35 protein-coding genes (1 of these 35 running past the window's edge) are annotated in these 57671 nt (G+C 41.6%); 9 read left to right on the forward strand and 26 right to left on the reverse strand.

Annotated features, from left to right (window positions below):
- The 4 genes from H1A14_RS13545 to H1A14_RS13560 all read right to left on the reverse strand — a co-directional run.
- Positions 1–720, reverse strand: a 720-nt coding sequence (locus H1A14_RS13545) for a CPBP family intramembrane glutamic endopeptidase (protein WP_194776813.1), incomplete at its 3' end; no start/stop codon positions are given.
- 118 nt (positions 721–838) lie between these two features.
- Positions 839–2185, reverse strand: a complete 1347-nt coding sequence (locus H1A14_RS13550; RefSeq protein ID WP_194776814.1) for a TolC family protein — start codon at positions 2183–2185, stop codon at positions 839–841.
- Position 2186: 1 nt separating this feature from the next.
- A complete protein-coding gene (locus tag H1A14_RS13555) occupies positions 2187–2861 on the reverse strand; it encodes an ABC transporter ATP-binding protein (RefSeq protein ID WP_194776815.1) in 675 nt (224 codons plus the stop codon).
- Between the two features lie 187 nt (positions 2862–3048).
- On the reverse strand, positions 3049–3762 hold the full coding sequence (locus H1A14_RS13560) for an SDR family oxidoreductase (RefSeq protein WP_194776816.1): 714 nt from the start codon (positions 3760–3762) through the stop codon (positions 3049–3051).
- Positions 3763–4120: 358 nt separating this feature from the next.
- On the opposite strand from H1A14_RS13560, the gene H1A14_RS13565 reads away from it, so the two are divergent.
- Together H1A14_RS13565 and H1A14_RS13570 are read left to right on the forward strand one after the other, a co-directional pair.
- Positions 4121–4720, forward strand: a complete 600-nt coding sequence (locus H1A14_RS13565; RefSeq protein ID WP_194776817.1) for a collagen-like protein — start codon at positions 4121–4123, stop codon at positions 4718–4720.
- A 513-nt stretch (positions 4721–5233) separates the two neighbouring features.
- Positions 5234–6196, forward strand: coding sequence for a bestrophin family protein (locus H1A14_RS13570; protein WP_194776818.1), 963 nt, complete (start codon positions 5234–5236; stop codon positions 6194–6196).
- 214 nt (positions 6197–6410) lie between these two features.
- On the opposite strand, the gene H1A14_RS13575 is transcribed toward H1A14_RS13570, so the two are convergent.
- The gene (locus H1A14_RS13575) at positions 6411–8819 is read right to left on the reverse strand and encodes an ABC transporter permease (RefSeq protein ID WP_194776819.1); all 2409 of its coding nucleotides are present in this window, start codon (positions 8817–8819) and stop codon (positions 6411–6413) included.
- 400 nt (positions 8820–9219) lie between these two features.
- Here H1A14_RS13575 and H1A14_RS13580 point away from each other — a divergent pair, with 400 nt between their 5' ends.
- Positions 9220–11154, forward strand: coding sequence for an SMP-30/gluconolactonase/LRE family protein (locus tag H1A14_RS13580; protein WP_194776820.1), 1935 nt, complete (start codon positions 9220–9222; stop codon positions 11152–11154).
- Between the two features lie 337 nt (positions 11155–11491).
- Here the strand turns inward: H1A14_RS13580 and H1A14_RS13585 are convergent, their stop codons facing one another.
- The 8 genes from H1A14_RS13585 to H1A14_RS13620 form a co-directional block, all read right to left on the reverse strand.
- The gene (locus tag H1A14_RS13585) at positions 11492–13123 is read right to left on the reverse strand and encodes a hypothetical protein (protein WP_194776821.1); all 1632 of its coding nucleotides are present in this window, start codon (positions 13121–13123) and stop codon (positions 11492–11494) included.
- A gap of 359 nt (positions 13124–13482) precedes the next feature.
- Complete coding sequence (locus H1A14_RS13590) at positions 13483–14775, reverse strand: OmpA family protein (protein WP_194776822.1); 1293 nt, start codon at positions 14773–14775, stop codon at positions 13483–13485.
- A gap of 275 nt (positions 14776–15050) precedes the next feature.
- The gene (locus H1A14_RS13595; RefSeq protein WP_194776823.1) at positions 15051–15689 is read right to left on the reverse strand and encodes a hypothetical protein; all 639 of its coding nucleotides are present in this window, start codon (positions 15687–15689) and stop codon (positions 15051–15053) included.
- 274 nt (positions 15690–15963) lie between these two features.
- Positions 15964–18372, reverse strand: coding sequence for an ABC transporter permease (locus tag H1A14_RS13600; protein WP_194776824.1), 2409 nt, complete (start codon positions 18370–18372; stop codon positions 15964–15966).
- A gap of 225 nt (positions 18373–18597) precedes the next feature.
- Positions 18598–21024, reverse strand: coding sequence for an ABC transporter permease (locus H1A14_RS13605; RefSeq protein ID WP_194776825.1), 2427 nt, complete (start codon positions 21022–21024; stop codon positions 18598–18600).
- Positions 21025–21166: 142 nt separating this feature from the next.
- Positions 21167–23587, reverse strand: coding sequence for an ABC transporter permease (locus tag H1A14_RS13610; RefSeq protein ID WP_194776826.1), 2421 nt, complete (start codon positions 23585–23587; stop codon positions 21167–21169).
- Between the two features lie 309 nt (positions 23588–23896).
- Positions 23897–26299, reverse strand: a complete 2403-nt coding sequence (locus H1A14_RS13615; protein ID WP_194776827.1) for an ABC transporter permease — start codon at positions 26297–26299, stop codon at positions 23897–23899.
- Positions 26300–26649: 350 nt separating this feature from the next.
- Positions 26650–29871: a S41 family peptidase gene (locus H1A14_RS13620; protein WP_194776828.1), complete on the reverse strand. Its 3222-nt coding sequence runs from the start codon at positions 29869–29871 to the stop codon at positions 26650–26652.
- A gap of 146 nt (positions 29872–30017) precedes the next feature.
- Between H1A14_RS13620 and H1A14_RS13625 the strand changes: the two genes are divergently transcribed.
- A complete protein-coding gene (locus H1A14_RS13625) occupies positions 30018–30620 on the forward strand; it encodes a DJ-1/PfpI family protein (RefSeq protein ID WP_194776829.1) in 603 nt (200 codons plus the stop codon).
- Positions 30621–30754: 134 nt separating this feature from the next.
- On the opposite strand, the gene H1A14_RS13630 is transcribed toward H1A14_RS13625, so the two are convergent.
- Positions 30755–32272, reverse strand: coding sequence for a DUF4394 domain-containing protein (locus tag H1A14_RS13630; RefSeq protein ID WP_194776830.1), 1518 nt, complete (start codon positions 32270–32272; stop codon positions 30755–30757).
- Between the two features lie 220 nt (positions 32273–32492).
- Here H1A14_RS13630 and H1A14_RS13635 point away from each other — a divergent pair, with 220 nt between their 5' ends.
- Positions 32493–33236: a class I SAM-dependent methyltransferase gene (locus tag H1A14_RS13635; protein ID WP_194776831.1), complete on the forward strand. Its 744-nt coding sequence runs from the start codon at positions 32493–32495 to the stop codon at positions 33234–33236.
- A 34-nt stretch (positions 33237–33270) separates the two neighbouring features.
- Here H1A14_RS13635 and H1A14_RS13640 read toward each other — a convergent pair whose 3' ends face one another.
- The 6 genes from H1A14_RS13640 to H1A14_RS13665 all read right to left on the reverse strand — a co-directional run bounded on the left by H1A14_RS13640 (position 33271) and on the right by H1A14_RS13665 (position 39960).
- Positions 33271–33798, reverse strand: coding sequence for a hypothetical protein (locus tag H1A14_RS13640; protein ID WP_194776832.1), 528 nt, complete (start codon positions 33796–33798; stop codon positions 33271–33273).
- A gap of 162 nt (positions 33799–33960) precedes the next feature.
- Positions 33961–34785 (reverse strand): polysaccharide deacetylase family protein, encoded by an 825-nt coding sequence (locus H1A14_RS13645; RefSeq protein WP_194776833.1) that lies wholly within the window; start codon positions 34783–34785, stop codon positions 33961–33963.
- A 44-nt stretch (positions 34786–34829) separates the two neighbouring features.
- Positions 34830–35804 (reverse strand): NAD(P)-dependent alcohol dehydrogenase, encoded by a 975-nt coding sequence (locus H1A14_RS13650; protein ID WP_194776834.1) that lies wholly within the window; start codon positions 35802–35804, stop codon positions 34830–34832.
- Between the two features lie 37 nt (positions 35805–35841).
- A complete protein-coding gene (locus H1A14_RS13655; protein WP_194776835.1) occupies positions 35842–36843 on the reverse strand; it encodes an NAD(P)-dependent alcohol dehydrogenase in 1002 nt (333 codons plus the stop codon).
- 306 nt (positions 36844–37149) lie between these two features.
- The gene (locus H1A14_RS13660; protein ID WP_194776836.1) at positions 37150–37959 is read right to left on the reverse strand and encodes a DUF2306 domain-containing protein; all 810 of its coding nucleotides are present in this window, start codon (positions 37957–37959) and stop codon (positions 37150–37152) included.
- 285 nt (positions 37960–38244) lie between these two features.
- Positions 38245–39960: an FAD-dependent oxidoreductase gene (locus H1A14_RS13665; protein WP_194776837.1), complete on the reverse strand. Its 1716-nt coding sequence runs from the start codon at positions 39958–39960 to the stop codon at positions 38245–38247.
- Positions 39961–40166: 206 nt separating this feature from the next.
- On the opposite strand from H1A14_RS13665, the gene H1A14_RS13670 reads away from it, so the two are divergent.
- The 4 genes from H1A14_RS13670 to H1A14_RS13685 all read left to right on the forward strand — a co-directional run bounded on the left by H1A14_RS13670 (position 40167) and on the right by H1A14_RS13685 (position 44225).
- On the forward strand, positions 40167–41336 hold the full coding sequence (locus H1A14_RS13670; RefSeq protein WP_194776838.1) for an FG-GAP repeat domain-containing protein: 1170 nt from the start codon (positions 40167–40169) through the stop codon (positions 41334–41336).
- A gap of 45 nt (positions 41337–41381) precedes the next feature.
- Positions 41382–42173 carry a hypothetical protein gene (locus H1A14_RS13675; RefSeq protein ID WP_194776839.1) on the forward strand — a complete coding sequence of 264 codons (792 nt, stop codon included), beginning with the start codon at positions 41382–41384 and terminating at the stop codon, positions 42171–42173.
- Positions 42174–42371: 198 nt separating this feature from the next.
- Entirely contained in the window at positions 42372–43115 is a 744-nt protein-coding gene (locus H1A14_RS13680) for a WecB/TagA/CpsF family glycosyltransferase (protein ID WP_194776840.1), read from the forward strand.
- A 420-nt stretch (positions 43116–43535) separates the two neighbouring features.
- Entirely contained in the window at positions 43536–44225 is a 690-nt protein-coding gene (locus H1A14_RS13685; protein WP_194776841.1) for a sugar transferase, read from the forward strand.
- Between the two features lie 296 nt (positions 44226–44521).
- On the opposite strand, the gene H1A14_RS13690 is transcribed toward H1A14_RS13685, so the two are convergent.
- The 6 genes from H1A14_RS13690 to H1A14_RS13715 all read right to left on the reverse strand — a co-directional run.
- The gene (locus H1A14_RS13690) at positions 44522–46939 is read right to left on the reverse strand and encodes an ABC transporter permease (RefSeq protein WP_194776842.1); all 2418 of its coding nucleotides are present in this window, start codon (positions 46937–46939) and stop codon (positions 44522–44524) included.
- Positions 46940–47202: 263 nt separating this feature from the next.
- Entirely contained in the window at positions 47203–49560 is a 2358-nt protein-coding gene (locus H1A14_RS13695; protein WP_194776843.1) for an ABC transporter permease, read from the reverse strand.
- Between the two features lie 109 nt (positions 49561–49669).
- The gene (locus tag H1A14_RS13700) at positions 49670–52114 is read right to left on the reverse strand and encodes an ABC transporter permease (protein ID WP_194776844.1); all 2445 of its coding nucleotides are present in this window, start codon (positions 52112–52114) and stop codon (positions 49670–49672) included.
- Positions 52115–52264: 150 nt separating this feature from the next.
- Positions 52265–54682 (reverse strand): ABC transporter permease, encoded by a 2418-nt coding sequence (locus H1A14_RS13705; RefSeq protein WP_194776845.1) that lies wholly within the window; start codon positions 54680–54682, stop codon positions 52265–52267.
- Positions 54683–54820: 138 nt separating this feature from the next.
- On the reverse strand, positions 54821–57238 hold the full coding sequence (locus H1A14_RS13710) for an ABC transporter permease (protein ID WP_194776846.1): 2418 nt from the start codon (positions 57236–57238) through the stop codon (positions 54821–54823).
- Positions 57239–57596: 358 nt separating this feature from the next.
- Positions 57597–57671: the end of a head GIN domain-containing protein gene (locus tag H1A14_RS13715; protein WP_194776847.1), read on the reverse strand. 573 nt of this gene lie beyond the right edge of the window; 75 of the gene's 648 nt are visible here — the last part of the coding sequence; the start codon falls outside the window, past its right edge; its stop codon occupies positions 57597–57599.

Here is a 57671-nt window from a genome sequence, read left to right on the forward strand (position 1 = left end):
AATAAAACCATCAATGACCAAATGATTGATCAAAGCATCTTCTACCGCATGCAGCAACACCACTGACCAAACAGATCTGGTAATCAAGAATATTTCTACGAACATAACGGTCCATGCCAACATATTGAGGACTGCAATCCATGCAAAGGTCATCCGTCCAACAGGCAAAACAGATTGGATTGCTTCATCAGGAAGAAATGCCAAATAATATGGGAAATGCCAAAATCCCCAGACCAAACCCACTATCAAATAAAGCCAAAGATCTGATACATTAAGCCGAAACAATTTTGTAGTGAGATAACCTCTCCACACAGATTCTTCAAAGATATTTTTCAGAATATTTACCATAAGCAAGCAAAAAAAAGTCCTGAAATATGGTTGTGCATTGAAAGCTTCGAACCCTATCCATCCAACCAAAGCACCTAAAATTAGGGTAATACCCGTAACCATGGGGAAAATTAGGAAAGCAATAAAATACCATTGGATATTGCCCTTGAAATTTGGTTTCAATCCGGCATCTTTCCAGTCATCTCCAAAAAAGGACCTTAAAACTATTACCACAATGAGGGGTGTGATCAGCCAAATGGCCATACCCAAAGTTTCCTCTCCCACCTGCTCTGGAAGTATCCTATCTACCATTACCCCTATCCAACCTATTCCAAGGGCGATTACTGTAAATATCGAAAGATTCCTGATGGTTTTGCTTCTATTGAGTTGCATACGCAACCATTAAATTAAAAAAAAATCATTAACCTGTTTTAACCATAACCCATCAATTTGGCTTCTAGAAAATTCCTTCCTTATACATGGCTTTTACATATTCGGGTGTTTATCAATTTCAGTTTGTTGCCACCTCACCTACATCCAACACTCCCAAAGCAAACCTCAACAACACCTCTTGGAAATAGAGGGTGTATTGAGCCTGAGCTCTGTCAGCTTGAGCAGCTACTAATTGTTGGTTCACCTGGGCTAGGTCTACAAAATTGCTCACCCCAAGGCGAAACCGCTCACTGATGGCTTTTTGGGCTTCTTCAGCAGCTTCAAGTTGAACCTGGGTAGCAAGGTTCCTATTGATTGCCGCCTTGTAATTTTCAAATGCCAATTTGGTTTCCTGATTGATTCTTCTTTCCAAAGCCGCTTTTTCCAGCTGTTGGTTCTGGAGTTCCATGCGGCTACGGGTTACGGCAAGCTTATTTTCAAAGTTATTGAATATGGGTATGGTCAATTGAACCCCATATTGTCTTCTGGGATAAATCGTGAATAGCTGATCCCTTATCGTTCGGTCATCCAATGAAGTAAAGAAGGTATTGTAACTAAAGAATGCATTGAGCTGAGGTAAACGGGCAGCATTGGCCACAGAAACCATTTTCTCATTGCCAATTTCCAACAATTCCTGTTGTTTGAGATCCAATCGGTTATCAAAAGCCAATTGGTAAAGTTCATCCAGTGGCAATCCCATCAATCCACTTTCTGCATTTTCCAGTCCTACCGGTTCGGGATCTGGAAGCACATTGGGTTCTAGTTGAAGGGTTTCTGATAAAGTCCAAAGGTCTGTTTCCCACTGGATTTTGGCATCCAAGGCTACAGCTTCCAACCGGGCCACTTCTGATTTTTGGTTGTATTGATCAGCCAAAGTCCGCAATCCTGCCTGCACAAAGCCATCAATCTGTTCCAATTGTTTCTTTTGGTTTTCCAGATTTTCTATGGCAATCCTGTAAAGTTCCTGGTCTAACAAGACCTGAAGATACTGCTGAGCTATGTTGAACATCACCTCTTGTGAGGCCCTGGACAAGCCATATCGGCCCGCTTCTTCAAAATACCGGGTGGCTTGGGTCATTTTGATCCTCCTACCTCCATTGTAAACCGGCATACTGGCTTCCACATTGCTAAAAATACTGTTGTTGACTTCATTGACGACAATCAATTGCCCTTCAACTTGTTGAAATTGTTGACCTATAGTTTGAGATCCGGTGGTAAAAAGGTTGACCCTAGGCAAATGCCCCATTTGTGCTGCCTTTTTTTCCATAAGGAGCACTTCTTGTTGGTTGTTTAGGTTTTGATAGACCACATTATTTTCCAGGCCGATTTTCACCGCTTCCTGAAAAGTAAGCTTAAGGGTATCCTGGGACCTCAGTTCCCCCACCAAGGCACTCAAAATCATGACGGTAATTACTGTCCTTTTCATCTTAAATCTTCAAATCTTGATCAATTTTTCCATCCAGCATTTCGATAAGCCGGGTTCCGTAGTCAGCATTTTCTCTGGCATGGGTGGCTTGGATGATGGTGGTCCCTTCCTTGTTTAGTTCCTGAAATACCTCCATGATTTCCTTTGCTTGGGCAGAATGGAGATTTCCGGTGGGCTCGTCCGCCAATAGTACCCTAGGTTTCCCAGCAATGGCCCGGGCTATCCCAACCAGCTGCTGCTGACCACCGGAGAGTTGTTCCGGGAAAAGGTCTTTTTTGGCCACCATGTTAAACCGGTCCAACAATTCGGCGATGATGCTTTTCCGCTCGGAAGACGATACACTTCTATAGAGCAGAGGTGTCTCAATGTTTTCATACACCGTCAGTTCATCGATCAGGTGATAGGCCTGGAAAATGTATCCAAACTCGGATTTGTGAAGGGCAGACCTTTGCCTGTCCTTCATACCATTGATGGATTGACCGTCAAAGGCATACTGTCCTTCATACTCTTCATCCAATAGACCGATGATGTTGAGCAGGGTGGATTTGCCTACTCCTGAGGGGCCCATTAAGGTCAAAAATTCACCCTGCTGAATCTCAAGGTCTATCCCTTTCAAAATGAAAACCCGCTGAAAACGGGAGTCGATGAATTTGTCAATGTTATTGAGTTGTATCATGTTTTTTGGTTTGGTGATCGGGAACAGATGGTCAATAAAGTAAACTTAGGTCATTTGTTTCCTGCCATCCGACCTAATCCCAAAGCCATGCCATAAAAAAAAGCCTGAAATTGTCCGAAAAAGGGCAATTTCAAGCTTTGGCAGTCCATTTTATCCGAACACCTTTGTTCGCTGGCGGACAATAAACTTATCCGGGAATGCTTGGTCTTACTTCAATTTTGCTGGGTAAGGTCCTTGGGTGCATGTGCATCAGGTCCACGACCAGTTTTCCGATGTCTTCGATTTGGATTTTCCAGGCATCTTCATCACTGGGAACATGGTCGTTGAAATAGGTCGCCACCGATCCCGGCATGATGGTGGAGCATCGGATTCCTGATTTCCTCAAATCCAGCATTACCGCTTGGGTAAATCCGGTCAATCCGAATTTACTGGCATTGTAGGCAGAACCTCCTGCAAAGAAATTGGTGCCCGCTAGGCTGGAAATGGTGATAAAAAAGCCTTTTGAATCCTTAAGGGCCTTTAGTCCGGCCTTGATGCTATAAAATACGCCCGTAAGGTTGGTATCGATGGTTTCATTCCATTCCTCGACAGTCAACTCTTCAATTCCGGCAAAGTGACCAATACCCGCATTGGCTACCAAGAGATCCAGTTGCCCCCATTTTTCAAGTAGTTTCTCTACCGCCTTTTGTTGGGAATCAAAATCTCTGACGTCCGCCTGAATGCCGATGGCCTCCCCTTTCCCGGATTGGTTCAGTTTGGCAGCGGCCTCATCAGCAGCCTTCTGAGACCTGCTGGTGATGGCAACCCGCATCCCTTGTGCCATCAGTTCGGCGGCAATGCCGTATCCTATTCCTTTACTCCCCCCTGTGATCAGAGCGGTTTTGTTTGCTATTTTTTGCATGGTTCCTTTGGTTAAAAATTAGATGGTTCAGTGTATAGAACCTTTGGTTTTTGGAGGAGGTTCAAAGAATGTTGAAAAATGTGGGATGATTGGTCTTTTCATTTTCTATCGGTGGTCTGAAGTGTGTTTCCGATAGGAAAGGGGTCATATCGGTAGGAATTTAGAATGTTTAAAGGTTTTTAAGTATCTAGAAATTATCTTTTGGATTTGGAGTTCAGCCGAATACCGATGTACTGGAAAAATTTCAACTAAAAATATTTCATTTTTTAAAATTATATCACAAAGGTTTGTAATTTAGATAACGTGGAAAAAAATGGGTATTGACAGCCCTCTTAGCATTAAATTAAACCTATCCGTCATGAAAAACATGCTACAAAAAAGCACAGGACTTATGGTACTGTCCCTGATCATTTTATTTAGTATTTCCTGTGAAGGACCCGAAGGTCCTACAGGTCCCCAAGGAGAACGGGGAGAGGCTGGAGCGCAAGGCCCTCCGGGACCGGCAGCTGAAACGACATTTGCGATTTTCAATTTTCAAACCCAACAGGAGGGTTGGTTTTTAGACGGTGAGGAAGGAGAAGAAGGTTTTTCCGTTGTCTACCCAGCCTCTGTCCCACTGATCAATGCTGAAGTCACCGCCAATGGTGCGGTTTTGGCCTTTGCAGAACTGTTTAGCGGAAACGGGCTTGGCTTTTGGACGCCGTTGCCTTTCTCCCTTAACACAGGGGAGGATTTCAGCTCACATATCGGTTATTTTTACTCTCAACATTCAACTTCAAATTCCAACAATTTCCTTCTATTTACCTACGACACGGATAACTTATTACCCGTTTTTGCAGGAGCAGAGTTTAGGGTGCGGGTGGTGATTTTGTACGGTGAAGCGGGTTCAAGAATGAATTTCGACGAGTTGAAAGGTATTTCCTACGAGGAGCTTGAGAAGATTCTTGAAGCGTTATAGTGTCCCAAGGAAAATTTTGAATCATAAAGTTGTAAACTTCATTCCGTCAAGAGTTTTTCAAAATGTTATTGGGTGATACTAGGGTGGAATTGCAAATTCCACCCAGCTAGAGCTATTCCAATAACATTGACTGGATAGCTGAAAAGCGTTTTTCTCAAGATAGCCGATTACTTCTATTTAGTAAGTTCTGAACCGTGAAGTTGCAAACTTCACACAGTCCAGAATTTTCCAAAAAATTATGGAGTGATATTAGGGTGGAATTACAAATCCCACCCAGTAGGGGAATTTTTAAATGAAGTGCTTCATTATGCACTTTTAATTCATGGTGCGTGTTTTCCCCTTAATGCCATTTGCCTTCCATCTGGAAAGTTCCGAAAAGTGATTGGCTAACTTAATCAATCATTGTTTTCCCCAAAGATCATTGAAAAATAATGAGGTGGAAATCCTAAATTCCCTTCAACTGGCTTTGTAAAGAAATTTGTAATTTAATCTTTTTAAAAAAATCCTTAGACCATGATTGTAAGAAGAAACCTTCAACCCAGGATGATCCTCCACTATACTTGGAGGCAGCTGACCTATTACCTTGTTCTATCCACCTCAATAGTCATCTTACATGATATTTATGAAGTTGTTATTTTTAACATCCCCAGTTACACCATTGCTGCACTGGGAACGGCATTGGCGATTTTTCTTGGTTTCAAAAATGACCATGCCTATGACAGATGGTGGGAAGCCAGAAAAATATGGGGTTTGATGGTCAATTACAGCCGTGCCTGGGCCAGGCAAGCAACTACATTGGTGATGTCTGAGGATGGTGTAGAACACGAAGAAATCAAAGCTTTCCAAAAGACCTTGGTCTATAGACATATTGCGTTTGTGAATGCCTTACGGGTTTTTTTGAGGAAAAAGAACGCTTATAATAAGGACCAAAGCGAACTTTTCGAAGACGAAAATACCTATGCAGATACCAAATCATTTTTGAGTGAAGAAGAATATAATGATTTTTGTAACCAGGACAACCCTCCCAATTATTTACTGCAGCGTCAAGGAGAAGAATTAAAGCATGCCTTCCAGAGAGGCTGGATTAGTGATTACAGGTTTATAAAGATGGAAGAAACGTTGGTTGACTTCAATGATATACAGGGAATGAGTGAGCGGATTAAGAACACTCCCCTTCCAAGACAATACACATTTTTTTCACGGGTTTTTGTATTGATTCACTGTACCCTGTTGCCGATGGTTTTTGTAAGTGAGTTAGGTTGGAAAACCATTCCAATTGCCTTAGCAGTCTCCTTTGTATTTTTGGCATTGGACCTGATAGGCGAACGGACAGAAGACCCCTTCGAAAATAGACTTGAGGATACACCCATGACTTCACTGAGTTTAACCATCGAAACCAATCTCAAAGAACAGCTTAAAGAGAGCCATACTAATTTCCCACAGAAGTACCAACCTGAAGATGGGATTGTGTTTTGATTTACGATTTACGAGTTGGGATTTATGCAGCTTTCAGCATTGAGCTTCTAGCTTTTCATTCGTTATCCGACTCTCTGTTGCCCTGATGTCCTGTGATGATGTTCCCACCTTCTTCTCTTTACAATTTTAAAAGTTTACAACTCAACAACCTACCCCCTTTCACCTCTTACTACTTACAAATTTTTACCATTAACAAATATCCGAACCATTCACCTCACTCACTTTTTAAAATCTCGGCAGGATTTGTCTTTGCTACGCCAAGGGAATGGAATCCGACTACAAGTAAGGCCAATACGAGGACACCAAATCCTACCCCCCCGAACAGCAAATAGGGCATGTCAATTTTATAGGCAAATTCCTGCAGCCACATATTGCTCAGGTAATAAGCTGGATAAACAGCTAAGGCAAATGAAACCAACACCAACCAAATGTACTGAGTTGAAATTAAACCAATAAGCTGCAAAATTCCCGCGCCAAGTACTTTTCGGATACTGATTTCTTTGGTCCTTTGGGCTATGGTAAAGGATGAAAGTCCAAATAATCCCAAAACCGAAATTAAAATAGCCATGGATGAGGCAAATCCCAAGACTCCCCGGATTTTTCGATCCCCTTCATAAAACTGCTCCAATTGCTCATCCATAAACCCAAATTCGGCAGTTTCGAAAGGATAGGTTTCTTTCAGTAAAAAATCAAGTTTTTCCTTCGCATACGCAAGATTTTGATGGCTTGAAATCTTAGTGGTCAGTAGATGGTAATATTCTGGCTGGTATATTAAAATCATGGGCATAATTTCCTCTTTAAGACTTCGGGCATTGAAATTATCCATCACCCCAACGATAGTTTTTAGCTCTCCTCTTATACGAACGGATGACCCTAAAGCATCATTGGGTTCAATGTTCCCGATTTCTTTGAGAAAATTCCAATTCACTATAATCTCATCGTCTTGGTTTCTGGCATATCGTCCGGCCAAAAGCGGAATACCATTAACCGATACAAAAGCCGAATCCCCATTTATGACATGTACATCAAGCTTCTTTTCCATGGAATCAACCATAATATAAGCATCAGAAGTCCAAAGGCTGTTAGAGGAAACCAAGTTACTGCTCAAACTTACACCCCTTATATAGCTTTCCTGACCAACCCTTTCAGCCAATTGATTTCTTTTTGATTCTTCACCCATGAAGGGCAGGTAGGTATAGAGTACCGCCTCTTTTTCAAATCCGAGGGGCTGTGAGCTGATATATTTTAATTGGCTACTTACGACAGTAACCAAGATAATAAAAGCAATGGAAGCTGTAAACTGTAAGATCGTAAGGTTTTTCCGCAGGAATACCCCAATTGAAAAACCTTTTACCTGGTGTAACTCCCCTTTAAGTGCCCGCTGGGGTTGATAGTTGGCCAAAACAAAGGCAGGATATAGGCCCGAAATTAAGGTCAAAACGAAAGCATTGCCTCCTAAAAACACCAGACTCAACTGACTGTATGGAGTTGCGTTAAAGTTAGCCGGAAGGTAGTCGGAAAAATACGACTGGATGAAACTAGCTATGAAAACTGAAACTGTTGAAGCAAAGACTACCAGAATAAAAGTTTCGCTCAGAAATTGAAAAATCAATTGCCCCTTATCGGATCCCAAAGTTTTACGGATGCCTACCTCTTTGGACCTTTTGATAGCCAAAGCAGTTTCTAAATTAATAAAATTGAGACAGGCTAACAAAAGAATAATCAACCCGATGTAAGTAAGCCCATATAAAAGCGTCTTGGAAATGGCTGTTCCGTCATAGTTTTCACTAAAATGTACCTCCGAGAGTGGCTCTCCAATAAAATTTGTATGGTTGTCTACTTCGCTGAGGTATTTTTTGGTGATTAAAGCCAGGCCTTTTTCCAAGTCAGCTTTTTGAACATTTTTCCCGATTTTTACAAAAAGCTGGTTGCTGGTATTTAAATTGGTCCAGCTATGCAGCCCATACCATTCTTCCTTTTCATTTTTGGAGATGGTGTTGAAGGAAATAAAATCTGTAAATAATAAATCGGTATTTTCTGTAAAATCAGCGACCACTCCTTTAACTTGTGCATAAATAGAATCGGCATCAACATAAAGAATTTCTTTTCCCAAAACCTCTCCTGCCGATAAGCCTGGAAAGTATTTTTTTAGGCTGGATTCCGAAATTACCGCTCCGTAAGGTTCTTCCAATGCCGACCCTGGGCTACCCGCAAGCCAAGTTCTTGAAAATATGTCAAAGAATCCTGGGGTGGCAAAGGTTACTTTATTGCTTCTTCCAATAACCTTATTTTGCTCAGGTATGATCACCATGGTCTCAAAAAGTACATACAACCTCCCCTTTTCTTCAATAAAGGAAAGTTCCTCATCAATCACTTCTCCTAAAGGTCCATTGGTGGCGGGAGATTGAAAGGAATTTCCTGGTTCCCATTCTTCAACAGTATTTATCCTGAAAATTCTTTCTCTATCCGTATGAAACTTATCGAAACTATAGGCATGCATGACCACATTGAATATCACCAGACAAATGGCTATACCCAAAGATAGCCCCAACACATGTACCAAGGTACGGAGCTTGTTTCGCTTGATGTTTCTTAAGGCGACGATGAGGTAGTTTTTTATCATATCAGTATGTATTAAATCTGAAAGAGGTAATCCATGTAATTAATGCCAATAGCCATGCCAACGGAAAAGGCTTTATACAGCCAATTTAGCCTGATGGATTCTTTATTTTAGCTTTTGCGCGGACGAAACTGTGCGGATGCGAACAATCTTAACTCAGCATACAGACAGTGCATTAAATGATGAAATAACATTTCATCTATTTTTTAGCTGTTTAAAAGTTGATGCATTTCAACTCTACCTTTCATGTTTATGCTATTTATGATCCAATATGTATTGTTTATCGGATCATCCAAATATAAAATGTACCGTTTACACTTAATAGCAAACAAAACAATAAATGAACCTGCCAAAACGGAATAAATTATTTATTTTCAAATTCAAATCAAACCTGACACTTACCATGAATTGTAGAAAAGTTATTAACGGAATCGGCATTGCATTTTTAGCAATGGTTGCGATGGCCTTGACCCAGTGCTCTTCATCTACCCCAGAATGGCACAGCATAAACCAGGAACTCATAAAAAAACACAACCTGACGGAAAGAAAGATATCTGGTCTTCCTGAAACAAGCCCTGAATCAAACCTTAACCCCGCAGAGGTTAAAAGCCTTGATGACATGGATGACATAGCGCTCCATCCAGGAGTCAATGCACGTTTTTTTTGGGGTACAGGTGTGATGGTCGCCAGGCTTGATCTTGGACCCAATGCAAAAATTCCAATGGAAACCTTACCCAATGACAGGTTTCTGTTTGTACTCGAAGGTACTGTCGATCATCTAACCGACGGCGCATCTACTTCCCTGATCGGCAAGAAAAGAGAAGAACCTGATGGCATTACCAGCGGAACCCCGAGAACGGATTTTGTTTACTTGGAAAAAGGCAGCCAAAGTGAAGTGACCGCAGGTCCTTCAGGAGCCAAAGTGCTGGAGCTTTACAGTCCCGTAAGGCGTGATTACCTCGAAAAAGCAGGCATTGAAAACCTACCGGGTGAATTTGGGGATGTAAAGTCTACCCAAGTACCCAACGTCGAACCGAACACCGTTTACGATCTATATGACTTCCAGCTTGCAGAACTTGCCCCTGGTGCCCATTCCCGTCTGATTTCAGGAAAAAACATGCAGCTGAGTTTTATTTCCATGGATCCCAACTCGGTGTTTTCCCACCACATACATCCAGAGGAACAGATGATGTTTGTGCTCCGTGGAGAATGCGAAGAAATTCTCTTGGACGGAAAACAGACCATGAAAACAAATGATGTGGTCAGGATTCCTGGAAACTTGGTCCATGGTGCTGAAATAGGCGATTTAGGCTGTGATGCACTCGATATATTTTGGCCGGTACGTGAAGATTACATGGCCAAGGAAAATGCGCGCATGGAGGCTTATCATGCCATCATTCCATCCGATGCCGAACTTGAGCTGTTCATAGATGGAAAAGAAACTAAACCTGAATTATTTTTCACCGAAGGGCCGAAGTGGATGAATGGTAAAATCTACCTTTCCAATATGTATTTCGACCAAAATTGGAATGCGGATCCAAAGAAAAGTTCTACTGTAGAAGTCGATCCTGACGGCAGTTACAAAAACATAACAGAAGGCAAGATGCAGACCAACGGCCTATACCCCTACAAAAACGGAAACCTCATTGTTTGCGATATGATGGGGCACAGGGTAGTGGAAATGACTACGGATGGGAAGGTGGTAAGGGTTCTTGCTGATACGTATGACGGAAAGCCTATCGATGGGCCAAATGACATCATCACCGATTCCAAAGGCGGTTTTTATTTTACAGATCCCCAATTTACCATGGAGCCTGATAAGTTTCAGCCCGGAAGGGCCGTCTATTATGTTTCCTCACAAGGAGCAATTACACGAGTAACTGAACCCAACGAATTTGCCATGCCCAACGGTATTTTGCTTTCACCGGACGAAAAGACCCTCTACATCAACAATTGCTACGACAACGAATCTTGGTACCCAGTCCAAAGTGACAAAGACAACTTCATCTGGGCCTACGATGTCAATGAGGATGGAACGATCACCAACGGACGCCAATTTGCTAAACTGTTCCTGACTGAAAATGTGTTGGACAGAAAAGGAAAATCTTCAAGTGCTGACGGAATGGCTATAGACAAGCAGGGAAACATCTATGTAGCTACCTACTATGGGGTGCAGATTTTCAATGCTGAGGGAGAATTTTTGGGGATGATCAATATGCCTTCATTCCCGGTAAGCCTGGCTTTTGGTGATGATGACATGAAAACCTTGTATATCGTGAGTTACAGCAAAATATTTAAAATCCGAACCAATATGGAAGGTTATGTCAATTATCTGTAAGGATGTAAAATAAATCCAAGACTCCTTTACAGGAAGGAAGACCCCTGCCTATCAGGGTGCAGGAAAGTACCGGACATTTCAATCTCTTGACGAGGATTACATCGTTTTGTCATTTTACTGGTATCATTGCCCACTCACATTAAAAAAATTCCCAGGGAGACAACAATGCTCCCTGGGAATACTTCACTACTATCAATTTTAATCCCTTTTTTAAAGCAAACAGTCGGATTGCAGTCGTAAACCCCCATTATTTTTCTTCCTTACAAGAAAGGCACAGCTGTTATTTTAATACCATAAAGTTCAGACATACTAAAAAGTCCTACTACCAAGGTAGATCTTATTTGCCTGTCACATGTTCCACTGCCTCTGCACCCAGTCGCTCTTTAAGCTGGGTAAGGTACAAGCTTCCAGGGGTGACATGTCTGTCCATGGATTCCACATGGCCATTGGCTTGCGTGAGGTCTTGTAAAGCTGCGTTGAATACAACTGCGTTCACACCTATATGTCCAAAAGAATAATTTTGAGCGGTAGGTGGTCGCTGAATTAAGAAATCCCCCTCACAGTTCCAAAAAACGATGTTGGCACCAGCCCAGCCTATGGGATAGTCTTTCCAATATCTGGCAGTGAGCGGTGCTTTTACATTATCGTAAAGAGCACCATTTGACCATCGATTATGGGGTTCACTGGAAGAATAAGGATTTACAGCTGTACAGTTGAGGAAGACATTCCCACTTGACGCAGCGCCCTGTAAAACGAAGGAATGTCGCCCTTTTTGAGAAAAGCATCTTTGCACGAGCGCAAACTGCCCGTTCATCTGAAAGGTGAACCTTCTGCCTCCCCAACGCATCGCTACCGGCTCCCTTGATTCACAATCCTGTATGGTGATATACTTAGTGCCCGCATTGGCCAATACGACGCTGTTGCCAAAGTGAAGGGCAGACATATTCCTAACCCATACATTTTTTGCATTGCCGATGTTTATAAAATTTGAATAATGGTTCTCGTCTGAGAAATATTCTTCGCCTTGGTATTGAAACTCGGTACCCAATTGGTCCCTGTCCATATTGCCATAAGCCGTGGTGCGAACAGCGGGATCATATTCAGAAATACCTCGAAGATTTTCTATACCCACCTGTTCGATCCGATCATCTTCATATTTGAAAATCTCTCCTCCACCCCATAGTTCATCAATCGCGGTGAATATCGGTGCATCTATTGTGATTTCATTTCCGTTGATCTCGATGATGGTTCTGTCATAATCGATATGAAAAGGTTCCCATCGGCTCCTTCCTACCTTCGCGCTGTCCTGTCCTATCTCTTTGATCCAATCCGCATTTCCATGACGTCTCACAAGAATTTGGTCTCCTTCTTTGAATGCTTTTGGATTTCTCACCTCAAAGTTGACAGCACCTACGGCTACATATTTACTGGTAATGGGCTGTCCTGTACCTTCTTGTATTTTGATTCCAGAGTCCCCCACGATATTGATAAGCGCAGGTCTCCTTCCCCGAGATCCTTCCTCCTGCTCGGTTTTTTTACCGAATAAAATCGTCCCAACGTCACTCATTCCTTCTCCACGGAGGACCACACCGGAACTTCTGATGTAGATTGGTTTTTCGAGGGAATATGTCCCCATCTTCAGAAGGACCGCTCCCCTGAATCCGTACGCATCCTTAGGCAGCTTAGCCACCCGGTCAATGGCCGCTTGAATAAGGTCTGCATTGTCCCCCAATACCGGCCAAACAATTTCTTTTACGGCAACATAAGGAATGGGTACACCGCCCCCTTTGTATCCGGCATGGGAAAAATCAGGGATTCGATTGCCAAGGGAGTCTTCTTCATACATCAACTTGCCATCCACTCCGGGATAGACCAATGAAGTGGTAGGCATCAAATCCTGAGCTTGGGATAACTCGGCATTCAAAATAATCAGGGCTCCGACCATCAGTGCAGTCTTCAATCTAAGCATCTTCAATAGGTTAAGGGTTTATTTTAGGTTAACAACAAATCCCAAGAATATTGGGATATTCTTGAATATAGCCATTTTTTATGCTTGCATCTCTGATAAATTCAGGTTTGGTCAATTCCCTTTTTGAATGGGTAAAATGACACTTAAAAAGTATCATCCACTTCAAAGTAACAATATATGGATGAAACTATGATCCTCTGATCTTGTCCTTTCTTTGCTAGGAAGTACTTCTAAAAAAAGGGAGAATACCCTTCTCCCTTTTCTATTGCTTTGAAAGCATTTGTCACAACTTACTATTTCTGTCAAGTTAAATGCCCTGTAAATTAAACTGGTATAAAAATCACCTTGACTAAGCCCATTCATTTATCAGTTACCCTGATCGCTACCCTTCTGTTTTTCTGCCTATTTTCATCTGTGTCGTTGGATGCCACAGGATGTTGAGAACCATACCCCTCTGCAGAGATTCGCGATGCCCCTACTCCTTTTTTCCTTAACTCCATCATCACAGCATCTGCCCTTGCCTGAGACAAGGATACGTTTGCTGATTCATCCCCGGTATTATCTGTATATCCACCGATTTTGATTTTGACATTTGGGTAGGCCCGCATGATTTCAGATATGTTATTGATCTGATCCATAGATTCTGCCTTCAAATCTGTATTATTTGTTTCGAAGAGAATCCGGTCAAATTCAAACCAACGTTCGTTACTCACATCCTCAGAACTGGCAATATAATCCAACAATCTTCTCTCAACGCCATTTTCCGGCGCATTGATTTCAGTATTGTTGGGAAGTCTAAAGGTGTAAAGACTGCCTAAACGGTTCCAGTCTTCCACGGTGTATCGGTCGATGGAAGCATCTGCTTCCCGCATGTCTGCTGAAGCATTCTGCCTTACTCTTTGGGTAGTGTCCGACACAATAGATTGGGTATCTTCTTGCATCATATCGTCATCTTCCCGATTACAATTTCTGGTTAGCAAAAATAAAAGCAGAATGCCTACCAGTCCGAGTACCCAAGGCAGATAATTCTTGGTATTGGTACTCGCTGCAGGTTTGGGTGGAGTTACCGTTTCTTTTTCAGGTACATTCTTTTTGGGTTCTACTTCAGGTTGACTAAACCCAAACATATTGCCTAAATTGCCTGGCAAAAGTTTTTGAACAATGCCCTTATGACTATTTAGCAAGCCCAATAAACCGGCAGCTCCCAATCCCTTAGAAGAGACATTCTTTGCCAATCCGCTCATGACCATTGGCGCGGCAAATTTCATGAGGGTATTGATACTATCGGGTCCCAATCCAAAATGAGTAGATAAGGAATTTACGACTCCATCAGCTTTGCCTCCCATAATTGAAGAAACCAAATCTCCCCCCTTAGCTAGCATATTGTTGGTTCCTTCTGCACTTCCGAAGAGGTTTCCTATATTATCCAACATGGCTCCTCCGGAAAACTGGGTAGTCAACATGGTCAATAAACCGTTAGCATCATTCTCTGTATTGGTATTACTGATCAATCCTCCTAAAACTGCAGGAATTGCACCTTGAAACAAACCTTTTTTTGTTTCCGCTTGGGATTCTCCCAAAAAACCGGAGAGCTTTCCAATTACATTGTCATCAATGTTGGTTCTGAGCAAATCAATTAAATTGTCTGTCATGGTTAAAGGCGTTTGGTTTGGTTGTTGTTTAAGATAAATATCGAAATAAATTCTTGTAAAAGCCATTTTTATATCCACCAATAGCAAAATTCTACAATCCTTTCAAAGGATATTTTTAAATTGATGATTTTTATGGTTTTCCTATAAAAAAATGGAAATCCCAAAATCCGTTAAGGATTGAAAAAAAGTCCAATCAGAAATTTAGATTATTCCATACTGAATGAGTGGATAAAAATGAGGAAATGTATATTGCTTTTAGAGGCGTAGTTGAATATTTATAGCTTTTGCAACATATCCTGATAAAGGTCTTTAAGAAGCCGTTCCTGACCTAGTAATTCCATCATCAAAAACTGTAATCCCAGAAGATTGAGATCGATATTTTCCATGTTGTGGGTCTCTGTTGCCGTAAGTCTATCCGTGAGGTTGGCAATGGTTCTTCCCATGATCATTTCCTGTAAATTATAAACCTTGGTAAGCCTCTGCGTGATATCAAAATCAAATTCACTAATAATGCCAGTAGCTTTTGCGGTATCCCATGCATTTTGGACAATAATATCATGTAAAAAACTTTTTCCCCCTGCCAAAATATAAGTGTTCAGGAAATTGTATTCCAAGAGCTGGTTTTTGAGACTATCGTCTTTTCCTTCTGTGATTTTGGAAAGTCTTTCGAATGTTTCAGAATGTCTAACCATCCATTCTTCCAATACCTTCAAGTTTCCCTCGATTTCCATTCGAATTTCTTCTCTTGCTTCGTTTTTGTCCTGACGGGTTTTAATATTTTCGGCCGTTTTATTGATAAAAAGAGCAAAAAGTACACTGAAAACGATCAGTAACCCGTCTGCAAAATATTTTTTATTGAACTTGAAACTGAATTTTCTGCCCATACCCATAAAATCAGATAACTCAATTTCCAAATTCTCAACCAAATTACCAAATGACAACTGGGTAAGGAAGGTAGGTTTTCCGGTTGTCAGGGTACCACATGAGCAGTAAAGGCAAGTTTATTTTATTTCATGTTGTCTAGTTGTCGGGTTGTCGGATTATAAGTAGCATTATCGGTGTATCTGATGATCCGTTTATCTATTGAAAAGTTTATCAATTCCGAGGCCTACTTCTTGCTCAAATTGTCTATCCTTTCACCCAACCAAATAAGTACAGTAACCAACCGAATATAGGCCAAGTCTGATCCTACTCGCTCCTCAATCCACTGACAGTATTGCCATAAGCTGCCTTGAGCGCTTGAAAACCAACTACCATCAAAGTGATGGTAAGGGCTGCAAAGACCACCACCAAAATGGATACAAGAGTAATTTGAGATTGGTAGGCAAAATTCTGAAGCCAGTCCTTTCCGATATACCACACCGCAGGAATAGCCAATGCCGAAGCAATCAAAACCAAAGCTATAAACTCCCTAGAAAGCGAATAGACAATCTGATAAACCTCCGCACCTAGCACCTTTCTGATGCTCATTTCCTTGGCCCTGCTCTCAATCATAAAGGACACCAATCCAGTCAAGCCTATCAGTGATATCAACAGGGTCAAACCTGCAAACAACCTGAACATTTTAGCCATCCGCAGTTCGGCTTGGTATAGCCGTTCAAAATCTTCATTGAGGAAAAAGTACTTAAAGTCCATTCCGATAAAATCTTCCAACCATTTTTGGTTCAATGAGGCAAGGGTTTCACTGGTCTGACTTGGATCAAATCTCAGCGAAAGCCAAAAGGAATATTCTGGAGCCCAATCCATCGCAATTCCGTGAATGCTATGTTGCAAACCCCTTTGGTGAAAGTCTTTGACCACACCGATTACGGTACCCTCAGGTGCTGAGGAGGGAGATACGATTTTTTGACCTATTGCCTCCTCTGGACTTAACCAACCAAAAACCTGAACAGCCTTCTCATTTAAAACCAAGCCTTCGGTCTTATCGGTTTCTCTCTCTGGGTCAAAAAACCTGCCTGCCACCATTTCCAGATCATAAGTATGGAGGTAATCCTGATCCACTGCCAAAAACTCTACAGAAACAGGGTTTTCTGCTTCCCTACCTTCAGGATAGGCTATTTGCCCTATCCAACCCGGCCTTCCTGGAAAACCGTTGGAATAAGTCACCTGATTGACGCCTGACATTTGCTCCAATTCATGCTTTAAACTTTCAATTCTGTTTTTGGAAATCTTTGAAGCATTCAGTACCAAGATTTCGTCTTTGGCGAAACCCAGTTCTTTTTGCTGCATAAATTCAAGTTGTTGGAGAACCACTAAAGTGCCCAAGGCCAAGGAAAGGGAAATAAAAAACTGGAATACCACCAATAGCTTTCTTAAATTACTACTACCGCTTGTGGGGTTCGATTTGCCTTTAAGGATTTTCATGGGTTGTAAGGAAGAAAGATGCACAGCAGGATAGTATCCGGAAAGGAAAGTAATCAAAGCCACCATACCCAATGTACCGAGCAGCACGCTGGGTATGCTTAAGATTTCAAGTGTGTAGACCTTATCCAGCAATTCGTTGAATATGGGCATCATCATACTGGCTAATAAGACCGCTAGGCAAAGTCCAAGCATGGTCAAAACCAAGGACTCGGTCATAAATTGGGCGATCAAAGAACTTTTGGAAGACCCCACTACTTTTCTTAACCCCACCTCCTTGAATCTGTCCACTGCGCGTGCAGTAGAAAGGTTAATGAAATTGATACAAGCCAGCAGAATGGTAAAAATGCAGATGCCCATTACCAAGTTAACCCGATCAATGCTTCCTAAAGGACCTAGACTGTTACCTGGCTTCCCTTTGAGGTAAACATCATTCATGGGTTCAAAATACAGCTGCCCATCCACTCCCCAGGATTTCATCATATCTCCAACATGATCCATGTAGAGGGATTTTGCTTTTTCTTTGAAACTATCGTGATCTACCCCTTCTTTCAGCATGAGGTAATTTCCCATATTGATATTCGCCCACCCGTATTCGGTATAGTCATTGACTCCCACCAAGTCATCAAAAGTGGCCTGAGACAATAACAGATCGAATTGAATATGGGAATTTTGGGGTACGTTTTTTACAACAGCACCAACTGTGACCGGTATGGTGTCAGCTAAGTAAAATTCCTGATTTATCCCATCTCTGCCTTCAAATAGCCTACTTTCTGTATCCTCAGTAATGACAGCGAAATACGGCTTATCCAAGCTGGTAGACACGTCACCTTTGACTAAGTCAAAAGAAAAAACATCAAAAAAATCCTTATTTGTGTAGAACATTTTAGGAGAGAAACTTTCCTGTTCGGTGCGGACATCCAATCTCGGCCATGAAATGGTGTAAATTACTTTTTCGACTTCAGGATAAGACGCTTCCAAAAATTGTCCTACTGGCCAACCATTGTCATTCATCAGACTTTCGTTGCCTGATTTCAGGTCCACCAAAACTGTATTGACTCGGTATATGCAATCAGCTTTTGAATGAAAATTATCAAAAGAAAATTCATCCAAGGTATAAACCAACATAAAAATGCCACCCGTAATACCCAAAGCCAAACTAAAGATATTGATGGCCGTAAAACCTTTCCTTTTCTTTAGGTTTCGTAGGGCTATTTTGACGTAGTTTTTGAGCATGATGGGAAATTTATGGTTATCAGGTTGTCAGCGTTGTCGGGTTATCAATAAATCGGTTTATCGGTTTGTGAAAATTCAGGTCTGACTACCGAAAGTAGATTAAAAGGTTTTCAGGTTATCAGCTAATCGGTATATCAGATTTACAGATTAACTGTTTTCGGTTTCTCTGCATTTTCAATAAAATAAAGATCTTCGAGGTTTTGAAAACCTCAAAGGTCCTAACTTTTATTCCACCTTAAAGGCATCCACAGGATTAATCATGGCAGCACGGAGCGACTGGGAACTCACAGTCAGTGCGGCAATAATAGTGGCTGCCAATCCCGCAATCCCAAATACAATCCATGAGACAGAGACACTATAAGCAAAATTATCAAGCCAGCCGTTCATGCCATACCAGGCAATGGGAATGGCCAAGAGGAATCCAAAAAGCACCAATTTCAGAAAATCCAGTCCCAACAAGGAAACGATGCTCCAAATACTGGCACCCATCACTTTTCTGATGCCTATTTCTTTGGTGCGCTGCTCGGTGGCATAGGCTGCCAAACCAAACAGTCCCAATACTGAAATCAGAATGGCCAGTCCTGCAAAGAATCCAAATACGGTCCCCACCTTTTCCTCTGCCTCGTATTGCTGGTCAAACCTGTCAGAAATCAGGTAATAATTGAAGGGGAAATCAGGCTTCATCGCCAGCCATTCCTCTTTAAGATAATCCAAGGCAGCCTCTTTGTGCTCACCGTTGATTTTAATGGCCACCTCATTGAAGCGGTCTTGGGGAATCAAAAAAACCAAAGGACTGATGGGCTGATGAAGCGATTCAAAATGAAAATCTTTAACGATACCGGTAATCCGACCCCTTCTTAAACCATATTGAAATGGCTTGTCAATGGCTTCTTCAGCATTTGCCCATCCGATGGCCCTTACCGCAGCTTCATTCAAAATAAATGCTTCGGTGGAGTCACTCGCCTGGTTGAAATCAAAATTCCTTCCCGCAACGATTTCCATCCCAAAAGTCTCCGTAAAGCTATGACTTACATGGACATCTGAGATCCTAACTTCCACTGGCAACAATTCACCGTTCACTTCTGCCTGGGCACCTTGAGCATCCAATAACCTTCCTGAAGGTACCCTGCTTCCCAAAGCCAAGTCCTCAATACCCGGGTGTTGTATCAATCGGTCACGCATCATATCAAAATTTCCCGTCAGTTCAGCATGGGCAGGCAAAACCACAATTTCATCTTTTTCAAAACCAAGGTCTTTGTTTTTCATAAAATCGAGCTGGTTCATCACGACCAAAACGGCGACAATCAATATCACCGAGATAGCAAATTGTCCCACCACCAGAGCAGATCGTAGTTTCTCATGGATAGAGCCAATTTTGTAGGTTCCTTTCAGGACTTTGACCGGTTGAAACCCGGATAAAAACAGGGAAGGGTAACTGCCAGCAACCAAACCTACCAAGAGTACCAATAAAATCAGACCACCCAAGTACTCCGGGTGGGTAATAAAATTGAGGGTAAGCATTTTTCCAGTAAAATTACTGAACACTGGTAAGAAGAGGTAAGACAACAACAGAGCGATCACTAAGGCCAATAGGGACATAAAGATGGTCTCAGCCATAAACTGTCTCACCAACAATTGCCGGTCGGCACCAAGTACTTTTCTCAAACCAACTTCCAAAGCCCTTTTGGCAGACCGTGCGGTCGCCAGATTCATGAAATTGATACAGGCTATCAAGAGAATGAAGATGGCAATTGCACTGTAAATGTAGACATATTCCATACTGCTGTTTGGCTCCATTTCTGAATCCAAATTGGAATGCAAATGGATATCGGTGACAGGCCACAAAAAGAGTTTGGTACCCATAGAGGCAGAAAATCCTTGGGAGCTTGGTGTGAGGTGTCGGTCAATAAAGGCGGGGATCTGAGCTTCCAAAGCTTCCACCTTTTCCCCATCTGCCAATAGCAAATAAGTACCAAAACTGTTGTTTCCGAAATTTTTCATGATCGCTTCATACCCTCCATAAAAAGCGACAACCAGTTCCATCGAGGCCAGGAAATCAACTTGAAAATGGGAGTTTTCCGGCACGTCAGCCATCACGCCTCTGACCTGCATATCCATTTTGTCCGAACCAATCATCACTTCCAGGGATTTTCCCATGGCATCCTGTTCCCCGAAATATTTTTTGGCCATGGATTCTGTGATCACCAAACCATCAGGGAAAGAGAGGGCAGTTTCCAAATCACCTTCGACCAAAGGCCAGGAAAACACCTTAAACACTTCAGCATCCGAAAAATAAAATCTGCTTTCCTCAAAAGTATTGGTTGATTCTTTGATGATCACCGGCGTACTTGTAAGCCTTACTGCCTCCTCTATCTGATCTCCAAAATCAGATTTCAGCAATGGGGCAAAGGGAGGTGCTGCATGACCCAGATGAAGATTGGTTTGGCCATCCGGATTGAACCAAGCCCTTGAGACCCTGAAAATCCTATCTGAATGTTCATGATAACTATCATAGCTGAGTTCATGTTGGACAAAGAGGAAAATCAAAATACTGGCTGCCATTCCCACAGAAAGTCCCAATATATTAATTAGGATATATGCAGGATTCTTCTTCAGGTTTCGGACGAATATTTTCAGGTAGTTTTGGAGCATGGTTATGGTCGTTGTATTTCTTTATGGTTTTTATTTTTTCGGTCTTGTATACGGAGATTGGTTACTTGGCTTTCAGTTCATCTGCTATCCGTTTATCCAATTTTCCGTTTATCTGCCTATCTAATTTACTTTTCATCTGACCCTATTCATTCTTCAAATAATCCACAGGATTCCTTGCGGCTGTTCTGAATGACTGGTAGCTGACCGTAAGCCAGGCAATAATGATTGATAACACACCTGCTAGTAAGATCCAAAGTACATTGATTTCAATTCTGAAAGGGAAATTTTGTAACCAGTAATGGTTCATGAGGTAGTAGGTCAAGGGTCCTGCAAACAGAAAGGAGATGAGAACCAACAAGGTGAAATCTTTGCTCAGAATGGTAACCAGATTCGTGACTGATGCTCCAAGGGCTTTTCTGATGCTGATTTCTTTGGATCGCTGTTCGGTGGTGTAGGCTGCTAATCCAAACAATCCCAGGCAAGCAATACCAATGGCCAAGATGGTGAATACCAAGATGATATTCCCCATTTTTTGCTCGGAACGGAACTGTGCTTCGAAATTGGCATCCACAAAGGAATACTCAAAGGCAGCCCCATTGGAATACTTCTTCCAGATGTTTTCCAGAATGGTAATTTTCTCTTTCACATTTCCTGAACTGAGTTTGATGGCCATCTCATCATTGGGTTCCGGACCCAAAGTGATGATCAACGGCCTGACATTCAATTTCAGACTTTCAAAGTTGAAATCTTTGATCACACCGACCACTTGCCTTTCGATAGGCTCATCATTGTTGCCCCAAAATCCTGAAATACGCTGTGCCCCATCCAATTCTTTCCAGCCCATTTGTCTGAAGGCAGTTTCGTTGATGATCACAGCACTTGTGTCACTTGGGAAATCCCTGGAGAAAAACCTTCCGTCGGCCATTTTGTAACCCATAGCTTCAGCCTGCTCATGGTCTACAAAATAAAGGTTACAAAGAAAATCCTGTCCTGTCTCCACGTTCCTAAACACAGAGTTCCAGTCCACATTCGGTGGCAGCCGATTGGCAAAGCTGGCCGCTACAAAATCAGTATGGCCATTCAGCTCATCTTTGAACGCTTTGGCATTCTGACCCAAGGATCTGGTATGCAGGAGATTGATTACACTTTCTTTGTCAAAACCCAGATTTTTTTCCTGCAAATATCGGAGTTGCTGATATACCACGAGCGAACTGATAATCAAACATATGGAAATGAAAAACTGGAATACCACCAGTCCGTTTCTGAAGTTTGACCTTTTCGCACCACTTCTGATTTTTCCCTTCAGTACATTTACAGGTGAAAAGGAGGTCAGATAAAACGCAGGATAAGAACCAGCCAAAATCCCCACAATAATAGCAAAACCGATTATGGAGAGTATGATCAATGGATCGGCGAAAATACCAAGGCCTAAGCTTTTGCCAGAGAGCACATTGAATGGTCTTAGGGCGAGCAAAACCAAAAACAAAGCAATAAAAGTAGAAATGGCACTGTAAAGAATGGATTCGGATAAAAACTGCCCAATGAGTTTAGAAGTCTTCGCTCCGATGGTTTTTCTGACACCTACTTCTTTGGCCCGGTTGGCTGAGCGGGCTGTGGATAGGTTCATGAAATTAATACAGGCAATGATGATGATAAAAAAGGCCACAGCACCAAAAATGTAAAGGTACTGAATACTGCCCGTAGGCTTGATTTCTTCCTGTACATCGGACCGAAGATGGATGTCGCGGATATTCATCACCTGATATCCGAGCTTATTACCCTGATCCAAAAAGATATCTAAGGAAACCCCCATAAACTGTTCCAGTTCAGGCCCGAAATTTTTTATCACAAAATTATCCAAAGCCGCTTGAACATTGCCCAAATCCGCGTCAGGATAGGTTTTAAAATAAGTGTATAGGTTGTTGCTGGTCCATTGGGTAGTTTTCATATAGTCCCAACTCTCCCCGGACAGGATCAAATCAAAAGCCATATGGGAGTGATGAGGAACATCCTCCATGACGCCCGATACTTCCGTTTCCTTCTTGTCGGATCCTCTCAGGATGATTTTACCAATGGGACTCTCCTCCCCAAAGTACTTCTTGGCGGTTGATTGGGTCAGCACCACTTTATTGGGTCCGACAAGGGCTGTTTCGGGATTTCCTTCCAATAAGCTGAATCCAAAGAAATCAAAAAAACCAGGGTCAGAAGCCAACATTCTGGGTTCAGTGAAGGTCTTGTCTTCATATTGGATAGGCATGGTTCTAAACAGCCCAAACCTGATGGCATCTTCCACTTCAGGCACTTGATCAACCAAAGCCTGAGCCATGGGATTGGGCGTCATGGCTACCTCAAAATCATTGTCACTCATCCTCCCGTGCATGCTGATCCGGTAGATGTTTTCAGCATCAGGATGGAATTTATCATAACTCAACTCATCCACCACATAGATCACGATCAACATGAATGTGGCGATACCCAGGCTAAAACCCATGATATTGATGGCTGTATAGGCTTTTTGCCTACCCATAATGCGCCAAGCAGTGAGAAAATAATTTTTGAGCATGTTTTTTTTGTTTATCTAATGGCCCTTTTTTCTTTTTTACTCCAAATCAAATACTTACTACTTCTGAAAAACAGATCAATGGTAATAACTTTATCCCAACAAAATTGGATTGGAATACTACTTTGGTATCCCTTAAACCCCTTCAGGGTTTATTTTTACCGGTTATTTTTACTCTCCCCCAGTTGCCGCCCGGGGCTAATAACCTTCGGGATTTAACCTCTACCAAATCGGCAGACAATATTGACAGATTTACTTCTTTCCTTTTACTTCTTACATACACCTTTCACCTCTTACTTACCATCTGCCAATCTACTCATCCTTCAATGTCTTGGCAGGGTCCTGAAGGAAAACCTTTATCGCTCTATATCCAATCGTAAGAAATGAAATGCCTCCCACAACCAAAACGGCCATGACAAATATCCAAGGGGACACATCCGTTTTGTAGGCAAATCCCTGTAGCCATTCTTTGGAAAACCACAGCCCAAATAGAACTGCCAAGCAAGCTGAAATCAGAAGCAAAACAAAGAAATCCGCGGAAAGGACTTTGAGTACGTCAGAGGCTTGGGCACCGAGAACTTTTCTGATGCTGATTTCCCGTGTCCTTCTCAAAGCAACATAAGAAACCAATCCAAACAGTCCCATACAAGCGATGCAGATGGCAATAGCGGCAAATAGGCCGAATATTTGCCCGATTTTTTGTTCTGCCAGGTACATTTTTCCGTATTCCTCGTCTAAAAAGCGATAAGCAAAAGGTCTCTCAGGAAAAAAATCCTTGAATATCCCTTCTAATTTTGCCAAATGATCAGTTGGATTGCCTTTTGGCATTTTCACCAATAACCAATTGGCCTCCCTAGGTTGGATAAAGATTCCCAACGCGCTGACCTGATGGTGAAGAGAATTGAAATAGAAATTTTGTACCACGCCCTTGATGACGCTATTGACTCCATTGTACACAATTTTCCGACCAATGCTTTCCTCAGGCGTCCAGCCCAGTTCTTTAATGGCCGCTTCATTGAAGATCACATACATTTCCTGATCTTCCTCATATGCCGTTGTCTGATCAATGTCCTGTTCGGTGAAATCACTTCCTGCAATCAAATTTAATCCGAGGGTCTTTACTACATCATGATCGACTGCAAATCCTGTGATCATGAATTCTTTATCATTGTTACCTCCTGGTGAAACTGAATAGCCTGCTTGAATAAAATGAGGCATAGAATTACCCAAACTAGCGGAAAGTGCAACACCCCCTCTTTCAATTTCATTTTTAAAGGAGGGAATCTGTTCCCGCATATTGTAATGAAAATTCAAGGCTACTACAGATTCCCGCTCATAGCCCAGATTGACTGATTGCATGTAGGTCAACTGCTGTTTTACAATCAACGTGGAAACCAATAGACTGATAGACACAAAAAATTGAAAAACCACTAAACTTCTTCTAAGCCATGGCCCACCCCTATGCCCTAAAATTCTTTTGCCCAAAGCTTGTAAAGGTTCCAATCCTGACAACACGAAAGAGGGATAATATCCAGCAAAAAATGCAATAAAAATCAGTAATGCCAGTCCTATAGAAATTCCCATCGGGCTGAGCAGCAATTCCAGGTTTAAGGGGATACCCGCAAAGGCTTCAAACCGGGATTTAAATAGGAGCAGCAAAAGAATACTTAAAATCAAGCTGAAAAAAGTAAGTATAAAAGACTCAGAGATAAATTGACCAAACAACTGAAGCCTACCCGCTCCCATTACCTTTCTCAGTCCTACCTCTTTATTTCTCTCAGTGGCTTCGGCCGTAGCCAAATTGACATAATTGATAATCCCTATGATGATCAATAGGACTGCGACCACACCAAAAATGTAGAGATTTTTCACATCAGCTGCAGGCTTCATTTCCTTTAGTTGACTATCACCCAGATAAACGGAGGTCAACGGCTGGAACAACACGCCCACTTCAAAGCCATAGCTTCTCATTTCTTCACCAAAGTATTTTTCCACCAACACATCCAGTTTTTGGGCGAACTGATCCCGGTCAGCATTTGGCCTTAATTTGGCATAAGAATAATAGTTGGCAGGGCTCCATTTTGGGTCTTTCCCATCTCTCGTACTGATAAATGAAGCCAAAAAATCAAAATCCAAATGGCTGTTACTAGGGAAATCTGCGACCACGCCGGTAACCAGATAATCCTTTCCGTCAACTTTCAAGAACTGACCTACTCCTGAATATGAATTTCTGAAATATTTTTCTGCGGTACTTTTTGTCAAAACAATCTGATTGGGTTCAGCCAATAATTTGCCTGCCTCTCCAGCCAATAATTCCAAATCGAACACTTCAAAAAAGTTTTCATCCACGAAAGCGAATTTGTTTTCCTCCTGATTGCCTTGCCCTGCATCGATTAAGACAGTAGAAAAAATACCGAAGTCAAAAATCAATGTTCCTACCTCTACCTCGTCGACTTCTTCCATCAAAGTAGGTACCAAGGCAGACGGAGTCATACTGACCACCTGCTCCTCCCCTGCCATGGCAAATCTTTGTCCGAACCTGACCACTCGATCCGAATCAGTATACATGCTGTCGTAGGTGGCTTCATGGTGGATATACAACGCGATAGCCAAAAAACTCGCTATTGCTATGGTAAGTCCTAGGATATTGATACCAGTATACAATTTCCTTTTGGATAGATTTCTGAAGGAAACTTTAAAATAGTTTTTCCACATGACCGATATAAAATGACGTGTTTAGCTTATCTGAGATGTTGGTTTAGCTTTCAAAGGGCAGCTTGCCTCCTTTCGGCAAAAAACTATTATCCATCATTGTGCCATGCCAAAAATGTCCACCACTCCACGTTTTTTAGGGATTAAAAAAAAATCATCTAACTAAAGTCGTACAGTTTTGCCCGTCAGCGGACAAAGTCCAAAAAAAACCTCCACCTATTCAATAGGTGAAGGTGTACAATAAATAGAAAACAAATCCCGGTTTTGGCCGGAAAATGCAAACATTTGATTTTTGTGATCAGTTGATAAATAGCCTAATAAGCAGTTAGGTATTCTGAATGGTTTTATTACATTTAATCCAGCTCTTTCATCAACTCTTCCACTGCCTTTTCCAACTGTTGGTCAATTCCGCGGTCAATTTTTCCGGGCATGTTCTTGACTTGAAATTGGGGATTGGTCTGATTGTTTTCCATCCAATTGCCTGCTTTGTCCTTGGCGGATATGGGTACAACGCCCCATCGGCTACCATTGGGCAAGGCTTCCCAGCCTGCAAAAGAACAGGTTCCGGGGGTTGGCATTCCTACCGTTTTCCCGATTTTTAGATCTGTATAACCACAGGCAAAACAATGGCCATCGGAATAGTTGGCCTCGTTGAACATGGCAAGGGTAGGCTTGGTCCATCGGAAAGTAGGTTCATACCCTACTACCCTATCCTCTGTCGCATAGGTGATGAATTTTTCCCCAGTGAAAAACATCGCCAGATCAGCTACCAAATCCCCTCCTCCATTAAATCTCGTGTCCACAATCACTCCATCCTTATCATGGTATTTGCCCATCATTTCTTCATACACATTGCGATAAGGGCCATCGGACATGCTCGGGATATGTACATAACCCAATTTTCCCTCACTCAACTTTTCCACTTCGTCCTGATTCTTTTTTACCCACCTTTTATACAACAATTGACTTTCTTCTCCCAAAGAAATGGGCTTGACCGTGAGTTGTTTTTTACTGTTTGTGCCAGATTCCGAAATTTCCAAAAGCACAAATTTATCGGTTTTTCTATTCAGATAAGCAGCTATGTCTTTGTCCTTATTTACGGCTTCTCCATCTATCTTTTCTATGATAAAACCAGCCTTGATGTCGAGGCCTGCCTTATCCAAAGGGCCCCCTTTGAGGACTTCGGAAATTTTGATGCCATCCCCTTCATAGGAGTAATCCATGAAAATGCCCAATGAAGCCGTGGCATCCTCCTGGTCTACGGGTCTTTTGTAACGGGCACCTGCATGGGATACGTTGAGCTCTCCGATCATTTCGGAAACCATCTCGGCAAACTCGTACCCATTGCCGATATGAGGAAGGTACTTGGCATATTGAACTGTAAGTTCATCCCAATCCACCCCGTGCATATCCGGTGTGTAGAAAATACCTTTGGTTCGGTTTTTTATGTGGTCAAACATGTGCATGCGCTCTGCATCTGTATCCAGTGTCATCTCTCCCGCAATTTTGATCGCTTCTTGTTTGTTGCCTTTCTCACTGATTTTAGAAATCTTTCCATCTGCCAGCAGGTACAGGTTTTCCATTTTCTTGTCCCATTCTAATCGACCAAAACCAGCGTTTAAGGTTTGTACCAGTTTGGTTTCCTTACTCCTCAGGTCTGTGGTCCATAAATTGTATCCCTTCTCGAATCGGGCCAGATAATATAGCTTCTCCCCTTCCTTATCCAACACCGCATCCCCTAAAGAAGAGGAGTGTAAGGTAAGTTTGGCCTTACGGTCACGTAGGTCTTCCAAGTCAAACTTTAAGTCCTCAATCTTTTTTTCCTCTTTCTTATCTCCATTCTTTTCCTCTTCCTTTCCAAGCTTTTCCACCTCCTTCATCAAGTCAAAATCTTCTTTACTCAATTTGAAGCGGTCAAAGGCTTCTTGGGTGAAAAACAGGGCAAAAACATCATTTTGTGAGCCCCCACTAGTAGCGAATCCTTTTAAACCATCCCTATTGCTAAACCAGATCATTTGCTTTCCTTCATTGACCCATTTGGGTCTGCTGTCGCTGTAGCCACTTTGGGTAAGGTTTTTCATAGGCTGAGTACCTGAGGCATCCAACAATACTATCTCTCCATTGGACAAGGTGGGCCGAAATTCAGCCAACAACCATTTGCTATCAGGACTCCAGGCAAAATACTGGTCACCATCCCGCATGTGCAAAAGCTGCTCAGGATTCATCAGTGTTGTAATGCTCTTGCTGCTCAGATCCATCACATTCAATGACCTTCTTCCGGCTATATATGCGAGTTTTTTTCCATCGGGAGAAAGCAATGGCTGGTAATTATCCACCTCATTACTCACCAAATCCTGTTCATTCAACAAAGTACTGGCAAAAAAGAAAGGCTCTTCATCTTCCCTTACTTTTTTGGTTTGGTAAATACGCCATTTTCCTTCTCGCTCACTGCTATATAGAAGTGATTTTCCATCTGGTGCAAACTGTAAAAACCGCTCCTGTTCAGGGGTATTCGTGATCCTTTTGGTCATGGCCCCATCCACTGAAGTGACGAAAACCTCACCCCTTGCAATAAAGGCTATTTCCTTCCCGTTTGGGGATAGTGCCATTTCACTTACCCCGCCATTGATACTGATGAAGCTGTCTGGGTTGGAAATGGCCTGGGTTTTGATTTCCACCTCCAACCTCCGAGGTTCCTCACCTTCTTTAAGGGTATAGAGATGACCATCATAGGAAAAACTCATTAGACCTTCTTTGGAAATGGAGAGAAACCTCACTGGAAAATCCTCGAATTGGGTAAGTGCTTTGGCCTCTGAAGGATTTTCCAAATTTGACTTGAAAACATTGAAGCTGCCATTGGCCTCACTGAGGAAATAAAAGGATTCCCCATCAGCTGAGAAGACAGGATTGCGATCTTCTCCTTCAAAGCTAGTCAGCATAGTATGGGAATCGCTTTCTTTTTCATAGAGCCAAATGTCCCTTGTAATGGCAGAGCGGTGTCTTTTTCTCCATTCACTTTCTCCTCCTTTTTTATCATGGTAAAGCATCTTTTTCCCATCCGCACCCACCTGAATTGATTCGGCTGGAAGGGTCCAAATTTGATTTACACGGCCACCTTTCACCGGAACTTGGTAGAGCTCGGGCAAATAACCCGCAGGATATTGCCGATGCTCAGCCAAATCCTGCCTTACCCCGCCAAACAGAACCTGTTGTCCATCAGCAGAAAAGGAATATGGCCATTCATCGTTGGAGTGGTAGGTCAATCGGGTAGCAGCCCCACCGGCAGCATCCATGACAAACACATCAAAATTACCATACCTGTCTGAGGAAAAGGCGATTTTACTACCATCTCTACTCCAAACAGGCATGTAGTCATGTGCCTCGTGAAAAGTTAATTGATTGCCTTTTCCACCATTGCTGGAGACAGTGTAAATGTCCCCTTTATAGGTAAAGGCAATGGTAGTACCATCCGGAGAAATGGAAGGATAGCGTAACCAACTTGAATTTTCTTGAGCTAAACTTAAACTTTGAAGAGCAAGCAACAACCCAAGTAGAAAAGACTTTATAGCATCCATGATTTCATCTCATATAATTTCCCGAAAATAAATAAAATTTAATCCAACCAACTATGAATTCCACCAACGGAGCATAATTGGGTCTAAATTACATATCTCGGAAAATTCATCCAGTTATATTTGGTATCACATCAACCTTATTTAATATGCATACTAAGCGAAGTCTTGCTCTCTTTGCCTTTGAGGACATGGAAGTCTTGGATTTTGCAGGTCCATTTGAGGTTTTTTCCGTGGCCAACCAAATGGAAGGTTACAGCCTATTAGATATAAAAGTGGTTTCCAAAGATGGAAAGCTGCTAAAAGCAAGAAATGGATTGCAAATTCAGCCGGATACCAGCTTGGCTGACTTGGAGCAAGTGGATATTTTGGTGATTCCAGGTGGGGATGGCAGCAAAGCGGTTATTGAAGATCTGAAAGTTATGCTTTGGATGGAGCATCATATACCCGAAACTGAAATCACCTTTTCCGTCTGTAGTGGCGCCAGGATTTTGGCCAAGTTGGGTTATTTGGATGGCCGGGAATACACTACCCACCATGAAGTTTTCGAAGATGTACATACCCTAACCCATGGGGGAATTCCCAACAAGACCAAAAGATTTGTGGATTTGGGACAAATCCTGACAGCAGGAGGCATATCTGCCGGTATCGACCTTTCTTTACATATAGTAGGTCGGCTCTTTGGGCAAGCAGTTCAAAAGAATACCATGAAATACATGGAGTATGGAGAGGACTGGAACCATGAAAAGTAAAATAGGTGAAAGCCAAACTTTTTTTTGGGCGAAAGACATTGTAGCGGTTTATTGATGCGTGCTGATAAAAAAAAACGTAAAAAAAAGAGCTTCTCCCAACAAGAAGCTCTTTGAAAAAATAGAACTAAAAAATTTTAGAAACCCAGTCCCAGTGCCATTGCAGTAGCCTCGATATTGAAATCAGCTACCTTGGTGGCCATTCCCGAACTCAGGTTGATCTGATAAACGGCTGTGCTGCCACCAACTTTGAAGAGTGCATAGGCATCATTGGAATCGCCTCCTATATCAAATCCATTATCAGCTTCTATATCAATGCCCAAGTCTCCAACCGGCACCAAAACGCCATCATTCGGCGGATCTTGCGTATAAAGCATGTTGTTTTCGCTATCCACCACATACAAAAGTGTACTTGTGGCGTTGGCGAAATTATTGGTATAGGCAGCGCCATTGACAAATGGACTACCCGGATTCAAATTTCCGTCCTCTGCTACTACCGTACCCAGATCCGGATGCAATCTGAGGTTTTGCCCCTCATCACTGACCAGTCTTATTCTATCTACCGTTGGGTTAAAATCAAATCCAAAGGAATCACCCATCAATCCAGGCATCAGGCCATTACCAACTTCAGAAACCGCCCCGTTTGCTGTGTTGACTGTAAGCAGCCTACTTTGGTTGGTCACAGCGTAAAGGGTACCATTCTGTGGTCTAAAATCAAGTCCTACTACCAGTTCACCGCTCATCATGCCCATCAGGTCTACTGCATTCATCGAAGGATTGGTGGGATCAAATCGGTAAAGTTGATTTTCAGCATTGGTGGCAAATGCCACTGGATTGGTTTTAAATGCAATACCTAGTATCTGCATCCCAAAAGTACCTACCCAGTCCGCTTGACCTGTATTTAGGTTAATACTGTACAAAAGGGACTCTCCGTCGTTAAGGGTTATCGCCAAAGCAGCGGTGTTATCGGGGTTGATATCAAAATTGCCCATACCCATAAAGTCTACACCCAAATCGCCGACTTCCACTAGACCACCATCGTTAGGTGGATCCTGCATAAAAAGTTTATTGCCCCCAAAATCTATGTCGTACAATACAGTGCTTGATGCCCCGGCCATGCTGTTGGTATAAGCTACTGCTCCGATCATCGGATTGTTGCCACCATTGATGTCACCGTCCTCTGCTACCACAGTGCCCAGTTCAGGATGAAGCCGTAGATTTTGGCCAGAGGCTGTGACCAGACGGATTCTGTCCACGGTGGGATTAAAATCCAAAGAAGCGTTTTCTCCCATTACGGTAGGTGAAAAAGGGCCTTCCCCTAGGGCAGTGGCTTCCCCACTCATTTCATGGATCGTGTAAAGCCGGCTACTTGAGCCCAGTCCATACAGCTGACCAGTAGCAGGTCGATAATCAATGCTGATAATTTGCTCCCCGTTTGGCAGACCAGTAATGGCCATGATATCCATGGGGGCGTTCAATTCACGGGCCTGGTACCGCAGGATTCTATTGTCATTTGTCAAGGCGGTGAATGCCACATCAGGGGCCTGCCCAGGCTGTTCTGTGACAGGAGGCCTGTCATTGTCATCATTACAGGATACCCAAAAACCCACACTCAGTAGGATGGCAAAGATGTTCAGCCAGTTTTTTTTGTTCATTGTTTTCATAATAATTTGGATTGGTTTTACCCAGGGAGATACGAAGCCAACACCGTATCTGGATTGGGTAAAAAAAAATTTAAGTATTGTGGCGTAAAAAAAATGAATAAGCCTGATTCTCTATATTATCCTGTAATTAGAAAACATAAGCATTCTGATCATGTTAATTTTTAATGGCAATCAATAGATTTAATTTTAACTTGAAGAAACACCTTCTAAAATGAAAATACTGCTCAGTCTTCTCATGGTTTCATTTATAAGTTCACCTTGTCTTTGCCAGGAGAATGGGATGGATAAACAAGCTACTACCTACACTTATAAAACCCCTGACCGGGATGGGACGGGCAAGGTGTACATGGGTCGGGAAATAGCCCATGTGATGAGTTTTGCAGGAAAGAACTGGTTGGAAAGACCCAGTCGATCCAAAGAAGAAAATACTGAATTGGCCATCCGAAATCTTCCCGTCAATAGCAAAAGTATCGTGGCTGATATAGGCGCAGGTTCCGGGTATTATACTTTCAAAATAGCCCAGCTTGTACCTGAAGGCTTGGTTTATGCTGTAGAGATCCAAGATGAAGCCATTGTCTATTTGAAGGAAAAAAGTGAAGAATTGGGTTTTAAGCAGGTCAAACCAATCCGGGGTACCGAAAAAAACCCAATGCTCCCAGAAAATGCAATAGATTTTGCCATCATGGTGGATGTCTACCATGAACTTCTGTATCCCCATGAAGTTCTTCAGGAACTCAGAAAATCCCTTAAACCTGATGGCAAACTTCTTTTGATAGAATATCGGGGAGAAGATCCCAAGGTCAATATCAAGGCACTACACAAAATGACCGTAAAACAAATCACCAAGGAGCTAGAGGCAAACGGTTTTCGTTTGGAAGAAAACGGTCAGTTTATGAACATCCAACATTTTTTGGTTTTTGGATTGGCTGAAGATGATTCAGCAAATAGAAAGTAGCTTTGAAGGTTTTGGTATAACTGAAAAAATTTAATCAATATACCCTCAATTTGACCCTGTATTTTTTACCCAGTTGTCTCAGGGTCTGAACCAGTTTTCTTTCCGTTCTTTTTTGATCAAGGTGAAAAGAGGCATAAAAGTTTTTCCCGTTTCTTGTTTTGATATCCAGTAGGTTTTCAGAGCTTGATTCATAGCGTGTAGGAGCATCATTAAGTGGCCACCAATCTCTATGAAACCGGTCCGTTCTGTTGGCGAGAATGACCTTGATTTTTACTACTTCTTCAAAGGGAATCTCTTTCTTATGCCTTGTCCTACAAATGGTAATCTGTTTGTTATCCAGTTTGATTTCACCGGTTTTCTTTCTTGGCAAAAGAAGATAATCCGATATGAACAATACCATAGAAAAAATGAAAGACATCGCAATCAACAGATTTCTTTGTTCCAATTTCCCTTCGTCTATCAAAAACAGGAACAGCGAAACAACCAAAAATATCCACCCCAAGCCTTTTAGGTATCGGGCAATTTTTAAGGGTTCTTTTATGTCTAATTTGACTGTTTTCATCTTATCTATTTTCTTTCTGCTGCATCCATACATCAAATTTCCCATTAAATTAATAAGAAATAAGGAAAATGTCCATTTTGTCCCGGGTTTTTCAAGAATAGAAATGCCTTGAAAAATAATGTTCGATTTTTTAAAAAGGTATTTCCAGAAAAACCAATTAATTCATGGATGGATTTGGAGCAATTGCTCAATGGGTAAAAACCGGTAACCTTTACCTTTCAAGGATTGAATCAAATCATCCAAATGATGGTAAAACTTATCCTCTCGGCGGGGGTCAGTCCCAAGATGCACGAGGAGTAGAAACCCATTTAAACCATTAGGATCAAGTCTCTCATGTTCAAGGACAGAAGCAATGATTTCCTGGCTGCTTCGGTATCTTTCATTCATTTGAGGATAGGTATAATCAGCAGGGGTCTTGGTTCCAGGAGTAAAATTGACCAATTGGATTCCTGATTCCAAACACCATTCAGCTATGGTCCGATTATACCATTCATAAGGAGCTAAAAAAAACGGTGCATCTGCTCTATTTAATCCAAATTTTTCCATTTTGGCATAGTTGGCTGCCAAATCAGACACAAAAGTTGCTTTACTGATCAAAAGACTGTCTCTGTTGTTCCAGTCCGCGTACAATAAATGTTGGTCAGAGTGGGCTCCTAAATAATGACCATCGGCTATCAAGCTGTGAATAAGGGATTCGAACTCGGGATTTTGATAAAAATTACCAGTCAGAAAAAAAGCAGCCTTAATTTCATGAAGCTTCAAAGTTTCACGAATACTCTCCCCTCCTTCACCGAATTCATCCGCCGAAAAAATCAGGGTCAGTACTTTTTCAGAAGTATCCCCTCTAATGATGGCCCCATGCGCATCAAGCAGAGCAAAGCCCTTTTGGACTTTAGCCTCGGTAGGGGCTTGTTTTTCCGGACCTCGGCAGGAAAGGAAAAAAAGTCCAAACAATCCCATCAGAAAAAATTTGACGATTTTATTCATGCAAGACTCAAATTAATGATTTCCGAGCTGGATTCGACATGTTCTCAAGAAAAGGAATTTTCCACCCGGATGACCACATTGCCGATTTTTTGTCCCGAGCCCACATAGGCAAAGGCTTCCTGCAATTGGGTGATGGGATAAATTTTGTCCACCAAAGGCTTGAATTCTCCGGTTTTCATCAAGTTTTTCAAGTACAATACATCTTCTTTGTTGATGGTGGGAATGGGGAAAATCACCTTTTTCCCACCAAAAATGGGTGTGATTAAAGCCAGAAAGGGATTTTGTGACCCCCTACCCAATTCTGTAGAAGCATATATACCTTTGGCTTTTAGCAAGGGCCTACATTGCCAAAAAGAGCTCTTTCCTACTGCATCCAAGACAAAATCAAAGTCATTCCCAACTTTCGTAAAATCCTCGGTAAGATAATCCACCAATCGATCAGCACCCAATTGGTCAATAGCTTTCATTGTACGCGTATGACTGACTGCGGTGACCTTAGCGCCAGCAATTCTTGACAGCTGAACCGCAGCAGACCCAATTGCGCCTGATGCCCCGTAAATTAAAACTTTATGTCCACGGGTGATTTTGGCCGCTCTAATAAAATTGAGGGCATAGTGGGCTCCTTCAGTTCCAGCAACAACTGATTCAAATCCCAGATTACTTGGCATCACAGCAACAGGACCATTAGAAGAAACAGCCAAGTATTCGGCATGGGCTCCAAAAGTAGCATCATTGTATCCAAAAACCTTCTCCCCCAACTGGAATTCAGTTACCTTATCCCCTAATTTCTCCACCATTCCCGCAAACTCATTGCCTAATACAGGGTTGTTGGGAGCAAACAAGCCACTCCAAAAACGACCAATCCAAGGCCTTCCCTTCAAGAAACCCCAATCGGTACGGTTTGCCGTGGAGGTCTTCACCTTTATCAATATCTCATTGGCTTTGGGGGTTGGCTTTGGAATTTCATTGATCCCTAAAACTTCCGGGCCACCATAACGAGAATAGGTAAATGCTTTCATCAAATCATTGCTTTTGATTGAAGTTTTTATCTTAAGGCTAGGCACCCTCATAAACTTTGATGAGGATTTTGCCTACATGTACTCCTGTTCCATAATGTGCAAAAGCTTCCCTTAAGGCAGTTAAGGGGTAAATGCTGTCTATAATTGGAGAAAGTTTTTTTTCTACAATGAGTTCGGACAAGTAATTCAAATCCGATCTCTTGGACTGTAGCATCACCGCATTGATTTTTTGCTTGTTTGGATTGGGCCAAACCTTCGAAAACAATGCACCATAAGCCATTATTTTAAACAGGCTAGGCATCTCACCACCGACGGTTGCATAGGTGCCATTGGGTTTCAAACATCGACGGTAATGCCCGATCGGCCGATTACACATCACATCCAATATCAAATCATACCGTTGGCCCAGATCACTAAAATGCACTTGTTGATAATCCAAAACCTCATCTGCTCCCAATCCTTTAAGAGCGTCTAATTTTGACTCTTTATCCACACAAGTGACGTGTATATCCTTCATTTTGGCCAGTTGAACAGCAAGAGTTCCAACCCCTCCACCGGCTCCATTGATAAGGATGCTTTGGAAACCTGATGGGTTTCTTTGATCTTCGTGAAGTTGGAACCCCTGAAGGGCCAGCAATCCTGCCTGAGGAATGGCTGCGGCCTGCTCAAAGCTGATTTCATCAGGTTTTGGAGCCAATAACTTTTCTTCTACACATACAAACTCAGCAAATCCACCCCAATTCCCAGAGGAAATATCACCAAAAACAGCCTGACCTACCTGAAAATCTTTTACCTCAGATCCAATGGCTTCAACCCTGCCTGCAATGTCGCATCCCAGTACCTTTAATTTTGGTTTCATCAAACCAAATAGTAGGCGATTGACAAAGGGTTCTCCCCGCAAAAGCCCCCAATCCCAATCGTTGATGGATGAAGCATGTACCTTCACTAAAACTTCCCTGGGCTTAGGCAGTGGTTTGGGTACCTCTTTGAAAGAAAGTACCTCCGGCCCTCCGTATTGGGAATACACCATGGCTTTCATTTGATTTTTTCTGCTTTAAGTTTTTGAATTTTTATGGCCAGCTGTTTCTTTGCCAGTACCCCTATAATCTACTTCAAACGGGTCGGAAGTCCAAAGTCGGAAGTCCATGCCGGACATTTCAGTTTCCTGGCGAGTATTATATTGAATTGCATCAATGTGCACATACATTTATAATTTTAATAAATTTGGCAAAATAGATTCATCGTCCAAACTTATCCCTTCAATTAGCCCTTTTTTTATTATCTCTTTGTCAACCCCATTATCTTTGGATTTTTTCGGGGCAATATAAATTTTAAAGCATCCAATCTACAAACGGGGCAACCACATGCCAAAAGTAGCTGAAAATATGCCCACAGCCACACCACCAGTAAGGACAAAAAGGAATAGGGAATAAGCCCATTTTGGATATTTCTTTTGGCTTCTTTTGGCCCTAAAATACAACTCCAAAAAGGCCAATGGAAGGACATAGGTGACCATGTAAAGCACCACCAAAAAAGGTCCACGGAAAGTCTCCGGATCGAATCCCACAGGTGCCTGATGAATGGCCAGCCAAAACATCATGCCTACCCTGAAAAAATATACCCCACTCATAGCCAGAAACAACCTCAAGGCCCATCGATAATGGATATCAAATTTTTTGGCCAAAGCATATCGGATGGCAAAAAAAGCACAGGTCATGATGATCAGGCCATTGATGCTGATAAATATCGCTCCCTCGATACCACCAACTGATCCGCGGACCCAAGTGAGGTAAAAACCTGCCATACTGATCACAAAGGCAGCGGTCACGTAGACCCGACCGCTGATGCGGTGGAAAGTAGGTAACCAGTTGCGCACATTTGGAATAATCTGAAGTGGTCCCCCTATAGTTATGATGGCAGCAAGCATGACGTGCATCCCAAAAATCACGTTTCCCAAAACATCGTTGGCAAGATGTCCATGGGGAGTGACGGCATTCCAATGCTCAAAATTTCCCTGAAGGCCTGCCTTTCCATATAAAAAGAGGATGTAATAGGCAAAAATCATTTGTCCCAGCACCACGGTCACAAACCAAACCAACACGCTAAAATCCAACACTTTTATCGAACGAATTTCATTTTTGATTTTGGTTTCCATTAATGTTTCTTTTTGGATGGACACGCTTTTCGGCTTATGTCAGAAATTGTAAGAGATTTTTTATGCAAAGGGATGATCAATCAAACAGAATTTATTCTGTTTCAATTGCTGTACCAAAATAATTTTTGGCCTTAACGAGGTAATGAAACTATTTTGTGAAAAAAACTTGTTCATTACCGAACAAAAAATTGTATGTTAACGGACAGGTAAAAAAGTAAAGGATGGGATAACAAGCCTATTTAATTAATGCTGATATTGTTAGATTAACACCAATAATCAAACTTTTTACCACTCCGTTTCCACCCCTTGCTTCCGGATCATCTCCTGAAATTGACTTAGCAGGGACTTGTCCTCCCTCACTGTTTTGGGGCTGACATTTTTTGCCATGGCAAATGGAACCAACAGACCAACTGCTTCTCCGATACTCCACTCCACCGGGTGAAGGCGGTAACAGCCATTCGTGATATGGGTGGTTCCGATGTTTTTGTTGGCAGGAAGTAGGTTTTCCATGCTTTGGGGAATTAAAGCTCCCAAAGGGATCTGAAAAGGTAAAGAAGGGAAATCGATGTAATTGTCTCCACCTGAACTTGGATGCAAATCAATGTGGTAATATCCTATCCCAACGCTGTCATCAAAAGTGGCCGCCTTTAGTTCTTCTCCAGACAAGCCTGAAACCATGGCCCTTTGTTCTTTGCCCACATGTTCTTCCAGAACTGTAAAAAGTGCCTTAACTCTTCTCGATTCGCGGACATAGGGATACATTGCCAAGCCATCTTCCGTGCCCATCACATCATTTCTCAGCCTTAATCCTTCCCATCCTTTACCACCGTCAGGTCGGGGACACTCGGTTTGTAACCAATACAAAAAGGATAAACTCAACTGCTTGCCACCGTTGAAATGCTTTATGAACTCCGCTTCACTGATATCCACAATATTCCCGGGGATGTAATCATTTTGTGGCCAGTTGACCAGCGTGATGTCACCGGGATACCATCCTGATTTAAAATTGTTTTTGTTCAATATCCTGCGGTAAAGCCAAAGGTTCAACAGGTCCCCTGTCGGGATTCCTTCGGGGTGAAATCCAAGTGACTTAGGGGCCAAAGTCTGCGGGTTGGAATAATGCATGGCCAGCATTTTACCCGGCCATGGAGGGGTTAAGTCAGGTACATAATTTTTCCAAAAATCATAATCTTCCGGTTTTGGGATGGTCCAATCTTCTCCTTTGACATAATCCATGGCAAAACAAACCGTAAAAGATTGGTTGTTCTCCGGATTGCCCTTTTCAGGAGCATGGAGTTCACCTGTTTCAGCTTTGGATTCTGTCCCGGTTACATAGGCAGTTTTGGTCAGGGGCAACAAATCTCCCAATTCTGTGGCATCCACGAAATAAGGCGCCTGCAACAATACCTCTGTTCCTGTCAGTGATGATTTCGCACTAAGGGATTGAACCCTATTGCCTTGATAGGCTGCGGATTTGACCTGATGGTTCAGCAAAAGCACCAATTTCCCCGCACTTTCATAAGGGGCAAACATGGCATGCAGCACGGCCAAGGCTACTTTAGGTTCGTGACAGAGCCTGGAAACCGAACCATCTCCTGGGTTCAAAAAATCATTGGAAGCAGCTTCTTCTGTCAAGGGATAGTGATTTCGGTAATAATCCCGCACCGCCGTTCTAAACTCCCGGTAAGATGCCGGTGCGCCATGGGTTTCTATCCAAGGATGCTCATCCGGTGGGACTCCTTGTTGGGTGATTTGTCCTCCAATCCAGTCGGTTTCTTCGGTCATTACCACAGATAATCCGTTCCTTAAGGCAGCCAAAGCGGCTGCACATCCACCAAGCCCCCCTCCGGCAATGACCACATCTGCTTGGTAGTTTTTGTGGTTTTCAGAAACACTTACATTACCTATAAAATCGCTTTGTGCAGAAAGTTGCTGTAAAGGAGACAGTGCCAGGGTTCCGGAACCCAAGGCCAAGGTGGATAAGAAGTTTCTTCTTTTCATGGTTATCATTTGGATTAGGCTAAATTATAAATTTTTGGTTAAGAATTAGACCTTTATTAAATTTTTTATTAATGTAGGTTTACAAAATTAGAAATTCGAGAAATGCTTGTATGAATTTCTTTACTCCCCGACTTCAAGTCAAAAGCTTATTGCTTTCCTTTGACCCTCTATTTTCTTAACTTTACTTATAACCCAACCCATAAAAAATGCAACTATTTCTTCTTCTTTGGCAAGTCCTCTTTTCGACCGCATCTACCGAATCGAATTTTGAAATACAGGAAATCGATAATCAGGTCAGTATCGGCTACGGTATAGCTATAGGTGATGTGGACGGAGATGACAAACCTGACATCCTTTTGGCCGATAAAAATGAATTTGTCTGGTACAGAAACGGGGATTGGCAGCGTTTTGTGATGGTCGAAAACCTGACCGAATATGACAATGTCTGTATCGCTGCACGTGATATCAATGGAGATGGTCAAGTGGAAGTTGCAGTGGGCGCACAATGGAATCCTGGAGAAACCTCGGACCCCAATAAATCCGGTTCGGTGCATTTCCTGATCAGACCCGATGATCCAACCCAAAAATGGACCGCAGTACAATTACACCACGAACCAACTGTCCACCGCATGCGCTGGGCAAAAACTACACAAGAAACCTTTCAATTGATCATGTTGCCTTTACATGGTAGAGGCAATGTAAATGGAGAAGGGAAAGGTGTCAGTGTTATTGCTTATGAGGTTCCTGATGACCCGAAAGGAAAATGGAACTACAAGGTAATTGATTCCACCATGCACCTAACGCATAATTTGGATGTAGTCAAAATGGATGAAGGAAGCGGAGAGTCTATTTTGATCGGAGGTAAAGAAGGCGTCAAAGTATTTTCATTTGTAGATGGTAGATGGTCACCCTCTCCCCAAAAAACTTGGCTGGTTAAAAATCAGCCATTTGGAGAATTGAAACTGGGAAAATTAAATCAAGGAAAACAGGTCCTTGTTGGAATCTCCCCAATGCATGGAAATATGGTAACAGTCCACGAGGAAGCTGGAACTGGCAGTCAAAACATGAACAAGTTTGAGTTGGACAAGCAGCTGAAACAAGGACATGGGGTCGGGCTTGGTGATTTTTTGGGACTGGGCCAAGAACAGGTGGTAGCTGGCTGGAGGGAAGCCAATGAATCAGGAGATTACGGAATCAAATTGTATGTTCCAACAAACGGCTCTTTTTCAGGATTTTCTGAACAATGGATCGATCAAAACGGAATGGCGTGCGAGGACCTTCAAGTTGCTGACTTAGATGGCGATGGTAAATTGGATATCATCGCTTCTGGTAGGGGAACCCATAACCTGAGAATTTATTGGAATAGGTCGAAATAATGCCATAAGCTCAACATCCGCAAAACAATTTAGGTCTTGAAAATAATGAGAAAAATTCTAATTTTTTGTTTGATGGTATGGATGGTCTCTTGTAGCATGACCAACCATGAGGAATCTGACATCACAACGTTTGAGTCTTTAATCATAATTACCCCTGTGGAAGTGCTCGGACAAAATTCACGAGAATTGCATTTTATCTGCCAAACAGAAAAAGAATATCCCTGTGTCAATTATCCCATTCTCACGAATAAAATTATAGATGAAAATGGGATTTTTGTCACATTTGAAGGGGTAAAAGAAACAGATTTTTGCTTTACTGCTATAGGGCCTGCAACTGCCACCTTGGATCTAGGCAGCAAAAGCAATGGGCGATACCACTTAGAGCTTAATACAAAGGTTCAAAGAAATGTTGGGAACCTAATGATTTCTGATTCTGAATTCATCTTAGATTTTATGGATCAAAATGGAATTGTAATTTCCAGAAAAGCAACCAAAAGAGTACCCAATTATATTTACTGGGGAACAATCGGATACCACATTGAATCCTCCATTGATCAGGTAGAGGAATTTATTGAAAAACTCAAAATTGAAGGTGCCATTTTCGATAAACAGACCCCAGGAGATTACCATTATTATCAAATTGACCAAGAAGGCCAAATTGTAGTAAACAGGGAAAATTCAGGTTACTGGTTTTTGGAATCTTTCATATTTAGTTTTGATGGATTTGAGGAAGATTTTAATGAAAATATACTTTCATTATCTAAGGAATATTTTCCTGATCTTTACATAAATATCAATACTTTCAAAGGAGAACAGATTTTCAATTGGGGCAATTGATGCATGTTGTAGGATTTTCTCCAAAGTCAGGACATGACCATGGTATCACTTTGGTGTAGATTACAGGACCTTAAAAAAAATTTCATAATTCTGAACTCATTATGTTTAAATATCACTGAAATTATTATTTTAAACCTATATAAATGTATTTTATAATATATTTTTTGTTATTTGCAGATAGTTTCATTTATCGCATCTATGTTACCAAAAGTCAAACTATTTAAAACAAAAGTATCTGTAGGAGAATATCAGGACTATTTAAGTGCCATAACCAGCTTGGGATTATCAAAACAATCTTCTTATGTCTGTTTCGCAAATGTCCACATGCTTATGGAGGCCTATGATCATCCAGAAATCAATCAAGCTGTCAATTCAGCCGATATAGTTTCTCCTGATGGAAGACCCATTTCAGTACTTATCAAGAAAAATTATGGCATTCAACAAGGAAGAGCCTGTGGTATGGATTTGTTCCCCGACATCCTAAACTCTGCTGAAAAAAATCAATTGTCAGTATTTTTTTATGGGTCGACCCAGGAAGTTTTGGAAAAAATTGAAGAAAAAATCAACTTAGATTACCCCAAACTTAAAATTGCAGGTTCTTTTTCTCCTCCTTTCAGACAACTTTCCCCTAGCGAAGAGGAAGATGTAATATCATTGATTAATGACTCAGGAGCCAATTTAATCTTTGTTTCATTAGGTTGTCCAAAACAAGAAATGTGGATGTACCGACATAAGGGAAAGATTCACGGATGCATGATGGGATTAGGTCAGGCATTTCTTACTTTCACTGGTATGGAAAAAAGACTACCAGTATGGGCCAGAAACCTTTCCTTGGAATGGGCTTATAGACTATATCTTGAACCCAAAAGATTATGGAAAAGATATTTATATGGAAATAGTAAATTTATGTTTTTAAGTTTAAAAGCCTACCTGATTAAATAAGGCCACACATGCAAAGAAAATGTTTTTTGTTTAATCAATTCAAAACTAATTTACTTCTCATGCCTTGATTGAATTGAATGGCTTTGGGTATTGTTCAAATAGAAAAATCATGCATTTTTTTTGAAAATGGGACTGTGATTTAGGGTATGAAATTTTTGAATGAAAATGTATGGACAAAAAATTTTTGTATTTTACTAAATAGTTGATATTCAACGGATACCAATTACTTTTCAAAATCAAAACACAAACTCTCCTTTTAACTACCCCTAAGAACAATTAAGTTTTAACTGTATTTTTTTGAATTTCAAATAAATAAAAATGCTGTTTGTTCTTTATTTAAATTTTTTGCTTTATTTTTAGATTACGTTTTATTGCTGTTTTTCGGAGAAAAGAACCAATTATTCTTTAAATCAAGATTATATGTCAATTACGATTTCTAAAGTAGAAAGCATTCAAGCATTTCCTAATCACGAAGATTTCATATTTAAAAGTTTCTCCATTAATCTTTTAGATGCCTCTCAAATAAAAAGTAAGAGAATATTTGATGTAACAGTTTCATTTTTGCTGATCATTTTCGTCGGTTCTTGGTTGTTTCCATTGATTGTGCTTTTAATCAAACTGGATTCAAAAGGTCCAGCAATTTTTAAGCAATTGCGCCATGGTCAGGGAAATGTTCCCTTTTTATGTTTCAAATTCAGGAGCATGAAATATGACCCAAATGGTCAATTTATACAAGCTACAAAAGGGGATCCTAGGGTTACTAGGGTTGGCAAGTTTTTAAGAAAAACCAGTTTGGATGAATTACCACAACTTTTTAATGTGTTGATGGGTGATATGTCGTTGGTTGGTCCAAGGCCCTTTCCAATTAAATTAAACCAAGAATATTCAAATAAAATTGGCCATTTCATGTATCGACATGTCGTAAAACCAGGCATTACCGGTTTGGCTCAGTCCAAAGGTTTTCGAGGGGAAATAAAAAATTTCTATGATATGGACGCGAGATTGAAATATGACCTTTTTTACATCAAGCAGTGGAGCTTCCTATTTGATTTTGTAATTATATTTTGGACGGTCAACAGTATAATTTTTAACAACAAAAATGCGTATTAGTGTTATTTAAAAATTTCCAATTACAATAAATAATGTTTTGACTGAGCTTTGTTTCATTCCTTTTTTGTCAAATCTCCTATTATCATTTCAACAAACAAAAAAGACATTATGGTTTTGTATTCAATCTAACAAAGTGAAGGATCAGAGAATATCCCAATAAAACCCTTATACTTGAGTTTGACAGACTTATTCACCTGAATAAATCCTCAAAAACTGTTTTGTCAAGGCCTTACAAAGAGCAGGCGTGTTCCGCTGTAAGAGTTAAAAAAAGGGTATCTAAATCCACAATCTGAAAATCACTCACACTTCAAAATCTCTGCAGGGTTCTCATTGGCAGCCCTTACGGAATGGAATCCAACTATTAGCAAACAGAGCATCAATGCCACAGTTCCGGCTATGGCAAACAACTCCCAAGGGAGGTCTATCCTGTAAGAAAATGTCTGCAACCAACTATCCAAAAACAGGTAAGCTGGAATACTCCCAAATACAAATGCTATGAAAATCAATAGCACATACTCCTTGGATACAAGTAAGAGTATCTGATTGACCGAAGCACCCAATACTTTGCGGATGCTCAGTTCTTTAAGCCTTTTTGAAATGGTAAACAAAGTCAATCCAAACAGCCCCATACAACTGATCAAAATAGCCATACCCGAAGCAAATGCCAAGATCTCTTGCATTTTGGCGTCATCCTGATAAAACCTGCTGATTGTTTCATCCAGAAACACAAAGCTTCCTGATTCTAATGGGTAATGTTCTTTGTAAATGTGATCCAAAGCCAGTTTGGCCTGCATCGGCAATGTCCCGGGTTCAAGGCGTACATTAATGGTCTGATAAGGGAAAACCTCATAAAACATGATCATGGGCAGAAAAGATTCTCTTAGTGAACGGGAATGAAAATCCTTTACCACTCCTACTACCAATAGTTCCCTGTCATCGTATTCAAGCACCTCTCCTAGGATATTTTCTGGGTTTTGAAAGCCTAGAGAGAGGCTGGCAGTTTCATTGATCAGGACTTCATTCGGAATTTCCCTGAGGTTCCTGCCTGCCAAAAGCTTTAGTCCGTTAACCTTAACAAAATCTTCATCTATAGTTTTTGCTTGAACTTCGTGTTCTTTCTTTTGATCCAGGTGTGTAAATCCGATCAGTGTAGTCCATAAACCTGATGAAGCCACCATATCACTACTCAAACTGACACCTTGAACAAAAGACTCTTGCTCCAGCCTTTCCTTTATTGGAAGGTTGGTTGCCTCAGTGGAAGGATCCAAATAGGGAGCTCTCGCATACATCAATGATTCTTTATCAAATCCCAATTCCTGGCTGTTCAGAAAATTAATCTGTTTGGTGATGGCTAAAACACTTATAATAAATGCTATGGAAAGTGTAAATTGAATAACTGTCAGGTTTTTCCTCAGGAAGAACCCAAAAGAGAATCCTCTATGATCTTTTAAATCTCCCCTAATGGCCAAGTCAGGTTGGTAATTGCCCAAGATAAACGCAGGGTAAATTCCTGATAAAAAAGTCAGCACCACACTAAGTCCCAAGAGAAACAATACGTTTTCAAAGGAAAGGAAGTGGATTTGCATTCCGCCAGGCAAGTAATCCGAAAAGTAGGAAACTGTCAATTCTGTCAGAATAAAAGATACGCCTATCGCCAATCCCACCAAGAGATATGTCTCGGTCAAAAATTGCTGTATCAATTGTCCCTTACTACTTCCCATTGATTTTCGGATTCCCACCTCTTTACTTCGGTTGATAGCCTGTGCAGTTTCTAGGTTGATGAAATTTAGGCAGGCTGTCACCAACAAAATAATTCCAATGATCATTAATCCTTTCAATACCATCTTAACAGCCCTTTGGGTAGTGTATGGATGGGTAAAGTGCAGTTCTGATAGGGGCTGGATAAAAAATTGCGTATTCCTTCCTTCTTCAAGATGTATATATTTGTCCACAATTCCCGCCAACCCTGCTTCGACTTCTTCATCAGTCCAGTTCTCCTCCAATAATACAAATAGTTGGGAATTGGAATCCACAGTTGCCCATTGATCTTGGGATGATTCCAAACTGTTTCCCTTCAGGGTCATCAATGTACTCGTTGAAATGAAATCCGTAAAAGTGAAATCGGTGTTCTCGCTATAATCCTTTACAATACCGGTTACTACTGTTATCAGACTGTCCCTTTCCAAGTATAGAATTTCCTTCCCTAAAACCGCCGTAGGATCCTGTCCCGGAAAGTACTTTTGCATACTGCTTTCTGTAAGGACAACAGCATGGGGCTGCTCAAGGGCTAGGGCAGAATTTCCGGCCAACCATTCCCTTTCAAAGATCTTAAAAAAGGACGGATCGGATAAAATCACCTGGTTTGATCTGCCCAAGTTTTTATTCCCATCCGGAAGTAAAACCAGGGTATTGTGCATCGTATAAAAATGGGCCGCTTCAGCTACGCCAACCAATTCATATTTTACGGCCTCACCAAGTGGGGAAGGAACTCCGGAATTCGGCCAGGATTGGTCTCCATAAGTGGTCAAAGTAGTGATCTGAAAAATATGGTCTTTGTTGGAATGGAAACGGTCAAAACTATAAGAGAAACTGATGACATTAAAAATCACAAAGCAAACCGCAATCCCTATTGCCAATCCCAAGACGTGAATAGAAGTTCTCAGCTTATTCCTAAGGATATTTCTCCAGGCGATTTTTAGGTAGTTTTTGAGCATTTTCTATGAATATAATTTCAAAAACATTTCTGCTACATTCATGCCATCAAAAAAAGCCCACAATTCTCCCGATTGCTTAATGTCATCAATTTCTGATATCCAACTCGGACAAAATCGTCCGTTGACGGGCGAATTGAAATGAATTAGAAATACATGGTCCTTGGTATGAAAGAACAACCAAAATATGTTTCAATATACAATGGGTTCTTGTCTTCCCACTTCCCACTTCCCACTTCCTAAATTTCTAACTTCCTTCTTCCCCCCTACTCATCCTGCAATATCTTGGCAGGATTCACCAACGCAGCTTTAATAGCCTGCGAACTGACCGTCAAAAAGGCGATAAGCAATGCAAGTACTGACGTCCAAAGGAATATTTTCCAGTCAATGGAAGTTCTGTAGTCAAAGGTTTGTAGCCAGGAATCCATAAAATACCAAGCAACGGGAATCCCCAAAACAACAGAGATCAAGACCAATTTTGTAAACTCCGAGGATATCAGCCTTACCAAACCCGGCACTGAAGCACCCAACACTTTTCTGACCGATATTTCCTTCCTCCTTTGTTCGGCAATGAAAGCAGCCAACCCGAAAAGCCCCAAACAGGATATGATGATGGCCAATGCAGTGAACAATCCCATCAAATAGGATGTACGCTCCTGATTCTCAAACTTGCCTGCATGAACCTGGTCCACAAAACTGTACTCAAATGGAGCATCTGGATTGAACTTACTGAACACAGCATCAAGATTATTGATGGAACTTTTAAAATCACTTCCTTCCCTGATTCGGATATGGATAAAATCCAGATTCCGTTTTGGACCAAATACCACAATGGGCTGTACCACACCAAATGGGGATTCCATAATAAAATCCTTAACCACACCCACTACAGTAAAAGACAGGTCCCCATCCTGTATCACTTGCCCCAACGGTTCTTCAAACCCCATGATTTCCAAAGCTTTTTCATTGAGGACCACTGCATTGCTGTCACTGGGGAATTTGTATACATCAATATCCCTGCCCGCTAGCAGCTCCAACCCCGCAGTTTCCACCAAATTGGCATCTGATCCCATTCTGGCAATGTTCTGCCGATCCTCTTCATTTTTCCCCTGCCAGAGCATCCCGCCTGTATTACTATATATATCAGTCAAGGGTGAAAAAGTATAGGTCACTGATGCCACTTCCTGCATGGCCAAGAGTTCCTCCCGCAAAGCCAATTTGCTTTTTCTCATCGGTTCTGTGACCGGATGAAAAATCAGATTTTCTTTATCAAGGCCTAAGTCCCTGTTTTGGACAAAACTCATCTGATCACGAATTATCCACACGCTGGAAATCAAAATGGCCACGATAGCAAATTGTAATACCACAAGTGCCTGCCTGGGATTTATCCAATATTTCTTGGTATAGAGCTTGGATTTGAAAACGATGGAGGGGCTGAAAGAACTCAACAAAAAGGCAGGATAGCTTCCGGCCAACAAGCCTACAACCAAAATATAACCCAAACCTAACACCCAGAAATAGGGCTGCTCAAAGGGATTTTGAAGGTTTTTCCCGATCAAATCCTGGAATGATGGCAATGATAAGGATACGATCAGCAAGGCAATTCCAAAAGCAAAAAGGGTAATCATAATGGACTCAACCAAAAACTGACTTATTAAAATCCCTCGGCCTGCTCCTGTAACTTTTCTCACCCCTACTTCCTTTGCCCGATTTTCACTTTGAGCAGTACTTAGGTTGATGAAATTGATGCAGGCAATCAGCAAAACGATGATGGCCACAATTCCAAACAAGCGGATCAATTCAATCTTACCCCCGACGGATTTTCCGTTTTCAAATTTTGAATAAAGGTGCAGGTCAGACATGGGAAACAAAAAATCGCTGACATTACTGTCTTCCAGATGCCTTTCTGTAAACCCGGAAATTTTTTCATTAAAGGCATTCAGATCGGTTCCTTTTTGGAGCATGGCAAAGGTTCGGTAAGAATTGTTGCCCCAATAAGGATCCGCCCAGCCCATGGCCTCCAGTTTTTTGAAAGGGAGGAAAAAGGTGAATTCAAAATCAGTGTTTTCCGGCAAATCCTTGATGATCGCCTTGACCATAAAATCCAAGGTTTTTTCCACTGTAACCGTTTTTCCCATCGCATCCCCATCTGGAAACAATTTTTGGGCTACCGTCTCAGTAAGGATGATGGAATTGGGATCTTCCAATGCTACAATCGGATCACCTTCAATCACTTCAAAAGAAAAAATCTTGAAAAATCCTGGATCAACAAATGAACTTCTTTCATAGAAACTGTTGGATCCCACGGTAAGTATCTGCGGATCCCATTGGGTGATTCTTGTGGTTTCTTCCACTTCCGGATAATCTTCCTTCAGCGTAGGCCCATAAGGTGCCGGAGTATAATCCCAACTGTAGGTGATTCCTTGGTTTTCCGCATTCCTCCACACTGCATAGATCCGATCTGAATGCTCATAAAACCGGTCTACACTGAGTTCAAACTGAACCCAGACCATGATCAAAATGGAGGCGGCAATTCCTATTCCCAGCCCTCCGATATTGATAAATGCAAATCCTTTGCTTCGAAGGATGTTTCTCCAGGCGATTTTTAAATGATTTTTCCACATAGTCTTTCAGATTGGAAGTATATGAGTTGTCTTGTTATCTATTCATTCATAATTCCGAATTTATAATTTTATCTGTCTAGTCACTTAATTCTTGCATCTTGCCTCCCCCCTACTCGCTCCTCAGACTATCCACAGGATTCATCAATGCTGTCTTTACAGACTGGAAGCTAACGGTCATAAATGCAATCATCATGGCCATCGCCCCCGCCCCGATACCATACCACCACTCAATTTCTATTTTGTAAGCGAAATTGTCCAGCCATTTGTTTAAAAGTGCCCATGACAATGGCAGGGCAATGATCCATCCCCATAAAATCAGTTTCAAGAAGCTTTTTGAAAGCAGGGTGGTAATTTCAATCACTGAGGCACCTAAAACTTTTCTGATGCCAATTTCTTTTGTTCGCTGTAAGGTGATGTAGGAAGTCAATCCAAATAATCCAAGGCATGCGATGATGATGGCCAAACCTGAAAAGAGGCTAAAAATTTTGGCAAATTGCTCGTCACCGGCGTGTTGCCTATTGAAATAATCATCAAGGAAAAAATAATCAAATGGACTATCAAGAAAGGCCCTGTCCCATTCAGCATGGATTTGTTTCAGGGCAACGGGATAGTCCGACGTTTTGATTTTTAATGAAAAATATTCTCCAGCCCATGGGGCCATGAGGTTTTCTTTCAAAGCAAATACGATAGGTCCTACTTTCTTATGTAAGGACTCCTGATTAAAATCCCCGATCACACCAATGATGGTTTTTGAATGGGTATCATTATCGGATTCATGCCAAACGATTGTTTGGCCTACTGCCTCTTCTGCTTTATTGAATCCCAATTGCCGGATTGCAGTTTCATTAAAGACCAAAGCTCCTTGGTCCGATGCTATTTCATTGGAGAAATTTCTACCCGCCAAGAAGTTTGCACTATAAAGGTGCAGAAACTCCTCGTCTATGGCTATGATACTTATCCCCTTGCTATTGGCTATTTCAGCCGGTTTATAAAATTCTCTTGCCCAACTTAATTCCTTTCCGGGGACATTGGAGGATACGCTTACTTCCTGGACCGAAGCCAAATTTTTAACTTCACTTTTAAAAAATTCCAAATGGTGCTGATAGGTTGAATCTTTGATACCTGGTCCCTTAATAATCAGCGTTTGCCCCATGTCCAATCCTTTGTCTTGAGTTTGTAAAAAATTCAGCTGTTGACGGATACCTAGCGTTCCTACTATCAGGGCAATTGAAGCAGTAAATTGAAAAACAACCAAACCCTTCCTGAAAGAAACGCCCTGTTTTGGATTGTTAAAGGTGCCCTTGACCATTTGTATGGGCTGAAACGAGGTAAGTGCTAAAGCCGGATAGACTCCGGAGAAAATGGTGCCTGTTAAAAATAAAAGCCCGGAAAACAAAACAATATTGAAGTCAAAATTGGTATTGAAATTCCCATTGGTAAACAGCTGAAATGTGGGCATTAGTAGTTGGCCAAGAAATAAAGCCAAAACCGCCGCTAAAACATTGACCAGAAATGATTCAGTTAATAATTGCGCTATCAATTGCTTTTTGGTAGATCCCATTATTTTCCTCAATCCGATTTCTTTGGACCGTTCAAAAGATTTGGCTGTTGTCAGGTTAATAAAATTTACCCATGCAATGGTTAAAATAAAAATTGCAATAATTATCAGGTAGGTAACAGTACTTCTACTACCGTTGGCCTCTGCTTCTGCTTCCATGTTAGAGTCCAAATGTATCTTTTGAATTTGTTGTAAATCAAGTTCAGTATGATAACCTGATTTGGACCATTCCGCTAGGGTTTCGCCAAGATACTTTTCCAAAACCCCGGACATTTTTCTTTTTACCTGAGAGAGCTCATGATCAGGGAGAAGCTCTATATAAGTGTAAAAATTTCCCCAATTCCAGTCATCATCCAAGTTCCAAGGAATGGTACTGAAAGAAACAATGAAATCGGTATGGATATGGGAATTATCCGGGACATCTTTAAAAATCCCAGTGATGGTCAATTGTTTATTCCCCCCCTCTCCCATATAAAATATTATCGTTTGTCCTACTGCATCCTGACCGGGAAAATATTTTTCTGCCATGCGATCAGATATTACCACTTGATTGGGTTGGTCAAGGGCATGGTCATGATGCCCACTTTGCAATTGAAAAGAGAGCAAGTCGAGAATGACAGGGTCTGCAAAATAGATCCTTTCTTCATGGAAGCTTCTTTCTCCAGCTTTCATTACCGGGTCTGACATAAGGGGTGCCGTATGCACCAAGCGCGAGGATTGTACCACTTCAGGGATTTCGCGTAAAAGTGCAGGTGCAAGCGCAGGTGCCGTTTGAGCCCGCTCACCGACCAGTTCACCATTTAAAAAGGCATAATCAACAATTCGATATACGGTTGGCTTTCGGAAATTATCGTAACTCAACTCATGGCTCACATGCTTCAAAATCATCAGACATGCCATCATCGCCAGTGACAGTCCGAGGATATTGATCACACTGAAAATCTTGTTTTTCAGGAGATTTCGGTAAGCAACTTTGAGGTGATTGTTCCACATCATCACAATTGTTTGTTTGGTTTAAACCCATCAATCTGGAGATTTTACTTGTAATTTTATCCCCATATCACCACTACAAGTTATCGGGTTATCAGATTATTTTATGCTGCATAATTAATTCATTATTTCTTATGTCTTCCATTTTGCCTCCCCCTACTCGCTCCTCAGACTATCCACTGGATTCATCAGTGCTGTTTTGATCGATTGAAAACTCACGGTCACCATCGCTATCATCAAGGCCACCAATCCTGCAAGGACGAAATAACTCCAATGGAGGTCGATTTTGAAAGCGAAACCTGCTAGCCACTTGTTGGCCATATATAGGCTTGCCGGAACAGAAAGTAATACTGCAATGAATACCGTCTTTCCAAAATCCTGTGAAAGCAACTTCAATATACTCAAATCGGTTGCGCCCAATGTTTTGCGGATGCCGATTTCCTTGGTCCGTTGCTCGGTCATAAAACTGGCTAAACCATACAATCCAAGGCAAGCGATGAAAATTGCTAAGATAGCACAGGTCATAATTATGGAAGCTGTCCTTTCTTCCTTTTGATAATTCCTCTGGAAATCTTCATCCAAAAATGAATAGACAAATGGATCGGTTATCCCTGCACTTTTCCAAGTGGATTCAGCTTTGTCCAGTACTTCCTTGACTTTTCCGCCTTGGAAGCTTGCAATCAAATAACCGCCGTTGTTTCCTTTGATAAAGCCATATGGCTCGATGTTTTTGTGAAGACTCCTAAAGTGAAAATCCTTTACCACGCCTGCAATTTCAAAAGTATGCAGCTCTCCTCTCCACTCATAATGCACCAACCTTCCTACGGCACTCTTGACATCATATCCCAATCCTTTGACCGCAGATTCATTCAAGATCATGGTGGGACTCTCAGAAGTGAAATCTTCAGTAAATGCCTTCCCTTCCAATAAAGTAAATCCCAACGTCTCAATAAAATCATCCCCAACGACCGCATTGGTGATATTGATTACCTCATCCACAGACTTGCCCTCAGCGAAATAAAGCATGTTTTCAATATTTTCGATTCCGGGATATGCTGTGGCCACAGTTACAGATTTGATATTGGAACTCTGTAAAAGGTCAGATTTCATTGCCTCAAATTTTGCTGCTGTAAACTCACTGTTCAATGGGATGACAAGCTGTTGCGCTTTGGCAAAACCCAGGTCCTGCTTCTGAACAAAAGACAATTGCTGATTGATTACAAATACCATCAGGATCAGGCAGGCAGAGATGGCAAACTGAAATACCACAAGCACCTGCCGCAATGAAAATCCAGCCATGTTTCCCCTGAATCTACCTTTCAAAACTTTGACCGGAGTGAAACCTGAAAGGAAAAATGCAGGATAAGTCCCGGCCAATAAACCAGCTGCCGTTGCAAGAATGAAGATGGAAAGAATGGGAATAAAGCTTTGATACAAATCAATTTCTTTTCCAGTCAATTGGTTGAAATAGGGTAACAAAAGGGAGGAACCGATCAATGCGATCCCAAAGCCCAAAAGTGAAATCAAAGTAGATTCTCCCAAAAACTGTAAAATCAATGCACTTCGGTCCGCTCCTAGCAATTTTCTGATGCCAACTTCCTTCGATCTTTTCTCAGACCTTGCCGTTGCCAGATTCATAAAATTGATGCAGGCTATCAACAAAATAAATACCGCTACTGATCCGAAAACATAAAGATGGGTCTTATTCCCCTTGGCGCCAAGTTCGTATTCCATCTGTGGTTGCAGGTAGATTTCCTGAAAGGGCTGAAGCAAAAGTGATTTGCTGTAGCTTCCCATTGCCTTTAGGTCCTCCGCACCATGTCGAACAAAAAACGGATCGAGTTTACTTTCAAATACTTTTGGATCCACATTTGGCCTAAGTTTGATATAGGTATAAAAAATATTGTTGGAAGCCCAGTTGGTCATGGTCTTCACCGCACCTCCAATATCGCTGTTATCCATTGAGAGAAAGTAATTGGCATCGATATGGGACTTCACCTTGCTGTCATCAAATACGCCGGTGATCTTGTATTGAAATTCTCCAAAAGGCAAACCCACGGTTAAAGGTTGATTGATCGGGTCGGTGTCCCCAAATAGCTTTTCTGAAAGCGTTTTGGACAAAATGATGGAGTTTGGAGCCTCCAAGGCTATTTTAGGATTTCCTTTCAAAAATTGGTAGTCAAAAATCCTAAAAAATGTAGAATCTATATAATATCCTTTAGTCTCAAAAAACTGTCGTTTATCTCCATTGACCTCTACTTTGAGCAACATGTCTTCCAATCCGGGGAATTTCATGATTCTTGTAGAAACGGCTACCTCTTCAAAGTCATTTTTCAAACCTTCTGCCAATGGTCCAGGTGAACCAGCCCACAGTGCCTCGGTGGTCTCAAGTGAAACACGGTAGATCCTGTCTCCTTCTTTTGTCTGGCTGTCATAAGACAATTCATCAAAGACAAACAATCCGATCAAAAGACAGACCCCAAGTCCAACCGCCATTCCCACCACATTGATTGCCGTCAGAGATTTGTATTTCTTCAGATTTCTGAAGGAGATGATGAGGTTATTTTTCCACATGGTATTAGGAATTTAAAGTTTTGAGCGGTTCGATATGTCCTAAAGATCTTAGATTTTTTGTTCTTTAATCGGATTGCTACATATCGGGTTGCCATGTCAATTGATCCGGTATTATTAATTCTTGAATCATATTTTTATTTACTCATCAGTCAGACTTTCCACAGGATTGGCAAGCGCAGCACGGATGGCTTTCGAACCCACCGTTAATGCAGTAATTACCAATGACACGACCATCACCAACAGGAATAATTCTATGGAAATCGACGTTTTATAAGCAAATGAGGCCAACCACTCCTGAACCATGAAATAGGCCAACGGAATAGCGATAACAAAAGCCAACAAAACCAACAGAATAAATTCTTTGGAAAGCATCACTGTAATCTGAGTGATGGATGCACCAAGTACTTTTCTGATCCCGATTTCCTTTACTTTCTGGCCGACCATATACGACACCAGGCCATACAAACCAATGCAGGAAATCAATATGGCCAACACGGCAAAGATCTTGTAGACTAGCGCAAGTTTTTGCTCACTTTCGTAAAATGCAGCAATGGATTCATCCAAGAAACTTGCTGTATAGATTTGCTCAGGATAAATTTCCTCAAACTTCTCCTGAATGGCAGTCAATGTCGCCTTATCAGATGAACTGTCAAGCCGAACGGCCACTTGCCCGTAATAGGATTTCAATGAAGTAATGAGCAATTGCTTGATTTCTTCCCGTAAGGAATTGACTGTAAAATCCTTCACCACCCCGGTAATCGGAACCCAATTACCTCCGCCAAGACGGATGTTTTTACCTATTGCTTCTTCTGGTGATGGAATCAAAAGTTTCTTGGCCATGGTTTCATTGATCACCACATTTCGGATGGTATCGCTTGCCGGATAGCCTTGGCCTGCCACAAATTCCATTTCATAAAGATCAAAATAGTCCTCATCTGCAAACTTCAGGAAAGCTGGAAAAACGATATCCTCACTTTTCTGGTCAAAATAGAAGTTGGAAGCCGAATTGTTGTCTGATGAGGGTACATCCGAAGCAAGACTTGCCCCCTTGATTCCCGGAATTCTTAACAATTCCTGCTTAAACCCTTCAATCCTGACTTCATTTTTACTGTCAGAAGGCACATGGATATAATAGATCGCTTCTTTATTGAAACCCAAATCTGTGTTCTGGATCAGATTCATTTGCCTGACCGCTATCAAGGTACCTATCATCAGGATCTGCGCAATGGAAAATTGAAGGACAACCAAGCTTCTTCTAATGGAAACTCCTCCGATTTCTGCAGCCTGGAATTTATTTTTTAAAGCCTTAATGGGTTGGAACTTGGAAATAATCAACGCAGGATAGCATCCCGAAACCAAGGTCAGCAGGATCATCAATGCTGACATAAATATGAATACGGTTGGTTCAAAAAAACCAATCGTTTCCGGAACATCTGCTATTCTGTCCAAAAAAGGAAGCAAAAAATTGGCGAAAGCAAAAGATAAAATGGTAGCAACCCATACCGTAAGAAAGGTTTCTCCAAAAGACTGCAAAGCGATCTGGGATTTTGAACTGCCCATCACTTTTCGAACACCGATTTCCTTACTTTTGCCTATTGCCTGCGAAGTACTCAGGTTGACGAAATTGATCGAGGCCATGATGAGAATAAATACACCGACAAGAACCAAAGTCTGAATGGTGGATTTTCGCACCATTCTTCCACTCAGTGGTTCGAAATTCGTATTGAAATGAATCTCACTCAAAGGCTGCATGTGGTGGGATTTGATAGAAGTTCCCCTTCCTTCGAAATGCTTTTTGGAAAAATCCAAAAGCTGGCTTTGTGCCAATGCCAAATCACTGTTGGAATCCATCTGTACATACACCTGAAAATTGCTGCTTGTACTTCCCCACTCCTCCAGATCATACCCAAATTCATCCTGATGCGATCGGATGGTCTCATATGAACCCAGCAAATCGAAACCAAAATTGCTGTTTTCGGGTATATCGGCGACTATAGCTCCAACCAATATAGCCACGCCATTCGTCAGATGTAAAGATTTACCCACTGCATTTTCCCAAGATCCAAAAAATCTTGCAGCCTCGGACCTAGTCAGCACAACATGGCCAGGCTGATCCAGAACTGCGGCACTTCCCTCAATAAACTCCAGGTCAAAAAGCCCAGAATACGCCGAAGTGGAAAAAAACATCTTGTTGGATTTAAATTTATCCAAATCATCGGCATTGCTTCCTTTCAGAACGTTGACCTGCACATCACTGTAGGTAATCACAGGAACAACTTTCTCAAATCTCAGCTTTTCAGCCATCAAAGCATCCGGTAGGGGATTGGCTACCCCGGGTGTGTAATCCGTGATGTTTTCATAGGTATCATGGGTGACTATGCGATAGATTTGGTCGTATTTAGTTAGAAACTTATCATAACTCAACTCATGCTGAACCACCACAAAAAGAAGTAAAGCAGCCGTGATTCCGATGGTCAGTCCCAGGATATTGATAGCCCCGATCCATTTGCTTCGGGTCAGGGAGCGCCAGGCAATTTTGAAGTAGTTTTTAAGCATCCTTTATAAAATTAAATAACTTGTCCGCCGGGCGGATTGGAAGATTAAATTTCTTCGATCAGTTTGCAATTTCAAAGAGTCCGATTAGGTTAATTGTGAATGTGCTATTGCACTTTTTAAACTTCGGTAGATCAGAAATAGGTTGTGTCGGAACATGATAATCCGGATTGACTCAATCTGTATTGGCGAGTTTTGTGCCAATGAAAAAGTGCCAATTCAGCCGTGAAAGGAGGATAATTCCATTGAACTCATGGATTTACGGACAAAAATGTCCGTGAACGGGCAAAGTTTAAAAAAATGAGATGATCACTGAAGTTAGCTTCCCGGTCATCGACAGACTTTCGACAGTGGATTAAATTTACCTCCTGATCACTTTGGCAGAACCTGATGATGAAATGTTTTGATTACCAGGGGATCCAGAATAATATACATT

This window comes from Pararhodonellum marinum (assembly GCF_015354735.1).
Classification (GTDB): Bacteria; Bacteroidota; Bacteroidia; order Cytophagales; family Cyclobacteriaceae; genus Pararhodonellum; species Pararhodonellum marinum.

Bases quoted from the DNA above. Each gene is read 5' to 3' on its own strand.
- H1A14_RS13560 (WP_194776816.1), bottom strand. From the start codon at position 3,762: ATGCAAAAAATAGCAAACAAAACCGCTCTGATCACAGGGGGGAGTAAA.
- H1A14_RS13640 (WP_194776832.1), bottom strand. From the start codon at position 33,798: ATGAAAACAGTCAAATTAGACATAAAAGAACCCTTAAAAATTGCCCGA.
- H1A14_RS13575 (WP_194776819.1), bottom strand. From the start codon at position 8,819: ATGATAAAAAACTACCTCATCGTCGCCTTAAGAAACATCAAGCGAAAC.
- H1A14_RS13610 (WP_194776826.1), bottom strand. From the start codon at position 23,587: ATGCTCAAAAATTATTTTCTCACTGCTTGGCGCATTATGGGTAGGCAA.
- H1A14_RS13695 (WP_194776843.1), bottom strand. From the start codon at position 49,560: ATGTGGAAAAATCATTTAAAAATCGCCTGGAGAAACATCCTTCGAAGC.
- H1A14_RS13685 (WP_194776841.1), top strand. From the start codon at position 43,536: ATGTCAATTACGATTTCTAAAGTAGAAAGCATTCAAGCATTTCCTAAT.
- H1A14_RS13675 (WP_194776839.1), top strand. From the start codon at position 41,382: ATGAGAAAAATTCTAATTTTTTGTTTGATGGTATGGATGGTCTCTTGT.
- H1A14_RS13680 (WP_194776840.1), top strand. From the start codon at position 42,372: ATGTTACCAAAAGTCAAACTATTTAAAACAAAAGTATCTGTAGGAGAA.
- H1A14_RS13635 (WP_194776831.1), top strand. From the start codon at position 32,493: ATGAAAATACTGCTCAGTCTTCTCATGGTTTCATTTATAAGTTCACCT.
- H1A14_RS13590 (WP_194776822.1), bottom strand. From the start codon at position 14,775: ATGACAGACAATTTAATTGATTTGCTCAGAACCAACATTGATGACAAT.
- H1A14_RS13580 (WP_194776820.1), top strand. From the start codon at position 9,220: ATGAATTGTAGAAAAGTTATTAACGGAATCGGCATTGCATTTTTAGCA.
- H1A14_RS13550 (WP_194776814.1), bottom strand. From the start codon at position 2,185: ATGAAAAGGACAGTAATTACCGTCATGATTTTGAGTGCCTTGGTGGGG.
- H1A14_RS13570 (WP_194776818.1), top strand. From the start codon at position 5,234: ATGATTGTAAGAAGAAACCTTCAACCCAGGATGATCCTCCACTATACT.
- H1A14_RS13710 (WP_194776846.1), bottom strand. From the start codon at position 57,238: ATGCTTAAAAACTACTTCAAAATTGCCTGGCGCTCCCTGACCCGAAGC.
- H1A14_RS13615 (WP_194776827.1), bottom strand. From the start codon at position 26,299: ATGTGGAAAAACTATTTTAAAGTTTCCTTCAGAAATCTATCCAAAAGG.
- H1A14_RS13625 (WP_194776829.1), top strand. From the start codon at position 30,018: ATGCATACTAAGCGAAGTCTTGCTCTCTTTGCCTTTGAGGACATGGAA.
- H1A14_RS13605 (WP_194776825.1), bottom strand. From the start codon at position 21,024: ATGCTCCAAAACTACCTGAAAATATTCGTCCGAAACCTGAAGAAGAAT.
- H1A14_RS13600 (WP_194776824.1), bottom strand. From the start codon at position 18,372: ATGCTCAAAAACTACGTCAAAATAGCCCTACGAAACCTAAAGAAAAGG.
- H1A14_RS13665 (WP_194776837.1), bottom strand. From the start codon at position 39,960: ATGAAAAGAAGAAACTTCTTATCCACCTTGGCCTTGGGTTCCGGAACC.
- H1A14_RS13690 (WP_194776842.1), bottom strand. From the start codon at position 46,939: ATGCTCAAAAACTACCTAAAAATCGCCTGGAGAAATATCCTTAGGAAT.
- H1A14_RS13670 (WP_194776838.1), top strand. From the start codon at position 40,167: ATGCAACTATTTCTTCTTCTTTGGCAAGTCCTCTTTTCGACCGCATCT.
- H1A14_RS13620 (WP_194776828.1), bottom strand. From the start codon at position 29,871: ATGGATGCTATAAAGTCTTTTCTACTTGGGTTGTTGCTTGCTCTTCAA.
- H1A14_RS13645 (WP_194776833.1), bottom strand. From the start codon at position 34,785: ATGAATAAAATCGTCAAATTTTTTCTGATGGGATTGTTTGGACTTTTT.
- H1A14_RS13565 (WP_194776817.1), top strand. From the start codon at position 4,121: ATGAAAAACATGCTACAAAAAAGCACAGGACTTATGGTACTGTCCCTG.
- H1A14_RS13660 (WP_194776836.1), bottom strand. From the start codon at position 37,959: ATGGAAACCAAAATCAAAAATGAAATTCGTTCGATAAAAGTGTTGGAT.
- H1A14_RS13650 (WP_194776834.1), bottom strand. From the start codon at position 35,804: ATGAAAGCATTTACCTATTCTCGTTATGGTGGCCCGGAAGTTTTAGGG.
- H1A14_RS13655 (WP_194776835.1), bottom strand. From the start codon at position 36,843: ATGAAAGCCATGGTGTATTCCCAATACGGAGGGCCGGAGGTACTTTCT.
- H1A14_RS13585 (WP_194776821.1), bottom strand. From the start codon at position 13,123: ATGCTTAGATTGAAGACTGCACTGATGGTCGGAGCCCTGATTATTTTG.
- H1A14_RS13555 (WP_194776815.1), bottom strand. From the start codon at position 2,861: ATGATACAACTCAATAACATTGACAAATTCATCGACTCCCGTTTTCAG.
- H1A14_RS13700 (WP_194776844.1), bottom strand. From the start codon at position 52,114: ATGATGTGGAACAATCACCTCAAAGTTGCTTACCGAAATCTCCTGAAA.
- H1A14_RS13630 (WP_194776830.1), bottom strand. From the start codon at position 32,272: ATGAACAAAAAAAACTGGCTGAACATCTTTGCCATCCTACTGAGTGTG.
- H1A14_RS13705 (WP_194776845.1), bottom strand. From the start codon at position 54,682: ATGTGGAAAAATAACCTCATCATCTCCTTCAGAAATCTGAAGAAATAC.